The 57,671-nt window shown below is 54.7% G+C and carries 42 protein-coding genes (1 of these 42 running past the window's edge); 26 read left to right on the forward strand and 16 right to left on the reverse strand.

Going from position 1 to position 57,671, the window contains the following annotated elements; all coding sequences use genetic code 11:
• Positions 1-1,833, reverse strand: a 1,833-nt coding sequence (locus KJ970_17815; protein ID MBU2692778.1) for a DUF2207 domain-containing protein, incomplete at its 3' end; no start/stop codon positions are given.
• A 145-nt stretch (positions 1,834-1,978) separates the two neighbouring features.
• Between KJ970_17815 and KJ970_17820 the strand changes: the two genes are divergently transcribed.
• A complete protein-coding gene (locus KJ970_17820; GenBank protein MBU2692779.1) occupies positions 1,979-4,150 on the forward strand; it encodes an RNA-binding transcriptional accessory protein in 2,172 nt (723 codons plus the stop codon).
• Between the two features lie 12 nt (positions 4,151-4,162).
• Here KJ970_17820 and KJ970_17825 read toward each other — a convergent pair whose 3' ends face one another.
• The 5 genes from KJ970_17825 to KJ970_17845 form a co-directional block, all read right to left on the reverse strand.
• Positions 4,163-5,428, reverse strand: a complete 1,266-nt coding sequence (locus KJ970_17825; protein ID MBU2692780.1) for a hypothetical protein — start codon at positions 5,426-5,428, stop codon at positions 4,163-4,165.
• 184 nt (positions 5,429-5,612) lie between these two features.
• Entirely contained in the window at positions 5,613-6,425 is an 813-nt protein-coding gene (locus tag KJ970_17830; protein ID MBU2692781.1) for a DUF4412 domain-containing protein, read from the reverse strand.
• Positions 6,426-6,452: 27 nt separating this feature from the next.
• Entirely contained in the window at positions 6,453-7,535 is a 1,083-nt protein-coding gene (locus KJ970_17835; protein ID MBU2692782.1) for a hypothetical protein, read from the reverse strand.
• Between the two features lie 15 nt (positions 7,536-7,550).
• Positions 7,551-9,164 carry a hypothetical protein gene (locus tag KJ970_17840; GenBank protein MBU2692783.1) on the reverse strand — a complete coding sequence of 538 codons (1,614 nt, stop codon included), beginning with the start codon at positions 9,162-9,164 and terminating at the stop codon, positions 7,551-7,553.
• Positions 9,165-9,364: 200 nt separating this feature from the next.
• Entirely contained in the window at positions 9,365-9,511 is a 147-nt protein-coding gene (locus KJ970_17845; protein ID MBU2692784.1) for a hypothetical protein, read from the reverse strand.
• 3 nt (positions 9,512-9,514) lie between these two features.
• Between KJ970_17845 and KJ970_17850 the strand changes: the two genes are divergently transcribed.
• The 5 genes from KJ970_17850 to KJ970_17870 all read left to right on the forward strand — a co-directional run bounded on the left by KJ970_17850 (position 9,515) and on the right by KJ970_17870 (position 13,703).
• Complete coding sequence (locus KJ970_17850; protein MBU2692785.1) at positions 9,515-10,858, forward strand: hypothetical protein; 1,344 nt, start codon at positions 9,515-9,517, stop codon at positions 10,856-10,858.
• 8 nt (positions 10,859-10,866) lie between these two features.
• Positions 10,867-11,493 carry a hypothetical protein gene (locus tag KJ970_17855; protein MBU2692786.1) on the forward strand — a complete coding sequence of 209 codons (627 nt, stop codon included), beginning with the start codon at positions 10,867-10,869 and terminating at the stop codon, positions 11,491-11,493.
• A gap of 29 nt (positions 11,494-11,522) precedes the next feature.
• Complete coding sequence (locus KJ970_17860; protein MBU2692787.1) at positions 11,523-12,383, forward strand: hypothetical protein; 861 nt, start codon at positions 11,523-11,525, stop codon at positions 12,381-12,383.
• A gap of 5 nt (positions 12,384-12,388) precedes the next feature.
• Entirely contained in the window at positions 12,389-13,027 is a 639-nt protein-coding gene (locus tag KJ970_17865) for a hypothetical protein (protein MBU2692788.1), read from the forward strand.
• 94 nt (positions 13,028-13,121) lie between these two features.
• Positions 13,122-13,703 (forward strand): HDIG domain-containing protein, encoded by a 582-nt coding sequence (locus KJ970_17870; GenBank protein ID MBU2692789.1) that lies wholly within the window; start codon positions 13,122-13,124, stop codon positions 13,701-13,703.
• 67 nt (positions 13,704-13,770) lie between these two features.
• On the opposite strand, the gene KJ970_17875 is transcribed toward KJ970_17870, so the two are convergent.
• From KJ970_17875 to KJ970_17885, 3 genes are read right to left on the reverse strand one after another with little or no spacing between them, the layout of a single operon-like run.
• Positions 13,771-16,512: a hypothetical protein gene (locus KJ970_17875; protein ID MBU2692790.1), complete on the reverse strand. Its 2,742-nt coding sequence runs from the start codon at positions 16,510-16,512 to the stop codon at positions 13,771-13,773.
• Positions 16,513-16,520: 8 nt separating this feature from the next.
• Positions 16,521-17,717, reverse strand: coding sequence for a glycosyltransferase family 4 protein (locus KJ970_17880; GenBank protein MBU2692791.1), 1,197 nt, complete (start codon positions 17,715-17,717; stop codon positions 16,521-16,523).
• Positions 17,714-18,901 carry a glycosyltransferase gene (locus KJ970_17885; GenBank protein MBU2692792.1) on the reverse strand — a complete coding sequence of 396 codons (1,188 nt, stop codon included), beginning with the start codon at positions 18,899-18,901 and terminating at the stop codon, positions 17,714-17,716. The genes KJ970_17880 and KJ970_17885 overlap by 4 nt, the downstream gene beginning before the upstream one ends.
• A gap of 133 nt (positions 18,902-19,034) precedes the next feature.
• Here KJ970_17885 and KJ970_17890 point away from each other — a divergent pair, with 133 nt between their 5' ends.
• The 3 genes from KJ970_17890 (at position 19,035) to KJ970_17900 (ending at position 22,113) form a co-directional block, all read left to right on the forward strand.
• A complete protein-coding gene (locus KJ970_17890; GenBank protein MBU2692793.1) occupies positions 19,035-20,576 on the forward strand; it encodes a YihY/virulence factor BrkB family protein in 1,542 nt (513 codons plus the stop codon).
• A 47-nt stretch (positions 20,577-20,623) separates the two neighbouring features.
• Entirely contained in the window at positions 20,624-20,992 is a 369-nt protein-coding gene (locus tag KJ970_17895) for a VOC family protein (GenBank protein MBU2692794.1), read from the forward strand.
• 494 nt (positions 20,993-21,486) lie between these two features.
• Positions 21,487-22,113, forward strand: coding sequence for a hypothetical protein (locus KJ970_17900; protein MBU2692795.1), 627 nt, complete (start codon positions 21,487-21,489; stop codon positions 22,111-22,113).
• A 16-nt stretch (positions 22,114-22,129) separates the two neighbouring features.
• Here KJ970_17900 and KJ970_17905 read toward each other — a convergent pair whose 3' ends face one another.
• On the reverse strand, positions 22,130-22,618 hold the full coding sequence (locus tag KJ970_17905) for a PTS sugar transporter subunit IIA (protein ID MBU2692796.1): 489 nt from the start codon (positions 22,616-22,618) through the stop codon (positions 22,130-22,132).
• A 254-nt stretch (positions 22,619-22,872) separates the two neighbouring features.
• Here KJ970_17905 and KJ970_17910 point away from each other — a divergent pair, with 254 nt between their 5' ends.
• The 4 genes from KJ970_17910 (at position 22,873) to KJ970_17925 (ending at position 28,067) form a co-directional block, all read left to right on the forward strand.
• Entirely contained in the window at positions 22,873-23,625 is a 753-nt protein-coding gene (locus KJ970_17910) for an SDR family oxidoreductase (GenBank protein MBU2692797.1), read from the forward strand.
• A 153-nt stretch (positions 23,626-23,778) separates the two neighbouring features.
• Positions 23,779-25,584, forward strand: coding sequence for a type VI secretion system contractile sheath large subunit (locus KJ970_17915; protein MBU2692798.1), 1,806 nt, complete (start codon positions 23,779-23,781; stop codon positions 25,582-25,584).
• A 77-nt stretch (positions 25,585-25,661) separates the two neighbouring features.
• Positions 25,662-27,023: a type VI secretion system contractile sheath large subunit gene (locus KJ970_17920; GenBank protein ID MBU2692799.1), complete on the forward strand. Its 1,362-nt coding sequence runs from the start codon at positions 25,662-25,664 to the stop codon at positions 27,021-27,023.
• 78 nt (positions 27,024-27,101) lie between these two features.
• Positions 27,102-28,067, forward strand: coding sequence for a tetratricopeptide repeat protein (locus tag KJ970_17925; protein ID MBU2692800.1), 966 nt, complete (start codon positions 27,102-27,104; stop codon positions 28,065-28,067).
• A gap of 9 nt (positions 28,068-28,076) precedes the next feature.
• Here KJ970_17925 and pyk read toward each other — a convergent pair whose 3' ends face one another.
• From pyk to KJ970_17940, 3 genes are all read right to left on the reverse strand, one after another.
• Positions 28,077-29,561, reverse strand: a complete 1,485-nt coding sequence (gene pyk / locus KJ970_17930) for a pyruvate kinase (protein MBU2692801.1) — start codon at positions 29,559-29,561, stop codon at positions 28,077-28,079.
• 118 nt (positions 29,562-29,679) lie between these two features.
• Positions 29,680-31,680: a T9SS type A sorting domain-containing protein gene (locus KJ970_17935; protein ID MBU2692802.1), complete on the reverse strand. Its 2,001-nt coding sequence runs from the start codon at positions 31,678-31,680 to the stop codon at positions 29,680-29,682.
• Positions 31,681-31,903: 223 nt separating this feature from the next.
• The gene (locus KJ970_17940) at positions 31,904-32,392 is read right to left on the reverse strand and encodes an Rrf2 family transcriptional regulator (GenBank protein ID MBU2692803.1); all 489 of its coding nucleotides are present in this window, start codon (positions 32,390-32,392) and stop codon (positions 31,904-31,906) included.
• A 183-nt stretch (positions 32,393-32,575) separates the two neighbouring features.
• Between KJ970_17940 and KJ970_17945 the strand changes: the two genes are divergently transcribed.
• From KJ970_17945 to KJ970_17965, 5 genes are all read left to right on the forward strand, one after another.
• Positions 32,576-33,547: a serine acetyltransferase gene (locus KJ970_17945; protein MBU2692804.1), complete on the forward strand. Its 972-nt coding sequence runs from the start codon at positions 32,576-32,578 to the stop codon at positions 33,545-33,547.
• Between the two features lie 2 nt (positions 33,548-33,549).
• A complete protein-coding gene (locus KJ970_17950; GenBank protein MBU2692805.1) occupies positions 33,550-34,827 on the forward strand; it encodes a glycosyltransferase family 39 protein in 1,278 nt (425 codons plus the stop codon).
• A 34-nt stretch (positions 34,828-34,861) separates the two neighbouring features.
• A complete protein-coding gene (gene amrS, locus KJ970_17955) occupies positions 34,862-36,160 on the forward strand; it encodes an AmmeMemoRadiSam system radical SAM enzyme (GenBank protein MBU2692806.1) in 1,299 nt (432 codons plus the stop codon).
• Positions 36,161-36,185: 25 nt separating this feature from the next.
• Positions 36,186-37,715, forward strand: a complete 1,530-nt coding sequence (gene amrB / locus KJ970_17960; GenBank protein MBU2692807.1) for an AmmeMemoRadiSam system protein B — start codon at positions 36,186-36,188, stop codon at positions 37,713-37,715.
• A gap of 83 nt (positions 37,716-37,798) precedes the next feature.
• Positions 37,799-39,898 (forward strand): hypothetical protein, encoded by a 2,100-nt coding sequence (locus KJ970_17965; protein MBU2692808.1) that lies wholly within the window; start codon positions 37,799-37,801, stop codon positions 39,896-39,898.
• Here the strand turns inward: KJ970_17965 and KJ970_17970 are convergent, their stop codons facing one another.
• Both KJ970_17970 and KJ970_17975 read right to left on the reverse strand, forming a co-directional pair.
• Entirely contained in the window at positions 39,899-40,495 is a 597-nt protein-coding gene (locus KJ970_17970; GenBank protein MBU2692809.1) for a response regulator, read from the reverse strand. It lies immediately after the preceding gene.
• Positions 40,485-41,681, reverse strand: a complete 1,197-nt coding sequence (locus KJ970_17975; protein MBU2692810.1) for a response regulator — start codon at positions 41,679-41,681, stop codon at positions 40,485-40,487. The genes KJ970_17970 and KJ970_17975 overlap by 11 nt, the downstream gene beginning before the upstream one ends.
• A gap of 436 nt (positions 41,682-42,117) precedes the next feature.
• Between KJ970_17975 and KJ970_17980 the strand changes: the two genes are divergently transcribed.
• From KJ970_17980 to KJ970_18015, 8 genes are all read left to right on the forward strand, one after another.
• Positions 42,118-43,338: an HDOD domain-containing protein gene (locus tag KJ970_17980; GenBank protein MBU2692811.1), complete on the forward strand. Its 1,221-nt coding sequence runs from the start codon at positions 42,118-42,120 to the stop codon at positions 43,336-43,338.
• Positions 43,339-43,387: 49 nt separating this feature from the next.
• The gene (locus tag KJ970_17985) at positions 43,388-44,596 is read left to right on the forward strand and encodes a PAS domain S-box protein (GenBank protein MBU2692812.1); all 1,209 of its coding nucleotides are present in this window, start codon (positions 43,388-43,390) and stop codon (positions 44,594-44,596) included.
• A 15-nt stretch (positions 44,597-44,611) separates the two neighbouring features.
• Positions 44,612-45,850, forward strand: a complete 1,239-nt coding sequence (locus KJ970_17990) for an HDOD domain-containing protein (GenBank protein MBU2692813.1) — start codon at positions 44,612-44,614, stop codon at positions 45,848-45,850.
• A gap of 67 nt (positions 45,851-45,917) precedes the next feature.
• Positions 45,918-47,228: an amidohydrolase gene (locus KJ970_17995; GenBank protein ID MBU2692814.1), complete on the forward strand. Its 1,311-nt coding sequence runs from the start codon at positions 45,918-45,920 to the stop codon at positions 47,226-47,228.
• A gap of 222 nt (positions 47,229-47,450) precedes the next feature.
• A complete protein-coding gene (locus KJ970_18000) occupies positions 47,451-50,480 on the forward strand; it encodes a CapA family protein (GenBank protein ID MBU2692815.1) in 3,030 nt (1,009 codons plus the stop codon).
• Positions 50,481-50,824: 344 nt separating this feature from the next.
• On the forward strand, positions 50,825-52,330 hold the full coding sequence (locus tag KJ970_18005) for a TolC family protein (GenBank protein MBU2692816.1): 1,506 nt from the start codon (positions 50,825-50,827) through the stop codon (positions 52,328-52,330).
• Between the two features lie 33 nt (positions 52,331-52,363).
• Complete coding sequence (locus KJ970_18010; protein ID MBU2692817.1) at positions 52,364-53,524, forward strand: efflux RND transporter periplasmic adaptor subunit; 1,161 nt, start codon at positions 52,364-52,366, stop codon at positions 53,522-53,524.
• A 62-nt stretch (positions 53,525-53,586) separates the two neighbouring features.
• A complete protein-coding gene (locus KJ970_18015; protein ID MBU2692818.1) occupies positions 53,587-56,721 on the forward strand; it encodes an efflux RND transporter permease subunit in 3,135 nt (1,044 codons plus the stop codon).
• Positions 56,722-56,776: 55 nt separating this feature from the next.
• On the opposite strand, the gene KJ970_18020 is transcribed toward KJ970_18015, so the two are convergent.
• Positions 56,777-57,671 carry the 3' end of an acetate--CoA ligase family protein gene (locus tag KJ970_18020; GenBank protein ID MBU2692819.1) on the reverse strand. The gene runs 1,247 nt beyond the window's last position, so only the last 895 of its 2,142 coding nucleotides appear in the window; the start codon falls outside the window, past its right edge — the gene reads right to left on this strand; the stop codon is at positions 56,777-56,779.

A 57,671-nucleotide genomic window follows, 5' to 3' on the forward strand; every position in this document is an offset into this window, starting at 1 on the left:
GCCGCCACCGCCGCCGCCCGCGCCGCCGCCGCCGCCGCTCGCCCCACCCCCGGCGCCTGAGGACGTACTGACGCTGGATGTCGTGGTGGCGATCATTGAGGAGAAACCCGAGGCAAAAGCCTCATGCGAAAAAACGCCGCCGTGAGAGTCGTGGTAAAGATACCAGGGGAGGATGTGTTTGGCCGACTCGGTGGGTATCGCCGCTACGATATTGCCGTAGATCCTCTTATCTAGTCCAAGGATGAGGCCGTAGACAAGGCAGATATCGAGCTTATCGAGCAGCCCTGAGGACCCGGCGGCCTCCACATTGAATGATTTGAGGTATTTTTTGAAGGCCTTCCATTGCAGCGCTTCCCGCTCCCCTTTCTCCGTCCGGTGAGCGATGCCTACAGAGAGTATGATGACCAGGATCCCGGCGCCTATCGCCATCAACCCCCAGAGTTGAAAGAAAATGATTCCCGCGATACCCAGGGCGCATAGTACGGCGGCCAGGCCAAACGACAGATTTCTGCCGGTATAACTTCGCAGATCAAAATACTCTTTCTGTTTGGCTGTCGCTTTGACCGACTTTGTCCATTCCGGGAAAAATTTTTGAAACTTTCCCTTGCCCTTTTTGACCTGAGTCATTGAGATCGTTTCTTCGCCGTCAGCCAGCACGCCGAAGAGAAATCGTATAAGTTTGTGTTCATATTCCAGCAGCTGATCCGCATGATTCTGATGATGCGCCATCTGAAGATCCCAATAATACTCGATCCCCTTCTTTGTTCCGCCAAAGAGCATCTTTCTCTCAATTTGCTCTTCGCGGATTTTAATAAAACCGCGCCTGGCCAAATCCACCAAAGTGGCGACAAGGTCGCGCGGCGCCACCGTCCGATCGTTGAGCAGATAACCGACCTGAGCGGGCGGCGTTGATGACGGGATGCCGGTAAAGGCTCCGGAAACCGGGAAGGTCTCGTCTCTACGGCCATACTTCCTATAAAGCAGGTACCAGAGGAAGAGGCCGAGAAGACTAAGCGGGATCATGATCTTCGGGCCCAACGCCCGCAGGGCTTTCTGTTGCTCCGCCCGCTGTATCGCTTCCGCGCGCCTCAAATTTGCTTCTTCAACCCAGCCCGCCTCCTGCTCCATCACTTGTGGGCGGATGGCGCCCTGCCGCGCAGGAGCGCCGGGGAATAATTGCGGCGGGTAGAGCGCGCGCACCTCCAGAAAGGTCCGCTTCGGCAGTTGCTCACACCAAGCAACGACCGTTCCATCATCCTGGATGATCGACTCCGCCCAAAGCGGACCGTGCAACCACTCATTCAATTGATCTTTCTGTATGGGGACCGGCGGCCGGAGGCGGACGTTGACGTTATTTTGCGCTACCCGCCATTCAGATCCTACGAACTTAAAATAAAATATCGCCGCATCTTCATACCTTCGAATGAGATTGTTGACACGATAATGAAAATCGAAGACCCGGCTTTCATTTTTTGCCTGGAAGTACCATCTTATCTCGAGCTCAGCGGTCTTGCGTCTTACAAAAAAAGTTCCCGGCTCCTCCGAATCTGAATACAGATACTCCCCGCCGTTTTCTGAGACGCTGAATTCATTATATTCAATGCCTTCAATTAACGGGAGCGTCCGGTAGGCATAGTGATAAGCGCCGTTAAAATGATATGTCCGTGATTCTGTTACCTCGAGGCCGCCGGCGGCATCCAATCCGGCGTCAATCGCCACTTCGCCTACACGGTAACTCTTGTCTGCCGAGGCCGGGGAGCCGGCGGCATCCCAAATAATGCAGACGAAGAGCGCAAAGAGCATCCCAAATATAGGAAAACGGAAGGTTCGCATCGTGCCTCCCAAGAGTGGGGTCAAGGCCGTTTCACCACAGTGAGAATTTCCGCCGGCGCTCGTACCGGTTGCCATGGCGTTCCCGATTGATATCGGGCATTCTAAGGGAAATACGCGGCGCACTCAGATAAAATTCGAGGCGAAGATGAACGAAAAACACCTCACGATGATGGCGCAAGAGTTCGAGCTGCCGTTGGGCGGCGTCCGGGCGACGGCCACGCTCCTCATGGAAGGGGCCACCATTCCCTTTGTCGCGCGGTACCGGAAGGAAGCGACCGGCGGATTCGATGAGGTTGAGATCCGCTCGATCCGGGACCGGCTCGAGCAGCTGACCGAATTGGACAAGCGGCGGGAGGCGATTCTCAAATCGCTCGAAGAGCGCGATCTGCTGACCGATGAACTGCGCGAACAAATCCTCGCCGCCGAGACACTCGCCACATTGGAGGACATTTATCTCCCCTTCCGCCCCAAACGCAGAACCCGGGCGACAATCGCCAGAGAAAAGGGGCTCGATCCTCTGGCGCAGCTTCTTCTGGCCCAGACAGCGCACCCCGCCATCGATCCTGAGAGTGAGGCCGCCGCATTCATTGACGAAGAGAAGGGTGTTTTAACCGTCGAAGAGGCTCTGGCCGGAGCGCGAGATATTATCGCCGAGACGGTCAGTGAAGATATGCAGGCCCGCTCGAAGATGCGGGAACTCTTTATAACTCAGGGCGCCATCCAGTCAAAGATTGTCACCGGCAAGGAGGAGGCCGGCGCAAAATTCAAAGATTACTACGATTGGCGGGAAATGGCCGCCGCCGCGCCGTCGCACAGAGTTCTGGCGATGTTTCGCGGCGAGAATGAGGGATTCCTCAGGCTCTCGATCGCTCCACCGGAAGAGGCGGCGGAACATCTGCTTCGGGGAATTTTTGTTAAAGGATCGACACCCGCTTCAGAGCAGGTCGCCCTCGCCGTTGAAGACGGATATCACCGCCTCCTCGGCCCGTCGATGGAAACAGAGATCCGCGCTGAAATGAAACGGCGGGCGGATGAAGAAGCGATCCGTGTCTTTGGAGAAAACCTTCGTGAACTTCTGCTCGCACCGCTGTTGGGAGAAAAGCGGGTGCTCGCCCTTGATCCCGGATACCGTACCGGCTGCAAGGTCGTCTGTCTCGATGCCCAGGGCGGCCTATTGCACAATGAGACGATCTTTCCCCACACCTCCAAGGCCAAGGCACAGGAAGCGGAGCGGGCCGTCAGGGCCCTTTGCGAGACATACAAGATTGAGGCGATCGCCGTCGGCAATGGAACGGCGGGACGCGAGACGGAAGCCTTTGTCCGCAAACTCGATCTGCCCTCCTCTATCGCCATAGTCCTCGTCAATGAATCCGGGGCTTCCGTTTATTCCGCCTCCGATGTCGCGCGGGAGGAGTTTCCGGATCATGATGTGACGGTGCGCGGCGCCGTCTCGATCGGCCGGCGGCTGATGGATCCCCTGGCGGAATTAGTAAAGATCGATCCAAAGTCGATCGGGGTGGGCCAATACCAGCATGATGTCGATCAAACGGCGCTCAAACTTAGTCTCGATGATAGCGTGATCAGCTGCGTCAATGCCGTCGGCGTTGATGTGAATACCGCCAGCAAGCAATTGTTAACCTATGTCTCAGGGCTTGGCCCACAACTGGCGGGGAATATTTTGACCTACCGCCGGGAAAACGGTCCCTTCCACTCACGAATGCAGCTAAAAAAAGTGCAACGCCTCGGCCCCAAAGCCTTTGAACAGTGCGCCGGATTTCTCAGGATACGCGATGGAGAGAACCCGCTCGACGCGAGCGCCGTTCATCCCGAGTCATATCACGTTGTCGAGCAAATGACCCGTGATCTTGGGTGCGGCGTGGCCGATTTGATACAGGACGCCTCCCTTCGCGCCCAGATCAGCTTAAAGAAATATCTTTCCGATAGTATCGGGATGCCGACCCTTAAAGACATTATGGATGAACTCGCAAAACCGGGACGTGATCCGCGCAAAACCTTTGAGATTTTTAATTTTGAAGAGGGCGTCCATGAGATCGAGGATCTAACGGCCGGGATGAAACTTCCCGGCATCATAACAAATGTTACGGCCTTCGGAGCTTTCGTGGATGTAGGGGTCCATCAAGACGGATTGGTGCATATCAGCCAGCTGGCGGACCGCTTTATCAAAAACCCCGCTGAGATTGTGAAAGTTCAACAACGCGTGCAGGTCACCGTGCTGGAAGTGGACCTGAAACGCCGGCGGATCTCGCTTTCGATGCGCAAGGACCCTCCGATCCCAAAGCGTAGAGAGCAGGATTAGAAGCCGGCGCGTTTACCGCCCCTCCTCACCGCTGATCTTCGGGGCCTCATACACGGCGCACGGATCGACTTCCTGAACATAATCGCCGTTCCAGTTATCCATAAAAATTTGATCAAGACGCCGGCCGATGCTCTCGCCCTCGATAATGAGACCTACATTCCGGCTCCTATAAAAATAATCCTTTTCCCAATTCCCGGTGCCGACCCAAACCGCCCGGCCGTCGACGACCAGATACTTGGCATGAACGACGCGGGCGAAGGGAATGAATCCACCCGACCATTCCGGGATCGTCATGAGCTTGACCGTGATGTGGGGCAGCGCCTGAAGGGACTGGAGGCCGTCGATCGTCCCCTTGCGCCGGCTCCAGTGCGATAGTATCAGTTGAACTGCGACGCCCCTCGCCGCGGCGCGTCGCAGGGCCGACTCCAATTCGCCGAAGTATGTCCGGTCTCGGCCCACGGTCCCATAGGTAAGGAGCTGAACGCGCACCGTCGATTGCGCGTTGTCGATGAGGTTCAAAATAAGCGGCAGGTCCCACGAAACCCCTCGGGGCAGCCAGCCTTTGGGGCTGGCGACAAGCGAAACCTCGAGTGAATCCCCCTCTTGAACAATAGAAACCGGGATGCTCCCGGGGTGCCGGGGCCGCACCAATTCGGCTCGATCGTATGCGGCCGGCGGCTGCGATACAGAGTCCGGCGGATCGGTGATTCCGCCGGCGATGCGCCAATCCAGATTAAAAACGGAGGCGAGGCCGTTCACCAATTCTGCGTTATGAAAACGCACCCCCAGCTCCTGTATATGTGTCAGCGCGCGCCAATCAAAGTTCTGGCTGCCCAGAAACGCCGTTTCGCCGTCCACAATAAAATACTTTGCGTGAAGCACACCGCCCATTGTCGCAGCGGTGTCGAGGATGCGGACTTCAATACCGGTCCGCCCGGCAAACCGATCGAGTATTTCAGGATATGTTTTGTAAAAGTTCTTCTCGGCGAGGAAACGGACATCGACACCGCGGTCCGCGGCCGCCTCAATCGCGCCAATCACATCCTCCAGGCGGCTGCCGGGAGAATCGCTGGCGTAAAACTCCGCAAAAGCCAGGCTTCTCTCGGCGCCCTGGATCATCTCAAGCCATACATCGCCAGCATCCGGGATCGCCGGATGATCCAGGTTCGTCTCAATCGGAAAACTCTCCACCAATTCCAAAGTCGGTTCCGTTCGCGCCCAGGAGGGGATGATCAGAGCCCCCCAGAGGCTCAACAGCAACATCAACGATCGCAACATCCTTAAGAAGGAACAACATATCCCGCGGGTATCATTCTGCATAGAATAAAAACCTCATTCCCCTTGTACAACGTCAATTCAATGGAGGAATCAACGGGTTCAACATAACGGCCTCCTGTCACACCCGATGAAATCCGAGCCGACAGGAGGCCTGTGCTTGAGCCAGATTCAAGAAGAATGCCGATTACTTCTCGAACATATTTTCTTCGCTGAATCCCTTGGGGATCTCATAGGTGGAATCATCAACCTTCTTCTTATCCACTGATTTGAAGTAGCTTTCGGAAACGGACTTGCCATCCATCAGCTCAATTGTCAGAACCGGAAAACCGTCGAGCTTTTCAAAACCCTGAAAGGCCGACCCCGGGCTCATGCCTTCCTGGAACATTGGGTTGGATTCCAACAAACCTTGGAAGAATTTGGACATCTTCTTGAAAACATCAAAGTCTTTTTCATCAAAGCCGGCCTTGCCCCACGGCGTCACCCAGATTTCACCGGTCTTGCCGCCATTTGCCAAAATATCGTAGCGCGTGCAGGGAAATCCGTAGATATCCTTCTTTTCTCCCGATTTCTTCATCTCGACCACCGGCATTTCCTTCTTCTCCGCCCCCGGCAGCTTTCCCTTCATCTGTTCTTCCATCATCTTTTTCTGATCTTCGGGGAGATTAGCCATCATCTCCTTCATCCCTTCCATCATTTCGCTCATCTGATCGGTCAGCGCGCTCATCGCCTCCTTATCCATGACCGTGTAAGAGCTTTTGTCCTCATTGATCAACCAGCAGAGATCCTTGTCGGCGCGGAAAATCATGTCCATATTGCCGCCGCCCGCGCCGCCCATATTGTCAAACTTCAGCTTATCCATTCCAACATAAAGAACACCGGTGGTCGCAATTTCACCATCCGGACCTGGGTTCTTTTGTTCAATTTCAATGACATAATCGGCTCTTGCGGCGCCGGTCACGATCACGAACGCCATCAAAATAAACAGTGCTTTCCTCATTGCCAGACTCCTTTTCGATGCTGACGGCTAGAAGACAATCCAGCCGGATACGGTAAACTGCTCTGTTTCACCCAGAACTTTGTAATCGACCTCTGTATAATCGAGCTGAGCCCCCATATTGGGAGAGATCCGGTTACCTGGTTTCAGACCGATCCCAATACCCCAGCTATCGATGTCGTAACCCATATTATTCTCATCGAAGATAATTCCTTTACGGAAAGAAACAATCCCCGCCCCCCTGATTTCAATGCCGAATTGATCGATAGAATCTTCGCCCTGATAAGCTCCAAAGAATACCTTCCGGCGCTCACCGGCCAAGACCGCCTCAAAAAGCGGACCGAATTGGGGATCTTCGGCTATTTTCACCTCTAATGCCAGCCCGGCCCGGTCCCGGCGTCCCAATTTAAAATCCTTGTTCTCCTGCTTCAGTGTCCCCTTGGTGGCATTTCTCAATGTCCAGCCAAAGCGGAAGGAGAGGGGGGATCCCGCCAAGGCGGAGGGGCCGGCCAGGGGAAGATCGACTATAAACTGCGTGCCGAAATCCAAGTCCCAGTTTGAGTAGTCACTCTGACTCATCCCCCCATCGACAAAAACAAGGCCGATTCCGACGCCCCACTCCATCGTCTGGGAGAGACGGGGAATCAGTTTCCGCATATTCAGGCCCGCGCCCAAGAGTCCGATCTTTTCAGAAACCGTGTAGGTGCCGTCTCCTTCAGGGTGGTCAACCGTCCGGATTGCGGATTCGAATTTGTACTGCGTCATGTGCAGGCCGACACCGAATCCCTCAAAGCCTGAGTAGCTGTCGATGCTGTACAGCTCGGAATCCTCGCCCGTGAGATAATCGTTGTCGGAGACGGCAAGCCCGCTGTATTGCGGGGAGATTCCCAAAGCCCCCATATTCCAATAGGCTCCGCTCGTTCCCTCGGCCAGCGCCGTATAAGCCGTTCCCATCGCCGCCGCCCGCGCGTCGGTGGGGATGAAACGGACTTGACCGCCGGCCAGACCCACATGCTCGAATTCTCTCGCGGCCCTTGCGTCTGGATTTGCGATGATGAGAAGGAGAGCCGAGACAAGACACCCTCTGAATCCACCGCCCTTGAAATTTACCATGCTCACCCTCCATCATCAGGGCAACGGGGCCGGTCGTTCCAATATCCGGAAGGGCCCGATACGATGGACCTCGACAAATTGCGCCTGCATCATCCGGCGCAATTTCGGAAAATCCTCGAGTCGCTCCTCGGTGCCGTGCCAGGATTCCGCCTCATAGACAATCCGCTCGACATTGTTACGGGCCAGGTCCCTCAGTATCCTCGATTCCAACGCCTCATCCCCACCCCGCGGATAGGTCAGATCCCAATGAAACCAGAGAACCGGCTGTGGCGACGGGACATCGCAAAGACCGTAGAGAATCGTGTAATCGGCCCAAACAAAAAACGGCTTTGGATTATCCCGCAACCATTGTACAAGTTGCACAAAATCCTCTTCGGAAACAACGCCGGGGCCGGGGACGGTTTCCTGCCATCGCAGACCTGATAATCCTGCAAGTTCCAACGGCGGCCGCAGCCGGGCGCCGGCCACCGGATCCTGCACGTCCCGGGACCAGCCGATCTTTAATCCCACCCATGCGGCTAGAATCCACAACACGGGGGCAATGACGATAATTACGGAATGATTCCGGCGGGGACGCACCCTGCCTAGACCAGGTTCATCGTGATGAAAACGGCAGACGAGCGATAACCCCAGCGACCAGCTGATCCCGATGAACGCGGCGGCGATGGCCCCATGATTGGCCGCGATCATCATTTCCAGGTAAGTTACCAGAGCCAGAGCCACGGCGAGCTGCGCCGCTAATGCGGCGCGTTTGGCCGAGAGACCATCTTTAACAGAACGAAAAATGCCAATGAGAGCGACGCCGCCTGCGAGGATATGAACAATCCATAGCGCCGGAGTGAAGAGAATTAATCGACTCATCTTATATTTAACGATGGCGAGATTCAGCCGGCCGGAACCGACACCAACAGGCAGATCAACAGTATAATGCCAGAATGCCCCCGGGTCGCTGAAGATAAACAACCAAAGACCGAAAACGATCGCGGCGGAGACAATCCCCAGCAAAAAGGCATCCAATGGATAAGCCCCGAGATTGCGGAGACCCGGCCGGCGGGGCGGGCCGATCCAGAGCAGGCCGGCAATTAAAAAAGCTTCTATCCCCACGGTTTGTTTCGTCAGCAGAGCGCATATCGCCGTGATCCCCGCGGCGAAGGTAATGATCGGTAAATTGCGCAGATCGGCATAGGAGGGCGCGTCCCAGTAAGAATAAATCGCCTTAACCAGCAGGTAGACCATTAAAAGAATGAAAAAGTGCCCTATCGGTTCAAACCATGGCGTCCCAAAAGGAGGGAATAGCCACACAGACGTCAATACGGCCCCTAGAAAAGCCGCGAACCGGCGGCCCGAAGTGATGATCATGAGCAGGCGGAAAGACAACAGCGCCCCGACGGCATTGAGAACGGCGGCGAGGGCGACCGTTGCGGAATAATTGACACCGAGGATTCGGAAGAAAATCCCTTGGAGCCAAAATGAAAGCGGACCGGTCGGGATATAGAAATCGGCATAGGGGATCTGCCCCTGAAAAACCCGGTAACCACCGTCGAAGAGAATTGATTGATCGAATCCAAAAAAGCCACGATGCCCGCACACCCAGGCCAGGGTGAACCCCACCGCCATCGATATCGACAACAGCGACAAATCGAGAATCCGGTTCTTTTTATGGAATCGATTCAGGGGCCTTCCTCCTTGAGATGTCTCATGAAGGTGGTTCACTGCAATGGTTCACAAAGATGATTCATGATGCCTTCAATATCCTGATGAGTATAGATATCAGAGGCCTCCCCACCTTAATATGAAAGGTGTCGCGAGTTGAAATAATAAGGCCTTTCTTAAAAGCAAACAATCGTACGGTAATAAAACTCATCACGCCGGTTATGTCCTCTATTTCCAACGATTTTCCCCTTGATCTCCCACTCATAAGATGCGAAAAATATCATGGTCGTCGTCTTCGGCTGGTCGCGGTGCGATTTCATCATCACATGCGAACGACACGCGAACCTCCGGGGATCTCAAATATAGAGGGCAGGACTTCAGGTTGGTTGGGACATAATATCGAGATGGATAAAAGCCAAAAACGCCATTTTCGGATCATGACGATCCTGATTTTCACAGCCGTCATCCTCATGGCGGCCCTCCTCGGTTCTCCAAGCCCACTCATCGCGGAAGAGTCATCCTCCCAAACCGGCATGCCGGCCCCCAACGTGCAGGGTCCGGTGAGTGTCACGGCAGAGGATAATCCCAATGACAACGGTCATGGGATTCTGATCAAATTAGTGCCGCCGACGGATGATGAATCGATTATCGCCTATGAGATCGAGCGCGGGCTCGCTCCGGGGGCGCCCGATGATCAATGGTTTCAGGTCGGAACAGTGCCGCGCGGTATGACGGAGTATGTCTATACCGATGAGGACCCGAGCCTGCAGGGTGAACCTAATCCCGCCTATGTCGCCTCCGGCGACCCGATTTATCTGCGCCTGCGGGCCCGCACGGCCAGTGGGGTGACCTCGGCCTGGACGGAGCCGGTTGCCGCCATCGCCAGAGGCAATTGGTTCCACACCGGCAAGGTCAATATCCTCGTGGCTACGCTGCTGTTTGGATTCGGCGTGGTCTATTTCATCTCCCGGGCCCGTAAGGGGAAGGCGCTTTATGTCCGCCCCATCCCCGGCCTGCAGGCCGTCGATGAAGCGATCGGGCGCGCCACGGAGATGGGCAAACCGATCCTCTATGTTCTCGGTACCGGTACGGCCAGCGACATCGCAACGATCGCGGGTTATACGATTTTGTCGCGCGTGGCCAAACGCACCGCTGAATACCAAACACCGATTCTGGTTCCGGTCAACGACCCGGTCATGCTCGCCATGGGACAAGAAGTCGTCAAAGAGGCTTATGTCCAGGCGGGGCGTCCGGATGTCTACCGTCCGGAGAATGTCTCCTATGTCTCGGCGATGCAGTTCCCCTATGTCGCGGCGGTCAACGGTCTCATGTTGCGTGATAGGCCGGCCACCTGTTTCTACATGGGCGTTTTCCACGCGGAGTCCCTCCTGCTGGCCGAGGCGGGCAGCGTGACCGGCGCCATTCAAATCTCAGGCACCGACCAGATCTCACAGATTCCATTCTTCGTCGCGGCCACCGATTACACATTGATCGGCGAAGAGCTCTATGCGGCATCGGCCTATCTGTCGCAAGAGCCGGATCAACTGGGCCCCCTCAAGGCTCAGGATTATTTTAAGGTCGCGATCGTCATCATCATTATGCTCGGCGTCCTGTCCCTGACCCTGTTTCATTGGGATGGGATCTTAAAACTCGTCTATAGCCCGGTTTAAATAAAATTATGAAAAGACAACTACCCATCTTTATTGTTTTCATCACCGGCATCATCATGGTGATTCAATTCTTTGTGCCGCATGCCTGGTCGGAATTCTTATTCACTTATGCCAACGATTTCGTGATCGTGATCGGAATCCTTGCATTACCGCTGGGTATCTTCTCACTCATGAGAGGAACGGTGAAGAAGGCGCAGAGAGATCCGAAAGAGAGGATATTCGCCCTAGCTACGATTGCCGGCTTCTTGGTTATGGTTGTTGCAGGTGTCAGTCGGGATAACTTCACTTCACCCACATCACTTCTGCAATACTCCTTCAATTATATCCTTATTCCATGCCAGGCGACGCTCTTCTCGATGCTGGCCTTCTATGTCGCCAGCGCGGCCTATCGGGCCTTCAGGGTTCGCACATGGCTGGCGACGGTTCTGCTTGTCACCGCCTTTATCCTCATGCTGAGGATTGTCCCGCTACCCGGCCCGCTCTCAGAATGGGTCGCCGCACTCGTGCGGTGGATCCTGGAGGTGCCGAATATGGCCGCGAAAAGGGCGATCATTATCGGTGTCGGCTTGGGAGGCGTCGCTTACAGCATGAAGATTATCCTGGGCATCGAGCGGGGATACATGGGCAGGGATTAATGATTCGTTTATTTGAGGAGCGTTAGATCATGGCTGATCTGCACAGTAGCAAACATTGGTACGATTATCTGCTCGGCATTGACCGGCGCTGGGTCTACGCCGTCATGGCCATCGCGGTCATCATACCGGCCATTAAGTCTTTCGACGTCCCGGTGGGGATTTCCAGCGAGGTCAGGAATGTCTTTGAATATGTCGATGGATTGAAGCCGGGCGACGTCATCCTGCTCGGCGTTGATTATGAGCCCTCCACGCTGGCCGAGCTGCACCCGATGTCCGAGGCGATATTGAGCCAGGCGTTTGAGAAAGACGTGAAGGTCATCTTGACGACACTTTCCCAGTTCGGCCCGGCAATGGCTGACGAGATCATCACACGCATCGCCCATGAGTACGGGAAAGAGCACGGGGTCGATTATACATTTCTTGGGTACAAGCCGTATCCGGCGATCACAATCCTCGCCATGGGAACAGACTTCCGCGTTCCCTTCCCGACCGACTATTATGGCACCGAAATCGACAGCATTCCCATGATGCAGGACCTTCACAATTACGATGATGTGGAGTGCGTCATCTCCATCGCCTCGGGAAATTCCGCCGATTTCTGGATTCAATACGGCAATGCGAAGTACGGCGTTCAGGTTGCGCTTGGAGTCACAGGCGTTATGGCGACCGACTATTACCCCTATCTGCAGTCGAAGCAGCTTTTCGGCTTGATCCCGGGGATCAAAGGAGCCGCGGAGTATGAAACCCTGAGGGGGAAGAAGGGTGATGCATCGCGTGCGATGCCCTATCAGGTCACATCGCACATAGCGATCCTGCTCTTCATGATCGTCGCCAATATCGGTTATGTCACTCAACGACGGGCTCAGCATAGAGCTGGGATGATGAGGTAATTATCGTGGATGCGACCTGGGCAGATTTGGCTTGGCAGGGAGTGGCTGCTCTGCTTACATTAGCGGTTTTCTCTTTTCTCTTCGGGGATAATCCGATCTATAAATTCGCGGAAAGGTTATGGGTCGGCATTGCGACCGGGTATTGGACCATGCTCCTTTACCACCAGGGACTGCATGATAAGGTGATCCTGCCGATTTTCCAGCAGCATCACTGGTATTATATTATTCCCGTCCTCATGGGAATCCTGATGTGGTTCCGGCTGTCTCCAAAACACGGCTATCTGAGCCGGTATGCACTCGGTTTTTATGTGGGTATCTCGACCGGCATCTATATTCCGCTGGCGATGAAGACCGCCGTCTTCCTGCAGGTGGAAGGCACAATCTCACAGCCGCCGCCCGGGCTCTGGGCCTCAATATGCTTCTTCCTGTCTCTAGTAGGGATCATATGCTCCTTAATCTATTTCTTCTTCTCTAAACCGCATACAGGTCTGTTCGGCGTTCTCTCCAAGACCGGAATTTATACACTGATGATCGGTTTCGGCGCGGGATTCGGTCTTACGGTCATGGGCCGTGTGGCGTTGCTGGTGCAGCGCGTCATCTTCCTCCGGGATTACGTGGTGCTGTTATGGGACAAGGTTTTCTGATCACACCATCACAGGTTTTTCACTGACGGATTTACGACCGCGGTCATTATCGGCCGCGGTTTTTCAACGAATGCCCTGTAGAAGGAGTCTTACCATGTCTCTTCCCACCCGCGAAGAAGCGCTGGCCTTGCTGCATGAATACACGAAGAACGAAGGGCTCCGCAAACACGCCTATGCCGTTGAGGCGGCCATGCGGGCTTATGCGAAAAAGTATGGCGAGAATGAGGATGAGTGGGGTCTCATCGGCTTGCTGCATGATTTCGACTATGAGAAATACCCAACAATCCCCGATCACCCGATGAAGGGATCTGAAATTCTCCTCGAAAAGGGTTATCCCGAGGATTTTCGCCGGGCGATCCTCTCCCATGCCGAGCATACCGGTGTCAGCCGCGAGCGGCTGGTGGAGAAGGTCCTGTTCGCCGTCGATGAGCTCTGCGGATTCATCACGGCGGTCGCCCTGGTGCGTCCCAGCAAAGCGGTCGCCGAGGTTGTGCCGAAATCGGTGAAGAAGAAGTTAAAGGACAAGGCCTTCGCGCGCAGCGTCAGCCGTGAGGATATCCAGCAGGGGATCGAGGGGCTGGGTGTGGAGTTCAATGATCATGTCGCCTTTGTGACCGAGGCGATGACCGGTATCGCCGCCATCTTGGAACTCGGGGGTCAAACTCCCGGCGCGTAACCGGAGTTCAACCCCCGTGGACGATATCATTTAGTAAACCGGCATTAAAACAGGCCGCCCCGTAACGCTACCGCTGAACCTCCACTCTTAGCGGCAACTCATCGAGGAATTGTTCAACCAACGGTGAATCGAGCGGCATCACATTGAACCTTCCGGCGCCCCGCGCATGGAAGGTCAGCAGGCCGTCGGGGGTCGTGGCGCCCTGATGCACCATTTCAATATCGCTGCGCCCGCCCGGGACCTCGAGCAGAACGACATAGTCACCCGGCGCCAACCCATCCACCACATGCTGCGACCACAGTTCGGTTTCACTCTCGGCGCCGATCCCATCGAGCAGCGATCCCTGTGGACCGTAGTCATACCAGACATCCTCAAGTGGATCCAGGCCCAGGGGAAGGGTCACGACAATCGGCTCAACCGAATCCTCGATTTGCAGGGAAACCGCCTGCGGATCACAGGGAATGCGGGCGCTGCCGGTCGGCTGTGATTGGCCCTTCGGCGCCGGCTCCAGCAGGACAAGGAAGCGATCTTCCCGGGAGTCCTGCACCGGTTCCATTTCCAGGCGCCACCAGCCGGCCCAGCCACTCGACACCTGTTGTTCAATCTCCCCAGGGTTCATATATTGGGAGCTCCAAGCGTAATTTTGACCGGTCCGTCTCAGCCAAAATTCATAGGAAGGATCGGAGCCGGAGCGGTTCCAGATCCCCTGGGAGTTGGCGCCGCCGATAGCGAGAATCCGCCGGCCGCTCTCAACGGCGGGGAGATGCGCGGTGATGAAGCATCGGCTGTCGCCCTTTTCCCAGTAGAACCGGCTGCCATCCTGCGTCCAAACACCGGGCGTGCCGCCGTGAAGACAGCTGTGAGGCTGCACACCACCGGACCAGGTGCCGTCGATGAGCCTCGGCATCGCCTGGTCGGGTGAATGGATGATGACCGACTTCTTCCAAGAGGAACTCGTGGCGTAGAGCCTGTCATAGACAATAAAGTATTTCCCCGCGAGAAACATGAAATCTCTCACAACCTTGTCGGCGACGGCGCCCTGAGTCCAAATCGTCGGCTTGGCCGTATTCGGGTAACCGTCGGTCAGATCGCATTCAAGGCGGCTGACCTGGCGCCCGGCTCCCATTGTACAAGCAAATTTCGTGACATGACCCATCTCGTGCTTATCGTCATAGGGATCGGCCGCCATATAGACACCCCCCCCGCCCGTTGACCCCGGCGGCGGCGCCATCATTCCTTCGCGGTGCGGCCAGCTTTCATAATGGTCGGTCTCGGCGACATAAGGCGAGTTCGGCTGATAGATCAAAATCGAATTTTCGCTGATGGGCGGCTGGTAATAGTTCCGGCAGTGATCAAACGCCGTGCCGTCATAGACACCGGTGGATGCGGTGAGGATATCACCGCCGCGGAAGACAGCATAGTGTCCGTTTGAGTAGGCGTCGTGTCCGCCGGCGATGGGCCCGCAGAGGAATGAGGCCACAATCGTGGTTTCATCCCGGCCTATCGCCCAATTCGATCGAAAATGCGTGTACTGGGAATTGCCTCCATCTTCCCAGGTCAGATCGCCGAAGTAACGTGAAAGCGGGGCATCGGTGAATGCCGGCGATTTACGATTGGTTGTCTTGTCATTCCAGAAGATCAAAACCCACGGCTCCGCCAGAAGCTGGAGCGCGTCGGTGCCGAGATGATCCCACAGACTGTCCAGGAAATAGAGTGTTTGGTTGTCATTGTTATAGTTGGCGCTTATGTAAGGATAAGAATAGAAATAGTGGCTGATGTTGCCCAGATCGGTCGCGTCACCCGTCTCATCCGACTCACCCAGATCCGCACGGAGCATATACATAACCCAATCATCGATATTGAGAAAGTGATTGGGGAACTCGCTGAAAGGATCGTGCCCGCTAATACAATCCTTGATCAGCGTGGCGGTGATGAGATCCTCCTCAACACGTTCCGCGCGGTAACCGGAATAGGTCCCGACAAAGTTCTGCTCCCGAACGCGGTAATCCTCCCACTTGAATTCGATGCAGTAGTCCATCTTGTCTTCGATGTCGTTCTGGAGCGCCGGTATATCCTCCCAAATCGTGAGAAACGCGGCCACGGCGCCGTCCATGATCCAGGGTAATTTATAATAGTGCTTGTAGTTCGTAATGTCTTCACCGGCATAGTTACAGTCATCGTATCCTGCGATCCCCTGTTTGTAGATCCAGCGGCCGTAATTTTCCAAAAGATCCGGATCCGTCTGCGATAGGGTGGCATACATATAATCGTAGGCCATGCAAAACCCCTTATAGACGGCGTTTTTGCCCCAATCGTTGGCGGCAATCGAGGCTCCGATCGCTCCGCCGTTGCGCGACCGCGCATCGAGGACAATATCCTCCATATAGCTCTTCAAGCGGGTCCGCATCTGATCCCCCAAATCGCGCCCTTGATTGAGGAGATAGACAACGGCGATGTTGGAGAGATACTCGCCGACATGCCGCGCGTCATTCTTGTTCCAGCTTCCAGTCGAACCGGTACCCGGGAGTTCCAGTTCCGTCGGCGCATCCTCCACAATGTCGAGGACACGTCCCCACTCATCCATATGCGACCGCCAGCCGCGCAGCATGACAGCCGGCTCGGGCGTATCACTGATACCCACCCGCGCGGAGATGACCGGGATATCATCCGTCGTTATAAAAAGCCGGGGATGATGAGTGGACCCATTAAAAGAAAAAGCGTCCACGCCGCTCGGACCGGCCAGTAGAACGATGGCCAATGCGGCGAGGACGATAGTACCAACCTGCTGTCGAATCAAAGATGTATTCATGGTGTACCTCATGCGATCTTGCGCCCCACATTGGACGCGCGACGATGACACGCCACCACTTCCCCAAACCACTCCGAAATGCGATGGCTGTTCCGGGCGAGATCGGCCCTTTCTTCCGCCAACCCCCAATTCCTCTCCACAACCTCCCGTCGAAAACTAATATCTGCGGCGAGTTTCCGAATCATTTGGGCTATCGACTCGGGATCGTCACCGCCAACCAGGGACCCATTCCAACCCTCCCGTATCCAGACGCGCGCGGCGTCTGAGTCTCCCACGACGGGATAGAGACCCACCGACATCGCCTCCAAGAGAGAGGCGCTGACCCCGTCATGATCGATCAGGCTGACATAGATCGATCCCTTCGACAGAATCCGGGGAATCTCTGCATGTGATATGGATCCCAGAAAGTTTACATTGTCCACACCCAGGGAGCGCGCCAGCTCCCAAAGCCTGGGTCCGTCCGCCCCACCGCCGGCCAGATCCAAACGCAGCCGGGGACGGGTATCTTTCAGAAATGACATGGCCCGGATCATCAACTCGTGCCGGTACGAACGTTTCAGCGAGCGGGTCGTGACCAGAACCACTTCTCCATCTTCTTCGTTGGGATAGGGCCGGGCTTTGAAAAATTCCCTATTTACACCCCTCGGTTGAATCAATAGCAGTCGGGTGCCCGTTTTTGAATCCGCTGAACCGCTGGGAAGGAGCGGATCGAGTTCCTGCACCCCCTCATTCCAAGGGCTCGGTGAAAGGGCCAAGGATCGCGTCCCTCGCAGCTGAAGGGCGGCGTGCGCCATATGGGGGGCCCAGCAGAGAATCCCATCCGCCTTTCTTAGCACATATCGGACGATTTTCCTCAGAGCGGGGGGGCGCTTTTCCAATCCCAGAATATCGGTACCGGTGGGAACAACCACCAAGGGGTGCCAATTGGAGAGGGCGGCAAGCAAGCCGTTACCCGTAATTCTATAAGCCACAACGAGATCGGGGTTGATTTCTCGCAACCAACGCCGCACCTGAGGCCATCGGGTGATATAGAGCGGCTTGGGCAGCAGGGGGCTGTGGCTGAGAAAATGTGTCGTGACCCCCTCCATCGGATCCTGGATGTGATGCAAAGAGAGGAGATAGATGTCATGCCCCTGCTCCACGAGGGGAGTTAGGAAGGAGCGGGTATTCGGGCTCTGTGCATCGGCTAGGAAAGCTATCCTCATGCCGTGGATACCTCCCGACCTAGATTCACCTCATGATAGAGTGACAGGAGTAATGGGAGAACCTCTGAGGGGCTGTTGCGCGTTTGGATAATCCGCCGCCCGGCTTCTCCCATGCTCTTCCGACGGAGGGCGTCGCAAGCAAGCTTGGCGATGCCTTCAGCCATCGGCGCCGCCTCATTGGGCGGAACCAGGATGCCGGCCCTCCCCTGATCCAAGGCTTCCGGTGTCCCGCCAACGCTGGTTGCGACGACGGGAATCCCCATGGCCAGCGATTCGAGAATCGCATTGCAGGAACCTTCGCGATCTGAGGCGTTGATGGTGAGATCCATCGCTTTCAGCAGCCGGGGGACATCATCTCTCCAGCCCAGCCAATGGATCCGGTCCGCGATTCCGAGCTCTACCGCCTGACACGCGATCTTCTTCCGATCCGGGCCATCGCCGATAAGGGCCAAGCGGATTTGAGGCGCTCGAATCATAGCCTGGGAAAAGGCATTGAGCAAGAGATCGTGCCGCTTCTCCGGCGAAAACGAAGCGATATGCCCTGCCATAACCGCCTCTTCGGGGAATCCCAGCTCCCGGCGGATCTCTTCCCTCGATTCCTGGATCTGAAACCGGTCGGGCACCAGAACATTGGGCAGCACCCGCACCCGGCTTGGCGGAACTCCGTAATTCTCGCAGATCTCCTCTCGAAGAGCATGGGCATTGACGATGACCATCTGGGATGACCGGAAAGTGAATCCCTCCATCCGATCCACCATCCAGGATCGTTGAGGTCTTGTTGTGACGCGTATGGAGAGGAGGGGGGGTCTTGCGCCCATCGGATAAGCGATGCGCCGCGCGATGAGACTGTAAAGATTGCCGGTGAAAAGATGGCCGTGGATAATATCCGGCTTATAACGGCGGATTTCCATGACCAACCGCATCAAGCGATGTGGATCTCCACGCCCGCGCCGTTCGAGATCGCGAACCACGACACCAAGTTCACTCAGACGTTCTTTGAAGATGCCTCCTTGGGCCAACGCGACCACGCGGTGATCGCAGGCGTCTCGGGTTCCTTTGATGTAATAATAAAGCTGCGTCTCCTGGCCACCCTGCCCAAGTTGGCTGATGACATGGAGAATCTTCAGAACCCGGTTTTCCGGTTTCTGGGCCATCTGAGTCCCATCCGCCCAAGAAAGGGGCACCTTGTCCCCCTGGTGTTAAGCAGCGCACAGTGTAAACTACTGATTGATAAGGATTCCAGGAGACGGTTATGCTTTCTCCCTGAAGCCATCATCTCCTAGAATCAGTTATCGGTGATCGGCCCAAATACCTTAGATGGAGACGGACCGGTCCGCAAAAGCCCGCTTCCACCAACAAGTAAGGGAGAGCCATCTGGGGAGTTTACTCCAAAAACTGGCCGTATGGCGACGCCAGATCCGCAGGTTTTTAGATTCCTATATCTGGGATCAGGACCTGTCGCAGAAATCCTGGTTTATCGCCTTTCTCTACCGGCAGCTGCGGGTGGGCGTCATTCTCATCAAGGGGTGCGTCCGCGGCCGGATCGCGCTGCGCGCCTCGGCCATGACCTTCACAACGCTGCTGACGCTGGTCCCGCTGCTTATTTTAACATTTTCAATCATTCGGGCCCTGGGGGGCTTCGGCGATCTGGAGATCCGGCTCGAAGGCTTTATCCTTGATAATATCGCGCCCGGCAGCCAGCAGCAGGTGCAGAGCTGGATGCTCGACTTCTTTCGCAGTGTCCGCGCCGGGACCTACAATGGAATCTCCCTCATGATCCTGCTCGGTGGCGGCCTCGGTTTGCTCGGCACCGTCGAGGGGGCCTTTAACGATGTGTGGGGAATCCATCGGGGACGGAACCTCTTTCATCGCTTCTCCACCTACACCACCATCATCTTCTTCGGTCCGCTCTTGATCGGTTTGTCCCTTTCAATGACGGCCAGCCTCAAGACATCCGAATTATGGGACGGCCTCCGCACCACCATACCGGTCGCCTCCTTCATCCTGTCGGCGTTGTTTCAGCTGATTCCGATCATCCTTACCTGCATCGCCTTTACACTCATGTATGTCATCATACCGAACGCCCGCGTCCGGGTGAGAGCCGCTCTGCCGGCCGGCTTTGCCGCAGGCGTCCTCTGGGAAATTTCAAAATGGGGATACGGCCTATACCTCGGAAGGGCGACGCATTACGGGGCGCTCTATGGTTCCCTTGCAGCGATTCCCCTATTCATGGTTTGGGTTTACTTGACCTGGCTCGTTGTCCTCTTCGGCGCCCATCTGACCTTCGCACAGGAATCGGCGGATGACATCCGCATCGAAGAGGGCGCGGTCCATGCCGGATTGAAAGACCGTTTCGCGGCCGGATTATACATTATCCTGACGGCCGCCGCCTGCCACCGCACCGGGCAGCCGCCGCCCGACCTCGCCGGACTGGCGCGGCGATTGGGCCTGCCGCTGCGGCTCTTCCGTATCGCCGCGGAAATACTGATTGAGGGGAAGCTTCTCCTCCAGGTTTCCACCCATTCCAGGGATTGGGCCCTGGTGCCCGCACAAGATCCCGAGGGGATCACTCTTCTCGGCATTTGGCACGCCTTCTGTGAAGTGCCCGAAGGGGGCGGGTGTGATGAAGGTGAAGTGCCGAAGCCCCGCAGCGGGATATCCCAGACGGATCCCCCCTGGCGTGAGGTGGAATCCCTGCTTCTGCAAATGGAATCCGCCCTTGATGGAACTTGGGGAAAGATTACACTCGCACAGTTATTGGACCGGTTACTCGTGGCAACCAATGCCATGCCCGAAACCCCCCGCTTGGTCTCCTTCCCAAAGAAGAGCTTGGATCAGGGACAGGGGCCTGTGGATTAACCCTATGCGGCAGAGCTGCCGCATAAAATAACGAGGAGGAATTTAAGATGCCTCAAGGATCTATTGATTGGCTGGAGATCCCCGCATCGGATCTCGATGCCTCTCCAAAATTCTATGAGAAGGTCTTTGGCTGGAAGATAATGCGAGATGACAAATGGCCTGATTTCCCCATGTTCAAGGACGCCGGCGGCAAGATGAGCGGAGGATTCTCCAAACAGGCCAAACCCAACACCGAGCCGGGAATCTTGTTGTACATCACCGTGGATGATATCGATGCGGCGCTCGCCAAGGTCAAGGCAAACAAAGGGACGCCCGTTCAAAAGAAGACAACGATTTCCGAGGAGGTCGGCTGGTGGGCGTCGTTCAAGGATCCCGGCGGTAATACAATGGGGTTATTCCAGACCGTGAAGCGATAGAACCGCTTATCCGCGCGCTCCCCTTAATGACCACGGCTTGATGGCTGCCGCCTGATAACCGCCGCTTGATAGCTGCCATTTGATAAAGGGTATAAATAACAAAAACGAAAAAAGACCCCGGTCCTTCAAAAGAAAGACCGGGGTCCACGAAACACCCAGAGGTTGCAGCAATAATACGTATGATCTCTCCCCAGGCGCTCGAATCGTTGAAAAGGATTCAATGATGTTTTTTATATAGGCAACTTCTAAAACCCTTCCCAGCAACATCAGATACTAGCACACCATCGATTGAAATTCAATTGAAAAGCGGTGGATTTAATGATGATTTAACCATATTAGATGTGTTGAACATTCTTGATCCACTAACCGCGTTAGACTTATGCGCTTGCCTGTAAGCATTCACGGCTATTTTTGTTGGGTCATCCCATTCGAAAGATCTCAGGGAGACGCCATGCCTCTTGACCTGCCCCGCACGGCCACCGTAAGGTGTTGACATGATTACCCTTCGTACCTACATCTTTTTGGATTCTCTGCAGCCCCAACTCGCGGCCCAAATCGGGACCGTCTCCCGGGGTTTTTTACCGATCGCCGGGATGGCATCGCTGTATGTTGAGATCGCGCCCGGGATCGCCATCAATCGCGTGATGGACATCGCCCTGAAAAAGACCCGTGTCCAGCCGGCCGTCCAGGTGGTGGAGCGGGCCTTCGGCGTACTCGAGCTTCATCACCAGGATCAGGGAGAAGTCCGCATGGCGGGGGAAGCCATCCTCAATGCTCTGGATCTCGAAGAGGCGGATCGGATGAAACCGCGGATGGTCTCAAGTCAGGTCATCCGGGCGATTGAGCCGTATCAGGCGCAACTCATCAACCGGACCCGCTATGGCTCGATGATCATTCCGGGGCAATCTCTCTATATCCTTGAAACGGAACCGGCCGCCTACTCCGTCTTTGCCGCCAATGAAGCGGAGAAAGCGGCGCGGATCACCTTGATCGATGCAAACCCGATCGGCGCCTTTGGAAGGGTCTATCTCGGGGGACCGGAGGCGCAAATCGATGCCGCCGCGGAAGCCGTGGAAAAGGCCTTATCTTCAATTTCGGGCAAAGAAATTCCGGGTCGATAAAGAGAACTGATTAAGATTAATCAAACCATTTCATCGCCCGCAGGATCTCTCCCTCATCGCGGGCCGCCATGAGTTCCTCCAGAACAGTCGTCGTCGTAATGGCTTCTGCAATCCGTCTGTAGATCGAGAGGTAGAGCTGATCGTCATGCGGCGGGGCGACAAAACAGAGAAAGATGTGTACGGGGTCTTGATCCAACGCGTCAAAATGGACTCCGGCCGTGGATCGCGCCAGACCGAAGAGAAATTCACGCGCTTCCCGCGTACGAACATGGGGAATGGCGAATCCCCGGCCGATCCCGGTGGTCGCTTTTCTCTCACGGTTCTGGAGATCGCGCAGTAACCGGGTTCTGTTCCCCACCCGGCCCGATTTGTCCATCAGATCGGCAAGCTCCTTCAGAACAGAATCTTTAATATTCCAGATGTAGCGATCCCGGATAGACGCATCTTCCGGTTCCGGAGGGTTCTCCGTTTCCAGCTCCATGAGGATCATTTCTGATTTAAGCAACCGGCCAAGATGCATTATTCTGCGGATCCGCTGACAAGCGGATCATCCCCCCCCGAGAAAATGTTGACACGTTTATTAGCGTATGGGGGGAGACCGCCTTTCGACAAGGGCAAATCTTCGAAATTCAGGCAGAGTCTTGCCTTATCTGAAGAGAACAGGACTTCAATCTCGTCGGCAACGCAGAGGAGTTCCTTTTCCCAAATACCCCCCGAGCCTGTATCCTCCTTTTGAGGGGAATTCCGGGGGGAAAGATCATGATCGACCTAAGGGGAAGCAAAGCTTTGGTCACAGGCGGATCCCGGGGGATCGGAGCGGCCTGTTGCCGTCTTCTGGCCCGTGCCGGATGCGATATCGCGGTCCATTATCGAGAGCGTGTCGATGAGGCGCGGCGGCTGGCCGAAGAGATCGTGGCGATGGGCCGCCAGGCCCTGACCATTTCAGCTGATATTTCCGACCCGCAGCAGGTCCGCCATCTGGTCGGTCAGGCGGCGACCGAACTCAATGGATTAAACATTGTTGTCGGCAACGCGGGAATTTGGAAAGGAGCCGCGGTCGCAGAGATGACTAACGCCGAGTGGGATGAAATGATCGGCATTAACCTCTCGGGCCTCTTCTATCTTTCCCGCGAATCGATCCCACATCTTCGATTGGCCGGCGGCTCGCTGATCTTCATCGCCTCCACCGCCGGCCAGCGCGGCGAAGCGGGCCACGCCCACTACGCGGCCAGCAAGGGCGGCGTCATCGCACTGACCCGGTCTCTGGCGGTTGAACTCGCGCCCGCTAAGATCCGCGTCAATGCCGTGTCTCCCGGGTGGATCCGGACCGATATGACGGAAGCCCTTCTGCGGCCCGACCGGATCGATGAATCGTTAAAGGAACCGATTCCTTTGGGACGACCGGGTGAGCCGGAGGATGTCGCCGGACCGGTCGTTTTTCTGGCGTCCCCCTTGGCCCGGCATATTACCGGCGCGATCATCAATGTCAACGGAGGCGCCGTCTTGGCATAGATCCGTCCTTGACGCTTCGGCCTTTGGTAACCAAGGACATTCACGCGAATAAACTTCAACACGTCCGCAAAAAAACGTAAGATTTCCTCGAAACCCATCGCGGCCTGCTCTACGATATCCTGTCGCACCCTGAAAGGAGGCATGACGATGGACATGCCCGAGAGCCCACTTGATCTTGTCGTTCTCTCCGACCTCGCGCCGCATGCGATGAAACCGCATCCACCGCGTTTACGGCGGATGGATAAGGAGGAGCTCGCCGATTATTTCAAGGAACTCTCCCCCTCTTGTCCCGTCGCGGCCACATGGTCTCAAAGCCCCGGCCCCACGGTGGTTGTTCCTTTCGAAGATATTCGCGCCCTCAGACCCGAGGGGATCGCCCTAAAGAGCCCGGCGGCGGCTGAACTCATGCGCCTGCGGGGGCTCATCGACGGATTGAAGAAGGGCATCATCCCCCTCTCCATGGTGAAGGAGCAGTTGAAGGAACTGAAGGGACCGCAGGAACTGGTTCTGGCGGCGCAGGAAGCCCTATCAGGAGGGGCCGATCCCGATCCAGCGACGACACCCTCGCCGGGAGATGACGCCCGGCAGGCGCCGCCCATGCCGGGTCTTCCCCGCCCTTCGGGTGATCCCCTCGAAAACCTCCTCAATATGGTGGACATAGACGCACCTCCCGCTGATCCCGAGAGTTCAGCGGCCTCACGGGGATTGGATCGCATCATCAGGGAGCTTATCGGCGTCGCCCGCTCCAGCGGCAATCCCTCTTCCAAAGTCATGGACCGGCTTCTCTCAGATATCGATGACGCCATCGGATCGGTCCTGCGCGGGATCCTTCATTCATCCCCCTTTCAGGCTTTGGAATCGTCTTGGCTCGGACTTCGTTTTCTTGTGCGCCGGATCGACTTCCGATCCGGCGTCCGGCTGCACGTTGTTGCAACCCCGCGATCGGATCTGGAGTCGGCGCTGCAGAAGACCGTCTTCCCGTTCACCGACGGACAGAGAGAGGAAGGCCGGACACCGGTCGTGATCCTCGATTACGATTTCGGCGCCGACGATCTCCCCACATTGCGGAAGCTCACGGAAATGGCGGCGGAGCGGCGCGTTCCGGTCATCACTTCCATGACACCGTCCATCCTCGGCATGCGCTCGATTGAAGAGATTCACGACTCGGCCGAGCCGACCGAAAATCTCCCGGAGCCCGAGTGGTCCCAATTCCGCGAGACCGATGATTCCCGCTGGTTGACCACGGCCATGAACCGCTTTCTTCTTCGCCTCCCCTATGGCCCGGAGGGTGACAGGGTGAAGGGCTTCACGTTTGAGGAGAACCCGCCGGAGGGGGATCCCGCCTATCTCTGGGGCCGCCCCGGATGGATCCTGGGTGTGCTTGTCGCCGGCAGTTTCGCAACAACGGGATGGGGAACGATGCTGACCGGACCGGGGGGGGCGGTTGTTGATGATCTTCCCGTTCACCTCACAAAACGCCGGGCCGGCGATCTTATACAATGCCCGTTGGAAACTCTTCTTTCAGAGCAACAACTCCTGCTGCTGTCGCTTTCCGGCTTCACAACCCTGGCCACAGGGCGCCAATCGGATCAAATCTTCCTCATCACCGTCCCGACATTGTACAAATCCGATCATACCACCGCCTCAAAAGAGCGGCATAGGGACGCGCGGCAGGCGACACTTCCTTATCAACTCATGCTGGCTCAGATCACCGCGCTGGTGGACCATCTCTATCGTTGGATCGACCGCCGCAGCGCCGCGGAAGAGATCGGACGAACGCTCGCGAAGGGACTTCAATTCCTGATAGAGGGTCCCGGGGAACCCTTTGTCGAGATTTCATCAGGTGTTCTCAGAGACGACCCCGGCGGGAGCGAGTCCGTTGCCTTGAGAATCATACCGGTTGGCGGGCCCTTGAGAGGTCTTCCGGATATCTACATGGAGATGTCCATCACCCGGTAAGGTGACCGTTTCAGCCTTGTGAGGAAGCGGTTCAAGACCGGATCAGCGGGGCGCAGGCTTTAACAAGGAGCGACTTCATGAAATGCCAGGCTTGGAGAATCCTTATTGTCGCCGATCTCGGCGTTGCCTCTTCGAAGCCGATTGTCTGTGACACGGCGTATGACTGGATGAAGGCGCTGCGTCCGGAGATTGAAATAAAGCCGCCGAAGGGGAATCCCCGCACAGAACCGGTTCGATTGAATCCGACTGATCTTGAAATGTTAAAGCCGGATAATTTCATTAAAAATTTGGAGCCCGCAGGTCCCGTCGACGCCGCTCTTCTGGATGCTATACTTCACGACCCGGCCTTCCAGCGGCTGGAATCGGCTGTATGCGGTATCAGCACCCTCAAAACTTATTGTGAAGCCTCCTGTTCGGTTGAGATCGTTTCGACCCCCAGGAAGGATCTCGCCGAGAATTTCCGCTCCGCTGTCTTTGACTACATGATGCAGGACGCCTCAGCCGGCGATCCGTACAGTCTTATCCTTTTGGATTTTGACTTCACGCACCAAGCCGCAAGCCTTGCCGCCCTGCGGGATATCGCAAGAATGGCAAAGGTGATGCAGGCTCCGATCGTGGCCTCGGCGTCACCCGGATTTTTTGATTTCAGGTACATGGCGCATGTCTCCAAGCTGGGCGATCTGACATCGCGCTTGGTCGACTCGTCCCATCTCGGCTGGATTCAGTTCCAGGCGACGGATGAGGCGCGCTGGACGGCCCTGACCATCAATCGATACCTCCAGCGGGCGCCGTATCAAACGGAGAATTACACAGAGACGGTCAAAGAGGCTGAGCCCGAGAGCTTTTTATGGGGACGGGGCATCTATCTGGTGGGATCTGCAGTCGCCCGTAGTGTTAAAGAGTACGGCCATGCCCTGGCTATCTCCGGCGGACAGGGGGGGATGTTTGCCGGGCTGCCGGTCCGGCCGTATCCCGTGGCGGCGAACGAGAGTGTTCCTCTGGCGGCGGAGACGGCCCTGGAAGAGATGAAGGTCCTGGAGCTCTACCGGGCCGGCTTCATACCGGTATGGGGCAAATTGCGGAGTGATACAGTCGCCCTGCCGATGATGGTGACCACTTTCCGCATGAGGCCGGGAACATTAACATTAGAAGGGACCCTTCCGTACCAGCTCACAGCGGCGCGGCTGGCGCAATGCTGCATCCTGCTGCTGGATCATCTCCCCGCCGGGGGACCTGAAGAGACGGCTGAGTTCATCCGCTTGGAATTGACAACGCTTCTCGGGGAGCTGGCCGGTGAGCAGCCCGATAAGGCGGTTCAGATCGAGGTACTGCAGGAGGAAGGCCAATCCCCGGCCGCTCATGTCATGATTCACCCAAAGGTAACGCTCGAGGGCAAGCCTCTGGAGTTTGAATTTATGCTGCCGCTGAGGGGGTGTTGATCGATGGCCTCCGGGAGGCCTGCCGGAGATTCGCCGGAGAGATACCGGAGTGGCGCTGGAAAGGCGCGGGAGGTTCACATGATCACCATACTTATCGGCTCCATCGTTCTTTGTCTCCTCTTCGCGCCGTTCGCGCACGCGGAGGATCTTCCCGTTTTCGACAAGCTCTGGAACTATGACAAACCGGATGAAACCGAGAAGGCGTTCCGAGAGATCCTGCCCCAGGCCGAAGCATCGGGAAACCTTGCTTATCTCCTGCAATTGAAAACACAGATCGCGCGAACACTCGGCCTTCAGCGGGAATTTTCACAAGCCCATGATCTCCTTGATGAGGTGGAGAAGGCTCTCACAACGGATCTCTCGGGTGACCGGGCGGGTGACCGGGCGGGTGACCTCTCCGTCGCCTGGATCCGTTATTTTCTTGAGCGGGGGCGTCTTCTCAATTCTTCGGGCAACCCCGAGGCCTCGCGCTCCTTCTTTCTGCAGGCCTGGGAGTTGGGGCGGAGGACTGGAAACGATTTCTATACCGTCGACGCCGCCCACATGATGGCGATCGTTTCGCCGTCCGAGCACCAAATGACGTGGAATAAAAAGGCATTGGAGATCGCTGAAGCATCCGAAGATAAACGCGCGCGAGGATGGCTGGGATCGTTGTACAATAACATGGGATGGACCTATAACGATCTCGGCGAATATGAGAAGGCTCTCGTGCTTTTTGAAAAGGCCTGGGAGTTTAGAAAAGACCAAGCGGATGCCGGCGGCGCGCGCATCGCGAAATGGTGCGTCGCGCACGCACTGCGCAAAATGGGCCGGATCGATCGCGCGTTGGAGATGCAACGGGAGCTCGAAGAGGAGATCCTCGCGGAGGGCGCCGACCCTGATGGTTTTGTCTATGAAGAGATCGCGGAATGCCTCTATGAGACGGGCCGGCCCGAGGAAGCGGCGCCCTATTACCGAAAAGCCTATCAACTGCTCAAAGAAATCCACTGGGTGGCGCAAGGCGAGCCCGAACGCCTGGAGCGCCTCAAGCAACGCGGCGGCTGAGGAAACGGCTTAGTCTTGCGGCCCAACCTTGACGAGCCGCAGCAGATTCGAGGCATGCGGCAGGGTCGCATCTCCAGCAGCTAAGACAAGCGTGTCCCCTTCGCGAATCCATCGTTTTTGACGTAACAAGCGAAGACCATTGCGCATCATCTCGGCGACATCCGCCGCGCGCGGCAATATGAGTGCGGTCGTATTCCAAGCCAAACACAATTTCCGCTGTGTTTCCTCATGCGGTGTCAGGGCGAGGATCGGTGTCGCCGGACGGTGGCGCGTTATATAGGGAACGGTGCGGCCTGTCAGGGTAAAGACAACGAGCCGGCGGGCTCGCGAAAAATCAGCCAGATCGACCGCGGCCCGGGCAATGGCGTGTATCGGGTCCTTGGGATCTTCCCACCCTCCCAAAGCATACGAATTAAAGTCCCGCATTGTGTCCTCAAGCCATACCTGGTCAGCTTCCGCGGCGATGCGGGAGAGGAAATGCACTGATTCCACGGGATACCGTCCAACGGCCGTCTCCGCGGAAAGCATCAAGGCGTCTGTTCCATCCAGGATGGCATTGGCAATGTCCGAGACTTCCGCCCTCGTCGGCGTTGGATTCTCAACCATCGATTGCAGCATCTCCGTCGCCGTTATTGTATAAACACTTCGGGATCGGGCGGCCTGCAAAATCTTTTTCTGCCAGGAGGGCACCTTTTCAAGAGACAACTCAACACCCAGATCGCCACGGGCGACCATGACACCATCCACTTCCTCCAAAATCGCATCCAAGTGTTCCAGCGCGGCCGGTTTTTCCAATTTTGCGATGATAAGGGGCATTTTGACGGCGGATCCCTGCTTTATCCTCCGGGTGAGAAGCCGTTTCAGACGGCGGATATCATCCGGCGACTGAACAAAAGAGAGCGCGACAAAGTCCGCCCCCTGAGCAACGGCGAAGGCGGCGTCACGGCCGTCTTTTAGCGTGGGAGCCTTCAGGGATGTCAACGGTCCAGGAACATTGACTCCGGCATGTTCCTTTAACAATCCTTCCCGGAGGACTTTCGCGTACAATTTGCCTTCTGTTTTTTTCTCAACGCGCAGTTTGAGACGGCCGTCATCCAGCAGAATATGATCTCCCGCCGACAGGTCCTGCGTTAATTGTGGGGAATCAACGATAATATGCCCGGGCCGGCTGACGGCCTGACGTTTTCCCCTGCCGGAATTGAAACTCATCTGGATCGTTTCACCACGTTTGAGGAGGATGGTGCCGCCACCATCGTTCAGGCCGGTGCGGACTTTCGGCCCCTGAAGATCGACCAAAATCCCCACGGGACGACTCAGATGTTCCGCCGCCGCCCGCAGACGCTTCATCATTTGGGCATGCTGGTCATGAGTTCCATGCGACATATTGAAACGGAAAATATTCACTCCAGCCGAAATCATCCGCCGTAAGACGGAACTCTCGCTGCTGGCGGGGCCCAAGGTGGCGACGATACGGGATAGGCGGTGCTGTGACATAGGGATCCTCCTATCCGGCCATGATAGGAGTTCCATTGAAAAATAAAATATAAAACGAGGGCGGCCGCTGGAGCCGCCCTCGTAATGAGAGCCGATCTTGATCGCTCTTTCGCTGCCTCTACCGTGTCAGGATAAGTCTCCCGGAGGGTTTGAATTCATCCGTTGTCAGACGATAGAAATAGACGCCCGACGCGACCGGGCGGCCGGCATTATCGCGGCCGTCCCACTTGATTGAGTGGAGACCCGCCGGCTGTTGCCCCCTTGCGAGGGTTCGTATCAACGAACCGTCGGGGGCGAAGATCTGAAGATCCGCTTTCCCGCTCTTGGGAATCGCGAAGCTGAGGGTCGCCGCGCCCGCCGCGGGATTCGGGAAAGCCCGCACCATTGGCACGGATGAGAGCGCCGGTTCGGGCGCATCGATCGTGTCATGGAACCAATCCAGAATTCTTCCCATCAACAACCGCCGGTCATCGGCATTGTTGATCCCCTCATAACCGAACCCGAGATAAACGACCCGGTGCACCGGGGTGATCGCTTTGATCCCCGCGGTATAATTTGAATTGTCATAGAAGAGGATCGGCGATGCCCATTGGTCGTATGGAACGATGGCGTCGGGGTACTCATTGTTGTTGGCGCCGTCGCCGCCGAGCAGATTGAGCGTTACTCCGTCGCCGATGGGATCATTAACTTTCCCGGTCAAGGTGTTCCGATTGGTGTCATCGATCAGATAATTTGTGTGGAGGTATTGGCGATACCAGGTGATCGCTGATCCGCCCTGATCCCAAGAATCCCAGCCCAAATCCTGGCCCGAAATGAAGAGTTTTCCACCGCCGTCCAGATAAGCCCCAATGGCGGCGCGGTCGGCGTTGACCAGAGTTGGGAATGAGAATCCGATCTGCCATGACACAACGTCAAAATGTGAAAGATCGGCGCCGGTCGGCGCGCCGAGGTTTCTGTCATAGACGCCGTAGGTCGCCCCGTAGAATTCCAGGGCGTCCTTTTGATATTCCTCATAGGTGTCGGCGCCGTCATCGTCGACGAGAAGAACATCCAAGCCGTTGGATGTTATATAATTGTAACGAATCTCTCTCTCAACACCGGGAAGATTTGCTGACGTCAATACGATTTTGGGCATCGCATAACCGGGGCCGGCCGACGTCAGCTCCAGGTGGAATACCCGGCTTTCCCCGTTGTTTAGAGTGAGATCGACATAATCGGTATAGCTGTTGACACCGTCGGTGAAGGTGCAGGTCCAGCCGGCGGGGAGAGTGCCCGGATCAAGGGTGACCCGGATGTCATCCGACCACAACCCAAGATTGAAAACCGCAAAATTCTCAAAGCTGAATCGTGCATCCGACGGGCCCACGACCGCGCGGGCGCCTTTCGCGTAAAACCGGAGAGAGTAATCCGGTGCCTGGCGGTTGCTGGCCGATTGAAGAATCGATCGGTCGTCATCATCCTGGATGATAACCGCCACCCAGAGCTTGGCCGTATCCCATCCCAGATCCATATCGAAAGATTGTACAACATTCTGAATCTGGCCCAGTGTGCCGACGGTCAGGGCGATATCGGGCGCAATGTCTCTTGTGAGATCGGTATAGTTTGCAGCAATATTAACATCATTTTCTAAAAGCAGGGCGCGGATATTAATATTGCCGATATCCGCCAATGTCTCCATCACCTCGACGTCAAAATCAATATCGCCCGTCACAAAGTTCACGCTGTTGATCGTAATCTTGAAGGGCGAAGGCACGGCGATCCCGTTGGCGACTGGCGCCGCATAACTGGCGCCGGTAGCGATTGTGGCGCCGCCCCCGACGACATTCAACGTGCCCTGGAAAATCACTGTAGGAAAAGACCCAACCCCATAGTAACCGCTGATTCGCTCATTCGTCTCGGTGGTGCCATAATCTCCGCTGGTCGCGTAGTAACGAACCGAAGTAAACTCATTGGTGTCATAGACACTCTTCATTACATCGAGACCAGCATAGGCATCCGGACAATAGCCGCACCAGGTGGCGGTGCAATCCTCCGCGATAACACCCATGGGGTATTGCGCTGTCGCACCCGATGTGAAAACGATGAGTGCGGCCACCAAGAACCGGATAAACAATGTCATACATCCTCCCCTTATGGGATCCCGCCGCCGGCCGGGGAGCCCCCGCGGGACCAGTTGGTTGCTGCGACGTTTTTGCACAGGCCTCTGAGGCAGTCCTCATCAGAACCCCCTCTTAAATCATACTTAAGTATAGTGGATGTAGGCTTCAGCAAGAAGGCCTAATCTCGAACGAGAGGGCCGGGTCTCTGCGCTTGGACGGATCTTTCTGTTTCACGCGGTGATGTTAGTCACTGTCGGAATCGGCGACACCTCCACCCATACCGACCTGAGCTTCCGATTCCTGAGATCGCGGCCCCATCACCATGGTGGCCAGCGTGTACTGATCCAGGACCGCTGAAATATTCTCCCGCACCTGCAACATGAGAAGACGGATCCAGCAATTCTCGATCTCATGGGGACAATCGCAGAACTTCTTATGATCCATCTCCACACTTGCGCACAGCAGGGGCGCCAGCGGACCCTCCACGGCGCGAATAACATCGCCGACAGTGATCTCCTCCGGCGGGCGTATTAGGGAGTATCCCCCGTCCTTCCCCCTTCTGCTCATTAGCAAACCGCTCTTTCGCAGAAGTGAAAGAATCTGCTCCAGATACTTCAGAGGAAGTCCCTCCTCGCGGGATAGGTAGGCAACTGAAAGGGGCTCTTTGCCATAGTCTTCCGCAAGATGCCTGAGAACTCTCAGTGAATAGAGACCTTTATTAGATAGTTTCATATCATATAACTCCTATATTACTTACAGGATATCAAGTAGGGTTTTCCCTGTCAAGGAAATCAACCACATTATTCTGGGGTATTTACCCGACCGGCCTGGGAAGGTCCCTGCAAAGTCCTTATTTGACATCCGCTTCCGAATCCATTTCTCTCTGGGAAGGAGAAATCCAAAGGGGGCCTTGATATGAGAAACGAGCGTATCCACGCCCGTCTATTAGAGTTCACTGAAGCCTTAACGAAGACATATGCGGCCGGACCCGTCCCGGGGCACAATATCGCACCGCGCTGTGCGCTCCCCTCACGATCAGTCGTGATCTCGATTTTGCGCCGCCTCTTCGAGGTCTTCTTTCCGGGTTTTTTCGGCAAGCAATATCTGACCAGGGAAAATATCAATTACTATATCGGCGCCCTCCTGGATGAGATTTCAGAAGATCTCGGCAATCAGATCTATTCCGCCGTTCGTCATCAGGATCCTTCGAACACGGATGACAAGGTAAAATACCGTTCCTACTCGGAGGATTGCCTGGTCCGGCTTTTCGAGCAGCTCCCGGAGATCCGCCATAAACTGATGCTCGACACGCAAGCCGGTTTTGACGGCGATCCCGCCGCCAAAACCTATAACGAGGTTATCTTCAGCTATCCGGGACTTGTCGCCATTTGCACGTACCGTGTAGCCCATGAGCTGGAAATTCTGGGTGTCCCCCTATTACCCCGTATCATGTCCGAATATGCACATTCCAAGACCGGTATCGATATCCATCCCGGCGCGACAATCGGCGAGAGGTTTTTTATCGACCACGGCACCGGTATCGTCATCGGCGAAACTTCAATTATCGGTAACAATGTAAAACTCTACCAGGGCGTAACACTCGGCGCTTTGAGTTTTCCGAAAGATGAGCGCGGCAAACTCATACGGGGACTCCGCAGGCATCCACAGATCTGCGACAGCGTGGTCATCTATTCCGGCGCCACCATCCTCGGCAATATCACTATCGGAGAGAAGAGTGTCATCGGTGGTAATGTTTGGCTGACTCAATCCGTCCCGCCGAATACGAAAGTACTCAACACACCGCAACTTCCTCAATTCCGCCCACAGGGTGACTCTAAAAAAGGGACGGATTCAAAACCCGATTCCAGTCCTGAGACCCCGGCGTAATAATGAGGAAGGATCCGCGGACGCTTCTGGTCGCCGCCATAGTCTTCAATATCATTGTTGTCTTTGTTCTCCTGCCTGCCGTTAAAGATCTTTATCCCTACATCAATATCGATACCTTTCCCGATCATTATGAAAAACTCGCAATGAACCTGGCCGAGGGTAATGGTTATCGATTCTATGCGGAAACGTCTGCGACCATGGGCCGGACACCCGGGTATCCTCTGATTCTTGCCCTTGTTTTTCTTCTCACCGGCAAGAGTCTCTTCGCCGCAAAGCTGATTAATTTACTCTTCGCTGTGGCAACGGCTTATATGATCCGAATCCTTGTCCGTGGTTTTTCGCACAGCAAACTCGTGATGTATCTGACACCTCTATTCTTTTTGCTTCATCCCGCGACCCTTCTGGCAGAGACGAGAGGAGGGCCCGAGATCGTCCTGGCCTTTTCGATCACCCTCTCTTTGAATCTGCTGTACCACGCCATCAGGACCGGACGGGGAAGGGATCATTTTCTGACCGGTCTCGCCCTCGGCGTCTCTACATTGATCAAATCGACAACGCTGCTCTTTCCTTTTGCCTGGCTGGTCTTCTCGCCTCTCTTTCGAAAAGCCGGATTAAAGCGAGCTTGCCGCGGCGCCCTCCTTATGATTCTCGGCCTGTCGGCGGTTCTATCCCCATGGATTATCCGCAATGCCCGAGTCTCCGGAAAATTTGTGCCGACAATGACCGTTGTCGGCATGTCGGCGAGCCAAGGACTTGCCATCTGCAAAAACGCCGTTCTCCTGAAACCCTGGACTGAAGGAAATTATACCGGCCGCGGGATGAATGAGGCGGCTTATGCGGGGCTGCAGGAAGCTGCGAAACTGGGTTACAAGTGCAAGGGGCGGTATTTTATCTTTTTCTATTCGACCCATGATGAGATTGAGTTCAATGCTCATCTTCTTGACCAGGTGATCGATGAATATAAACGCTCACCACTCCTTCTGTTAAAATGTCTCTGGGTCAATCTGTTCAACTTCTGGTTTGCCGGCGTCACCATCCTGGCGACCCTCATCAACATGCTGATACAAACACCGCTGATGGTTTTCGCCGCGATCGGGGCCGTGCGATACATCAAATCGGCCAGGTCCGAGCTGGTCATGCCCCTGGTTCTGTTCATTGGATACTATGTCGCCGTCCACATTCCCATCCTCGCCATTGCCAGGCACTCCCTGCCCCTGATCCCCATTCTGGCGGTCCTGGCGTCGGGTTTATTGGAACACTTCCAATCAAAGTTCTCTTGAACCTATACTGTACTGGCAAAGGGGTAAGGAGACGATGATGACGGACCCACGATTCGACTTGCCTTCCAGCGTCCTCTCCCGCCGGGAGTTCCTCCTGAAGACCTTGAAAGGAGGGCTGATCGCCGGGGGCGCCGGCCCGCTTCTGTCACCACTTCTGTCTCAGATGCTGCCACCCGCCCCGAAATTCGAGTTTCTTCGATCCGGCGGGAGCGCCGCGTGGGCGTCCGACGGATGGGAGGATCTGCTGCGCCTCGCTCCCACAGCCCGATATTGGATCTCGTCAGACACGGATGGCGGGATCTGCCGCTCCTGCCATGCGGCGGATGACCGGTCCGCCCCGACCCCGCACCCTCATAAAGAAAGGATCATTAAATGTCTTCTCTGCGCCCAGGGTTGCCTGATAAAGGAAGGCGATCGCGGCCGGTGCCGGGCAAGGATCCATATCAAGGGTGAGCTTCGCAGCCTTGTCTACGGCCGCCCCGTTTCGGTGCATATCGATCCAATCGAAAAGAAACCCCTTTATCATTTTTTGCCGGGCTCACAGGCCTTCTCTATTTCAACGGCGGGATGTCCGCTCTCTTGTAAATTCTGCCAGAACTGGGAACTTTCCCAGGCTCGGCCCGAGGATTTCGATGTTCCTTATACCCCCCCTCGAGAAATATCCGCTTCCGCTGAGCGGAATAACGTCCCGGTGATTGCCTTCACATATAATGAGCCGACGGTTTTTGTTGAATACTTCACCGATATCGCCCGGGATGCGCGGCGTTTGGGGCTCCGCTCAGTGTTGATTAGCTGCGGATTCATGATGGAGGATCCCCTGGCGGAAATGTGTGATGCCCTGGATGCCATCAAGATCGATCTCAAAGGTTTCAGCCGCGACTTTTACCGTAATGTCTGCGGCGCTGAGTTGGAGCCGGTTCTGCGCAGCATACGCCAGGTCGCCAAGAGCGGAACGCATCTGGAAATCGTCAATCTCGTCGTGCCGACCCTGAACGATTCCGATGCCATGTTAAATGACTTAGCGGATTGGGTTGTGAATGAGGCCGGCCCCGATGTTCCGGTCCACTTCACTCGGTTCCATCCGGACTTTCAAATGCGCAATCTGCCCCCCACACCGGTCGCCACACTGGAACGCGCCCGGGAGATCGCCATCGGCAAAGGGATACGCTACGCCTTTGTGGGCAATGTCCCCGATCATCCGGGTAACAACACATTTTGCCCCAAGTGCGGCAAAGCCGTCATTGAGCGCAAGGGATTTTTTATTTTGAAGAATCACATGACCGGAGGGGTGTGCGGGTACTGCGGGGAGCCGTTGGCGGGAGTTTGGTCATGACCGCCGGGAGCAGCGAGGAAAAACAATGAAATTCAGAGTGATGGCAGGGCTGTTTATTCTGGGTCTTTCAATGGGAATCTTGTGGCCCTATCACGCCTCTTCCGGTGAGGGCGGGATTCGCCCCCCAGCTGTTGCCGGAAAGTTTTATCCCGATGATCCTGAAAAGTTGGGCCGCGCCATCGACCTCTATTTAATGGACGCCAAACCGGCCACCGGCCTCAAACCGATCGCCCTGGTCGCGCCCCACGCCGGTTTCACTTTCTCCGGTCAGATCGCCGCCGACGCCTATAAACAAGCGCAGAATCATGATTATGATCTCGTGGTTATTCTGGGAACAAACCATACGGCGCCCGGTTTTAACGGCGTCTCCCTCTTTGCCGGGGAAGGATACCGGACACCCCTCGGTGTGGCCGCCGTCGAGCAGGCCCTGACACAGTCCCTCATTTTGATGGATGACGATTTCACATCAAAACCCGAAATACATGCGAATGAACATTCCATAGAGGTACAGATCCCATTCATCCAACGGATATTCCCCGGCCGGCCGATTATTGCGGCCATTGTCGGCAGGCCGGATCCAGATCTTTGCCGGCGTTTCGGCGCCGCCCTGGCTTCCGTGATACGGGACCGGAACGCGTTGATTATCGCCAGCACAGATCTTTCACATTACCCATCCTATGACGACGCCATCGCCGTGGATCATGCGACACTGAAATCGATGATCAGCCTGGATCCCGCGGCGGTCAGAATTAGTATACTTGAACAAAAACAAAAAAATTACCCAAACCTATCCACCTGCGCCTGCGGCGAGGGGCCGATTCTTGCCTCCATCTTCGCGGCGGTCGAATTGGGCGCCACAGGCGCCACCATCATCAGCTATGCCAATTCCGGGGATACCTCACTCGGGGATCCCAGCCGCGTCGTCGGTTACGGCGCCGCCTCCATTCATAAAGGTGTGAGCAACGCTTCCGCTCTGGATGATCCACCTCCGCTGGAATTGAATCCGGCACTATCGGCCGAAGATAAAAAGTGGCTGCTCGCCTTCGCCCGTGATACGGTGCATCGCTATCTCACCACCGGTACAACCCCTCTGGCGCGGCCTGAGAATCCGATGTTGCACCGGCGGCGGGGCGCTTTCGTTACGCTGAAGACCCAGCATCAATTGCGGGGCTGTATCGGCCATATGGCCGAAGATTCGCCCCTCTGCCAGGTGATTGGGGCAATGGCCTTGCAGGCCGCCTTCAACGATCGCCGTTTCGACCCGGTTCGGGCCGATGAACTTTCCGGGATTGAATTTGAGGTCTCTGTTTTGACGCCGTTTCAGCCTATTAACGGGCCTGAATCGATCGTCATCGGACGCGACGGCGTTGTGATTCGAAAGGATCAACACTCGGCCGTTTTTCTCCCTCAGGTCGCGCTGGAACAGGGATGGAACCGCGATGAGATGCTGACGCAACTTTGCCGGAAGGCCGGCCTCTATGGCGAATGCTGGAAGGAAAATGCGGAGCTCTTCACCTTCCAGGCCGATGTCTTTCACGAACAGGATTACAGATAATCGGAACAGAAGCTCAATAGACTATTATGGCTTGCTTGCTCTTTATCATTGGATTCTTGTCCATCTTTGGACAGATCACCCTAATGCGTGAACTCAATATCGCCCTTTTCGGCACCGAGCTGATCTATATTCTGTCCCTTGGGATATGGCTGGTGTGGACGGCTCTCGGCGCCGCTGTCCCATGGCGTCGGTCCGCTTCGCCGGTGGACCGGATCCGGAATCCGTTTCTATTCATCGGCCTGGCGTTGCCCCTTGTTGTTGTTTTTATTCGCGGCTATCCCCTGATCTTCAAAACCACACCCGGTCTCTTTCTTCCCTTTCAATATCAACTTCTATTGATCGGGATAGCCCTTTCCCCCATCGGATTCCTCCTCGGATGGCTTTTCCAGTGGACGGCCAAGGCCTTTATGTCGGATAAGCGGACGTTGGCCGCCGCCTACGCCATTGAATGCGCCGGGGGTGTCGCAGGGGGATTAGGATCCGGCTTGGCCCTAAAATGGGGAGTGCAGAATTTCACTTTGATGCTCATCTGCAGTTTGACGGCTGTTGTAACCGCGATACTTTTCACCCATTCCCGAGGACGGAAGCTATACTACCCCGGCGTTATCGTCGGTTCTCTCCTGCTCGTTCTGCTGATCCAATCCGAATCGGTTGATCATTGGATGACATCCTGGAACCACCCCGGTTTGGTGAGCTCCAAGGATACTCCCTACACCAGAATATCGGTGGTTTTAAGAAATCAACAGATCATCGTTTTCTCAAATGGTGAATTTGCCTACGAGACCGAAGGCACGGCGGCCGAAGAGTTTGTGCATCATGCCGCCCTGCAGCATCCCGCCCCATCCAACATCTTGATTTTGGGAGGAGGTGTTCAAGGCACTATTCGCGAGGTATTGAAGCACCGGCCGGAACGGGTGACTTCCGTCGAGATGGATGCGGCCTGCAACCAATTGATCGTCCCACTGCTCTCACAAAGCGACCGACAGGCGATGTCGCAACCCAACGTCGATCATATCATCGCGGACCCACGAAGGTTTCTTCATAACTCCGGAGAATATGATCTTATTTATATTGGGATGCCGGAACCGACATCCGGCACAACAAATCGTTTTTATACAGAGGAGTTTTTCGATCTTTGTTCGGAATCTCTAGACCCGGGCGGCATCCTTTCATTGAAGCTGCTCTCTTCGGAAAACCAGTGGACACAGCCGCTGATTCTTCGAACCGCAAGCATCTATAATGCCCTTTCCGCGGTGTTCGGTGATGTTCTCATCCTACCCGGGGCGATGAATGTTATTCTCGCCTCCAACACAACCCTGATTAGAGATCCTGAAGTTCTTGGATCCAGGCTTAAAAAGCGGGGGATAAAGACCAGAGTCATTTCGGAACCTTTCCTAGAGTATTTGTATACCAACGACCGGTTTGTAGAGATTCCAAAACTTCTCAGCGCGAATCCCGGCATTCTCAACAGGGATTCAAAACCGGTCTGTTATCAATACACTCAATTATTGTGGCTTTCACAATTCTTCCCATCATTGAAAAACCTTGACTTCACAAAAATCATATCGGAGAAGGGGCGGGTGGGAGGCCCCACCCTGGCGATTGTCCTTATGATACCCATCTCCCTGCTTCTCATCCGATGCCACAATAGGCTCAAGCGAATCTTTCTGGCCCTGATTTCAAGTTTTGTGGGGATGGTCATCGAAACAATGCTGCTGCTTGTCTATCAGTCGCAGGTGGGCGCCCTTTATCGGGATCTTGGGATTCTTTTAAGCCTTTTTATGGCAGGCCTGGCGGCGGGCGCCTGGATGATTCATCGCCTGGAGCGCTCATGGATTCGTCGGATCAACACCCCGGCGGCGGGATGGTGCCTGGTCACGCTTTTCGGTACTTTTGGCATCGTCGTTGCGCTCCTCATCCGGCAAGACGGAATCTTCAGCCTATTCCATACATCCCTGCTCATCTTCCTTGATGGATATTTTGTTGCGGCGATATTCGCCTACTGCGGCATGTCTGAGGCCGAGGATCCCGGCGCTTTGGTTTCGCCCCTTTATACCTCGGACCTTATCGGAGGGTGTTTGGGATCGCTGGCAGCAAGTCTGTTGCTGATCCCGGTTGCGGGAATGGCCGCCTCGACCTGGGGGGCGGCGCTGCTGGCATTCTGCCTGCTCCTTCTTATCTAATCAAGCGGCTTTACTATCGTCCTGATCGAGAATGTCCTTGGAACGCTGCCACTCATTTCCGATCTGCTGGATGAGCGTCTCGATATCGGTCTCGTCATTGTCCAATACGATGGCTCCCGAAGCATCCTTATTTATTTTTGTCAAACCGGGGTGATGCGACTCGAGCTCTTCGAGGATGTTGGATTGGTGTCTCACGGCGCCTAGCAGTTTGCGACTTTCAACAATGAGCTCCCGTTGCTGCAGGCCGTGCCTGAGGGAAATAATGAGCTCGACATCGTTGAATGGCTTTATAAAAAAGCCATAGATATTCCCTTCGTTGACATTCTGGATGGCCATGTCAAGACTGGCATTCCCTGTGATCATGATCCTTACGGTGTCGGGGTATCTTTTATTGACGTGAGCCAGAAACTCAGTTCCCGACATTCCCGGCATCTGTTGATCTGAAATGACGGCGCCGATATTTTCCCGTTCGAGGATATCCAGCCCTTCTTCGGCTGAGTTGGCGGTATAGACATCATACGGCTCGCGGCGCAACAACCGCTTCAAACCGGCCAGGACTTTCTGTTCATCATCAACCAAAAGTATCTTATGCCGCATTCCGTTTCGCCTCACCTTCTCCGGGTATCAGTTTCAGAGCAATGGCATTGTCTCTGTTGATAAGCACCCTGATCGGTTCCTTGATGCCGATCCCATGGGCAAAGCTCTGCAACCGTTTCAGCAAAACATAGGAGACGGTTTGCCCCTTGGCTACCAACATCAGGCCGTTGTTTGTGTGAACATCCTCATCAATGATCATGAGGGTGCTCAGTTCATCAATCATTACACTATAGGAAATATATCCAGGATCCTCCAGCTGCACCTCATTCAAGTGCTTCACGTGCTCAATATTATAAACATCCGCTGATTTCATCATCGTTTTAATAGCGGCGGCGCCGGAAATCCCTCTTGAGATAAGGGTGTCGTAATCATAGGCCACTTTGAGCATCTCGGCGCCGTTGTTAATTAAAAACATTTCATCAGAAACATCATGGATCAGTGCGCTTTTGGGCTTGTACTGATTAGCGATCATTTGAGCGATTTTTTCGAGCCTCGGTATATTCGCCAATAACTGGTAGCAGACCTGAGGATGGGATTGATAAAGATCTCTTTCTGCATCGCTCAGCTTCTGGCCGGCATTAACCTTTTCCAAAACCTCCGGCGGCAACGTAACGCATCCGATTTGCGAGAGCATCGCGCCCAATTCATACTGCCATAAATTGTCGGGATCGGAATGCACGGCCAAATGATGAACAAACCTTTTAATGCGCGAGGCCCGGCTGAAGGCAATCGGATTTACAATGGCGAGGATATCCGTCAATATTGTAACGCTTCCCTTGAGCGTCCGCTCGAGTAGTGTCTTCTCGGCTGTTACCAATTGGTATTGCTTGAGGGCGGAATTCAGCGCATTAACCAACAAGGGCACCGGACATGGTTTTGTCAAAAATCTGAAGAGCTGCCCCTCGTTAATTGATTTGATAGCAGCCTCTACATCCGCCTTGCCCGTTAACATAATCCGGATCGTATCAGGAGCGATTTCCTTGACTTTGGATAGCAAATGGATCCCATCCATATCAGGCATGCGGAGATCCGACACGATGACGGCATAAGGGCCCGATTCCTCCACCATTTTGAGCGCCGCCGGGCCTCCAACGGCGAGATCCACTTTGAATTCTTTTCTCAAGACACGCCGGAAGCCCTCGAGGATGGCCGCCTCATCATCGACGCATAATATCTTCTCCGTCACATCCATGTTTACCTCGGATCCTGCGCTATAGCGCACCACGCTTGCCGACTGAACTACAGACTTTCAGTGGGAGTGAAGCCGATTGGCCCTTATCTATAAGATCGGCTGCAGTTTAAGCTGCTTTAGCAGCGAACGCGCCGGGGTAAAGGCCGCGGTGGCCCCGAGACGCGCCACCATTGTAACCGGTTATTGTATTGTCGGTTATGACATAACAAGTCCGGGTCTGAGAAGCCCATCGCTGGGTTTCAATGGGGATTGGGCCGCGATGCACCGGGAAAATGGAGCCTATGGTTCAGATCTACACCCTCGGGACCGATAATATAACTAATTGTAAAAAGGGCTGTTGCAGACCTCAAAATCTCATCCCAACAGGTCCTATTCGTTAACATTCATTTGAGAATTAGGGCGCAGGAAAACTCAAAAATCGAGGTAGGACGTGTCGAAGGAAAGTAATATCATATTCGTCGATGATGAACCCAGGGTTCTCGATGGAATCCGCCGCATGTTGCGTCCCAAAAGAAATGATTGGAAGATGGTTTTTGTCACAGGCGGTCCTGAAGCTTTGGACCTCATGGGACAGACTCCCTTTGATGTCATTGTGTCGGATATGAGAATGCCGGGAATGAACGGCGTTGAACTTCTCAATCATGTCCGCCGGCAATTTCCACAGACCATTCGAATTGCCTTTTCCGGCCAGGCATCCAAGGAAATGGCCCTCCGCTGCGCCGGACCGGTTCATCAATTCATCCCCAAGCCGACCGATGCAAAGATGCTCATTGATACAATTGAAGGGGCTTGCTCGCTCCATTCCCATTTATCCATTACCTCTCTGAAGGTCGGCATTTCCCAGCTGGAGTCACTGCCTTCCCTCCCGAGACCATACAGGGCATTGTTCGATCAAACAATCACGCCGTCTACGCCACTGGACCAGATCGCTAATGTTATTGCAAACGACCTGGGCCTGAGTTCCAAAATTCTACAGCTGGCCAATTCAGCCTTCTTCTCCACCGATGCCCGCGTTTCAAAGATTTCGGATGCCGTACATCAAATTGGATTTGAAGCCATCAAAGATTTGGTTCATACCGTTGGAATCCTCAGACCCATTCAGGATGATTCCCCCGTTATTCCTCATCTAGAGGAAATCTGGCATCACAGCCTTACGGTGGCGGACCTGGCGCGGCGAATCGCCGCTTATGAGAATGCCGCCAGTAATGTGCAGGATGATGCTTATCTTGCCGGAATGTTACACAATATCGGCGCGCTTGTCCTGGCAACATTGTTTCCAGATAGTTATACATTCGGTCAAGTTTCAAAAATCCTGGATATATCAAGCGGCGGCATTGCCGAACAAGTGCCGTTAGAGACGCCCTATGCGGAAGTCGGAACATATTTACTGGGACTCTGGGGATTTGCCGATTCAATCCTCGACGCAACCGCTTATCATCACAACCCGTCGGCATCGTCAACTTGTGAATTCGGTCCTCTAGCGGCCGTCCATGTCGCCAGGGCGATACTTCTGGAGGAGTCCGGGAAGCTTCAAATAGGTCTTGATTCGCACATAGATCATGAATTCGTAGAGAAAATCGGAAAAATAGATCGTATTTCATCATGGCGCAACCTCCTCGACCCAAATGACAAGCAACAAAAAGCGAGCTGATATGGATGATTCAAGGATCGGTAAACGGACAAGCGCTCCCCTTCCGGCAATGAGTTCCCGGATCCTGTTCCAGGCTCTGGATGAAGCGCCCGATGCCATCGTAATAATTGATTCAGACGGAATGATTCAGTATTGCAATTCGGTTTTCACTCGTATTTTTGACCATTCTTTGGACTCTATTAAAGAGGCCGGCCTTGAATCGATCTTTGCCGATTATCAAATGGATCATTACATCAAATCTGCAATTAATAATTCAGAAAGATGGACAGGCGAACTTTTGTTCAAATCACCCGGTGGAAATGTTATCCCTTGTGATCTGAGAATTTCCCCTATCAATGGAGCCGAGGACGGCGGGGGCGGAACACTTTTTATGATCAAGGATCTGTCGAAACAAAAAGCATTTGAGCGACAGCTTCTTCAGGCCCAAAAACTCGAATCGATCGGACAACTAGCGGCCGGCATCGCGCATGAAATCAATACTCCCACCCAGTTTGTCGGCGACAATACTCGTTTTTTGAAAGAGGCCTGCGAAGATATATTCAAGGTGCTTGATTGCAGCGACAGACTTCTTGCGGCAGCCAAGAAGGGAACATTGGATTCCGTTCTTATAAACGATCTGGAGGATGCGATCGAAAAGGCTGATATCGATTACCTACGGGAAGAGATACCGATCGCAACGGAACAGGCGCTGGAAGGAATACACCGCATAGCCACTATTGTCAGGGCCATGAAAGAATTCTCGCACCCTGGTTCCGACACGATGCAATTGACGGATATCAACAAATCCATCCAAAGCACTATCACCGTGGCGACCAATCATTGGAAGTATGTCGCCGATCTTAAAACCGATTTTGATCCTCAATTAACCGCCGTTCCCTGCTTCCCCGGGGAAATCAATCAAACAGTATTGAATTTGATCGTCAACGCCGCCGACGCCCTCGAATCGATCAGGAAAAAAGACAGCGATGGCAAGGGTTTAATACAGATCTCGACGAAGTTCGACCCTCCATGGGCGGAAATACGGGTCAAGGACACGGGGGGCGGCATTCCTAAGAAAATTCAAGACAATATATTCGATCCATTCTTTACAACAAAGGAAGTCGGAAAGGGCAGCGGCCAAGGTTTAGCCATCGCCTATGCGACAATTATTAATAAACATAAGGGATCAATAAGCTTTGAAACCGAGCCGGGAGTTGGAACGACCTTTATTATCAAATTGCCCCTCCAGCAGGAAGCAGATGATGAACTGGCGGCATAGAATGGGAGCATTGCGATGAAGTGGCGCATTCTTTTTGTTGATGACGAGCCGAATGTCCTTCAGGGTCTCCAACGCATGTTGAGAGGCAAACGCGATGAATGGGATATGGATTTTGCCGAAGGGCCTCAAGCAGCGCTAAAGATCTTGGAAACAAAAATCATCGACGTCGTAATCTCCGACATAAGAATGGCCGGAATGAACGGTGTCGAGTTCCTCACTAAGGTCATGGAACAATATCCCTATGTTGCAAGACTCGCCCTTTCGGGACAGGCGGATGAGCAGCTGACGCTGCAGGCGGTCTCCCCTGTTCAGCAGTACTTGTCCAAACCCTGCGAAGCCGAAGCCCTCATCAAGACAATTGAGAGGATCTGCGCTCTTCGGGATCAGGTTGGCGGTAAGGATCTCATGACATTGGTCATGCAGCTGAAAACGATCCCGAGCATTCCGTCGCTTTATTGGGAGATTGTCAATGAGCTGAACAAAGAGGAAGCCTCCCTTAAAAAAATCGGTGAAACGATTTCCCGCGACGTCGGCATGACGGCCAGAATCCTGCAACTTGTCAATTCCGCTTTCTTCGGCCTAAGACGCGAGGTTGGTGATCCCACGCATGCCGTGAACCTCCTCGGTCTCGATACCGTCAAGAATCTGGTCCTTTCGATTCAGGTCTTTTCTGCATACGATGATCTCGAATTGGAATCCTTTTCATTAGATGCGCTGTGGCATCATAGTATGCAGACAGGAATGTTCGCCAAAGATATAGCGAAAGTCCAGGGCGCTGACCGGCATCTGGTTGAGAACAGTATGGGCGCCGGCATGCTTCATGATGTCGGCAAGTTAATCCTTGCGGCGAATCTTCCAGCCGAATTCGGTACAGCGGTGAAGCTGGCGGAAGAGAAAAAGATATCGATTCCCGAGGCGGAACTGGCGACCTTCGGCGCAACACACGCTTCTATTGGGGCCTATGTCTTGGGTCTTTGGGGATTGCCGGAGGCCGTGGTTCAGGCCGTGGCCTGGCATCATTCCCCTTCTGAATGTCCGAACGCTCCTTCACAATTTTCCGCACTCACGGCGGTCCATGCCGCGAATATCATCGATCACGGCACAGGAGGCCCAGAGGCGCGATATCCATTGTCGGAAATCGATACCGCCTACATTGAAAAACTTCACCTGTCACACCGGCTCGATGCCTGGCGTGACCTTTGCGAGGGATTGGAAGCTGAAGCTTCAAAGGAGGAGGAACGGAAAGCCGGCTAAATACTCTTAGCAAAACCTCCGGCATGTCGTAGAATGCTTGAAAAGGTCAAGGTCAAAGGAGGCCGGAGTGTTTTTGAAATCAGCTCTTACCCCTATTCTCTTCATCATGGCCCTGCTTTCAATCGACCCGTCTCACGCAAAAGACAATTTCACACCCGATTTTGATACCCTTGCAAAAAAATATGAATCTTCCGCGATCGAGCAGCGGCGGCATATACACCAAAATCCGGAATTGTCTTCTCGGGAATTCAAGACTCAAGCCAATTTGAGGGAAGCGCTCAAAGAGATCCCCGGTATCAAGATTATTGAGGGCGAATGGGGCACCGGAGTTGTCGCCATACTCGAGGGTGGCAAACCGGGACCGATCGTCGCCTGGCGGACCGATATGGATGCCCTCCCGATAACCGAAGAGACAGGCCTCCCCTATGCAAGCACCGTGGTCGACACGCTGCGGGGCGGCCGGCAGACCGGCGTTATGCATGCCTGCGGTCATGATTTTCACATGGCTATCGCCGTTGGCTTGATGAGAATCCTGTCGGATGTGAGAGACGAGTTGCCTGGTGCGGTTCTCTTCATCGGCGAACCGGCGGAAGAGATCGGCGCAGGAGCGCTTCAGCTTCTTGAAGCCGGGCTCTTTGATGAGGGCCGCCTTCCACAATGCGCCTTGGCCATCCACATCCACCCGACAATCCCCTTCGGCATGGTGGGCTCGTGTCCGGGGCCGTCCTCAGCCAACGTCGACGGGTTCAGACTCCGTGTGCTTGGTAAGGGCGGGCATGGCGCCTATCCTCACAAGACGATCGATCCGGTGACTCTTGCCGCTCGAATGGTTCTGGCATTTCAGGCCATCGTATCACGTGAAATCGATGTCAATCGGAATTGCGTGATCTCCGTCGGAAGCATCAACGGCGGCGCAACGAGTAATGTCATACCTGGTGAAGTCCTGATTGATGCGACAGTGCGCAGCCATGACCAGGAAACCAGGGAATTATTAAAACAAAAAATCGAAAGAACGGTCTCGGGGTTGGCGATGGCCGCCGGCGCCCCGGAACCGGAAATGGAATATTATTACGGTACGGCATCCGGATATAACAATCCGACACTTGTCGAACAATGTCGCGAGGTCTTTCGCAGGGTCCTTGGCGATGAAAACGAGATCATCTACGAGCCGCCCATGGGAGGAGAGGACTTTTCCTACTATGGAAAACAGGTGCCGGGATTTCAATTCCGTCTTGGTGTCGGGCGCTCAGACCGGGAAATGGCGCTTCATCGCGCCAATCTCGACCCCGATGAACGGGCGATCGGGTTGGGACTCCGTTTGGCCGCGGAGGTTGTCTGGGATCAGCTCCAGCGCGGAGAAGATACCTTCGGCAACTAGGCTCGCGTCGAGATGACCCCTGCGCGACGGGGCAACATCTTCGAAGCCAATGAGTTATTCGCCCCGGGATTTTATGGGATCTCCCTCTCTTCCCGCCACGCCCAGGGCAACGGCCGCCAGGCATTCCGCTATCTCCCTGCAGTGATTTATGTTATCCTTCTAGATGAGATATAGGCTCCTCCTGGAGCTGCGTTCGCCAACATTTTCTCTGGAGTGGTCACCATGAAACGAAACAGGTTCAGCCTGCTCGCCGTTGTCCTCCTTTTTCTCCCCCAACTCTCCCTCTCCGCGCTCCAGGGACGGGGCGTCACACTGGAGGATTTTGAATCTGGATCCATCGTACTCAACAGCTACCCGGATCAGGACAACGATCCCACCGCCTGGGAATTGACGCCATCGAACACCTATGACGGCTCGGCCTATGCCCTGCGGCTATACGGCAACACCTGGAAGACGCAGGATATTCAGCCCTATGCCGTCAACGACAGCACCGTCTGGCAGGTCGCCGCCTTTATAGACCGCCTGGGAGAAATGCAGGCCTTTGGAGTCGCCGACAGCGTTAATGAGCTTTTTTATACATTCGGCGGCAATCAGCTTCCCCAAGAAACGAAGTGGTGGACCGTCTATCAGGGAGCCTTTCCAACAGACGAGTGGTATGCTTATCTGCTGCCCATCGGACAGGCTTGGTTTGTGACGTACGGGTATTATCCGGTCATCACAAAACTGCTCTATATCAATGATGACGACAGCGGCGGGAGCGGCGTTATTCTCTTTGATGAAATTATCGATGTGACAGAAGATCTTCCGGTTCCGCCCATCGCGACGATTGATTATACAATCGAGCATACCGAAAAGCTGGGTAATAACCTTTACCGCGTGGCGCTTCAATTCTTCGGACAGGTGAGCGATCCCGATTCCGAATCCCATGATTTCCTGTGGGATTTTGGAGACAGCACAACCAGCATCGATCAAAACCCGACACATGAATTTCTTGTCGAGGCTTATTACCCTTACACGGTCGGACTCACCGTGAAGGACCCCGACGATCTGGCTGGTTTCGATACATGCCAGGTTAATGTAGAAGTTGGGCCGGCCGAGATGCCCCTCACCGTTAACTTTGTAGGGGATATCATGACGGCGCGCGGCTATGAATCAAACGGCGGGATCATCGACACCTACGGCATCGAGGCGCTTTTCGAGCCGACACTTTCAATTTTCGGCGGGGCTGCGGATGTCAATGTCGCCAACCTCGAAGTTCCCTATACGGACCGCGGAGAGCCTCATCCCACAAAAAGCGTCGTTTTCCGGGCGCGCCCTGAAAATATCGTCGGATTAAAATATGCCGGAATCGATCTGGTCACACTTGGGAACAATCATATTATCGACTACGGCGAGGAGGGAATGCTCCAGACGATGGAGCTTTTAGACACCCTTCGCATTCGCCACTCCGGCGCGGGGATCAATGAGTACTTCGCCTTGCAACCGACCTTTTGGACCGAAAAGGGTGTCCGAATTGCCTTTCTCGGCCAGTGCAACCGCACGGGCCGCCTCTGGAATTACCAGCCCTTCCTCGACGCCGGCTATAACAAATGCGGCTTTGGCAACTTCATCACGCAGAATATCGAAAGCAGCATCAATAATGTTCGCGATGTCGCCGATATCGTGATTCTTCAGGGCCACAGCGGCACTGAATACCAAACGGAACCACCGGATAAATTCCTTGGTGAACCGCCGCCCGTCGAGGCCAATGAGATCGGGCCGGATGATCCCGATTTCCGCTTCAATATCGAACCGTCGGCGGGGGACCGCGCGCTACGGCGCCAAGTCATTGATTTCGGCGCCGACATCATGATCAATCACCATCCCCATGTTCTTCAGGGGTTTGAATCGTACAACGGCAAACTCATCGCCCACAGTCTCGGCAATTTTGTATTTGAGCTCTACTATCCCGAAACAATGCCCACCATAGTGTTGACGCTTGAAATAACAAAGAATGGCATCATGGGTTATACATTTACACCCGCATGGATTGATGACTATATTCCAAAACCCGCCATTGGACAGTTCGGCCGCGAAATCATGGACCGGATGGCCGAATATTCCCGAAAGATGGGCGCGATCGTCGCAACCGATCCGGAGATCAGCAGGGCCCGGATCTATCTCAGCCGTGACGATGCCGACTCGACCCAGACGGATCATGAGGCGACGGTTCCATTTGTCGATCTTGGTGGATATCGCATCACACCGCCCATTGAAGTCTCTTCAGACGGCAATCTTTCGGAAATCATCAATGCCGTCGGCAGCGGCCTGACGAGCTATGAGGTCTGCTGGGGGAGCGAGATTCTTTGGCACGGAAATTTCGAAGATGAAGGGGCGACCTTCTGGGATGACAATACCTCTGATGAGTGGCTTGACGCATCAGAAGCCCATAGCGGGCAACGTTCGTTGGCGTTGAGGCGTCATGATTATGACAGCGCTCCGGTCGGTACCGATCTCGAAAAGAATCTTCCCTGTTATCCAGAACACCGGCATACCTGCGCCGGATATTTGAAGGCCGAGAACGCGAAAGATGCCATCATCATGAACCGCTTCTACTCCTCACGGACCAGCACCACGCCGATCATCAGTACTGATATCGGTGATCGTTTTTCAGGGTCCCAGGATTGGACCTTCCGCTGGCAGGATCTGGAGACGCCGGAGAATGCGATCTACTTCGATATTCGCTGTGAAAACGACGCGCCATCCTCAGGCACGGGTATGGCCTGGTTCGATGATTTGAAACTTATTCAATGGGAGCCCTGGTTCACCGGCCAGACACCGGTTTCGGTTCCGTCGCCGAATAACCATCGATTCATTCAAATCCGGACAACCGATACCGCGGTCGCTGAAGCGACGATCAATTACAAGACGACCAGTTATAATCCCAACCCCGCCGATGCTCCCGATCCCATGGTCCGGATCAGTGAGGCATCCTGGATCCGGAATTTCCCAAATCCCGCCCGGGGGAACACGACGATCGAGCTCCGGCTGCCCCAGGCCACGGGTCCGCTCGTGGTCGATCTGGCGATTTTTGATATCCAGGGGCGGCGGGTCGCGAATCTTTTCAAGGGGCGGGTGACCGGCGGCACTCCATACACATACCAATGGGACGGATCAGATGACCGCGGAAGAGGTCTTGCAAGCGGGGTCTATTTCTCCAGGGCCGTGGTGAATGGGGATGCCCGGAGCCAAAAGATACTGATATTGCGATGATCATCTGACCCGTGCGGCCTGTGTCATCTGTCCTATGCGGCTTTAGGCCGACGCCCCCGAAGATCGCCTGTAAACAGACCCTGGTTGACGAAGATCTCAACTTATAGGATGCTTGTCGTCAGGCAGGGTGAAACTCCACCCCCCCTTACTCGTAATAGTTAGAGAGTTATGCCAATATCCCGCATGGTGGTCATTACCCAGAGTCAAAACCCCATCACCTGAGCGGATTCGCGTGAGGATCAGATTGTACAAATTGATCACCCATTCCTTTGTAGGAATTTGGTCATCTCACGCAAGGCCAGAATAGCTTCATGAGAAGATGTCGTATGGAGGGAGAAGTGACCGTGTCAAAATTGATTCTCTTCTTCATTATTTATTTGGGGATAAATTCCCCGGCGGTGCCTGCCGGCGACCCGCAATCCCTCGATCTTTCTCAAGAGACATCCAATAGCGGCGTCATTGAGCCCATTCACGGATCACAAAATGCTCTGACTCTTCGGGAGTGTATACAAGAGGCCTTAACGTCGAATGCCCAATTGGAGTCAGAGCGACTGCGGCGGGGAGAGCTCAGGGGCCAGATGGTGCAGGCCCGATCCACAGGGTTGCCCACTCTGGACATCAGCGGCAACTGGTCGCGGGGCCGGGATCCGAGTTATTCCTTTAATTCGGCATTCGGCGGAGGCGGGGATGATTCAGGCGACAGCGGGGGGTCTATTGGAGGAGAATGCGCCTGCGTCGATACCTTCCTTTCAGGATTATCCCTCATACCCGCCGCCAGCGATATCCAGGCGCAAACATTTTGGCGAGCCAGCCTCAACGGTCATTGGGAGCTGCGTCCCGGTTTAATCTCTAACGCCATCGGCGCCGCCGGACTGGGCATCAAGCGGCAAGAGCATCTCATCACTGATATTGAAAACAGAACCGTTGAAAGTGTCATGATCGGCTATTATGGCGTGATCAAAGCCGGTGAACAGGTGGACGCGCTGGATGCGGAACTGGCGGTCCGCCGGGAGTTTCTCGACATCACACGGCGGCGTTTTACATTAGAACTGGCCACGAGCTTGGATACACTCCGGGCCGCCGTCTCCTATGCAAACCTCTTGCCGTCAAAACGTTCCGCCGAGCAGGGGCTTCGCGATGCCGGCGCCCGTCTCAATGTTCTCATGGGCCGCCACCCCCTTTCCCCTCTTGCGATAACGGCCGACGTTCCTCTCGAGCTGGAACCGCTCGATGATTCCATGGCGGAAGCGGGCATTCACCAGCGGTCTGACATCCATCAAATGGAATATTTAAAAAAGATGATCCAGAAAAACCGCGGGGCACAGAAGGCTGAGCACCGGCCCTATCTGTCCGCCGACGCATCGTATGGATATGTCACATCTCAATTCGGCGAGCTGACCGACAAGGGGCACGATTTCTGGTCAGCCAGCATTACACTTATCGTTCCATTTTTCGACGGGATGCTGACCCGCGGTAAAGTACAAGAGACGGAGGCTTCAATCCGCCGAACCCAGCGCGAAATCGACAACGCCAAGAGCCAGGCCTATCTCGAGATTCTCACCATCCTCGGAAATCTCGAATCCGCCCGGGCGAATCACGGCGCTGCCAAGCTGAACGTTGCCGCCGCCGAGGAAGCCCTCAGGCAAATGACCCTCCGGTTCGAAGTGGGGAAAGCAGACTATATCTCTGTTTTGGAAAGCCAGTCCGCTAGATTTGAAGCGCGAAGCCAGTACATTTCAGCCAATAATGAAGTTCTAACATTAACGGCATCCCTCAAACGCGCGATGGGGTATCCGCCGGAAACACCGCTCGCTGAAATCAAACAAATACTGGCGGTTGAAAAGCCTTAGTTCTCGGGCGCAAGAGACATCAAGGAGAATGTGATGCGGGAAGAAAGACAGAATTTGTTGGTTCCTTTATCAGAGGTGATTTCATTACTTGCCGGGGTTTTGATCCTGGGAACAGCAGCTCTCGGCTTCTGCGGCTGCAGTAAGGGTCCTGAGGCCGGCACTGATTCGAAGAATCAGGCGGAGATCCCAAGAAATGTCCGGGTGCTGGATTTGACCCCGTCATCCATGAATGAATATCTCACTCTCTCCGGTCCGACACGCCCGTTTCGCGGCACTGATCTCAGCGCTGAGGAGAGCGGGTCGGTCGAGGCCGTTCCATTCGATAAAGGATCGCGCGTCGACACCAGCGATGTTCTCATTCTGCTGGATCGCCGGCTGCTGGCCGCCGAGATGAAATCGGCGGATGCCGGATTAACGTTGCGTTCGTATAACGAAGAACGCACACGGCAGTTGTACGAGGCTAATTCAGTCTCCAAGGCCGAGATGCTTCTGGCATCTACGCAGCTCTGGGAAGCAGAAGCAGCCGCGGCCGCTGCAAAAATCCGCTATGAGCGGGCGGCTATTAAATCCCCATTCCGCGGCGTCGTGACGGACCGGTATGTGGAATTGGGCCAGCTTGTCGTGCCCGGCATGCCGGTGGCCCGGGTTATCGATCCTTATATCTTGAAACTTGAGGGAGCGGTCTCTGAGCAGGAGATCCCATGGCTCAAGGAGGGCCGGCCGGCAGTTGTCACCTTCGACGGACTGGGCGAAACAGCCGAAGGATATCTCTATTGGGTCGGGTTTGAGGCGGATCCGATGACGGGCAAATTCCAGGTCGAAATCCGGATCGACAATCCTGATTTAAAGATCCGGCCCGGTGTCATCGGCCGGGCGAAAATTCTGAAAACTCAACATAGGGATGTCCTATCCATTCCGCGTGATGCCGTCGTGCAGCGGCCCAGCGGCTCCTATGCCTTTGTCGTAGAGAATGGCACCGCTATCCAGCGAGAGCTGAAACTTGGTCCTGACCAAGGCCTAATGGTTATTGTCGACGACGGATTGAAACCCGGAGAAAAACTCATCGTCCGCGGCCAGCGCGACATTCATGACGGCTCCGCCGTCTTGATAAAAGAAGAAACGGAATCGATTGATGGAAGCATCGCCACCGATCCATTGATTGAGAAATTGGATCCGGGTGTCGCAATCCAGTAGCGGCGGCTTCATCTCGAGAAAGGCGACTGATGAGAATCACCAACATCGCGATCGATCGCTCAATGACTATTTTCACAATGATGTTCATGGTCATCGTGATCGGGATTATCTCTTATATGAAGCTCCCCCGCGAGGCTTCCCCTGATGTTAAGATACCTTACATCATCATCACGGCACCCTACTTCGGAACAAGCCCCGAAGACATGGAGAATCTTGTTACAAGAAAACTGGAAACGCAGTTGAAAGGGCTTGCGGACCTGAAAGAGATGAGAAGCACCTCCTCGGAGGGGTATACAAGCATCGTTCTCGAATTCACGACTGATGTCGAAATGAGTGATGCGCTGCAGAAGGTGCGTGACGCCGTTGAACTGGCCAAACCGGAACTCCCGCAGGATGTTCGTGACGATCTATCGATCAGGGAAATCAGCGCCTCCGATTGGCCGATCCTGCAAGTCACTCTCTCCGGCGATATCGATCCCATTAGACTCAAGCAAATCAGCGAAGATCTTCAAGATGAAATCGAGACGGTGGAAGGAGTCTTGAATGTCACGCTTGCGGGCGGCGTGGAACGGGAAGTTCGCGTTGACGTCGATCCTCAGAAAATGCGCTACTACGGACTTAGTCTGCAGGATGTCATGGATGCCGTCAGCTTGGAGAACGTCACTTTCCCCGGCGGCGAAGTTTCGCTGGGAACCTATGACTACCAGGTCCGGGTCCCGGGGGAATTTGCATCGATAGAACAGATCCAGAATGTCCTGGTCAACCCGGCTTCATCAACACCTGTCTATCTCCGGGACATCGCAGACGTCGAATTGGGCATCAAGGACCGCGAAACGATATCCCGCCTTAATGGTGTGGATGCCATCACATTATCCGTCACAAAGCGAACCGGGGAAAATATCCTTCGCATCGCCAAGGAAATCCACAAGATTGTCGATGAGTTTGAGCTATCGCTGCCCAAGCACTCAACCATCACAATAACCGGCGATGTATCGGTCTATATTCGGGATATGGTCAGCGAACTCGAGAATAATATCCTCAGCGGCTTGGTGCTTGTCGTTCTTGTACTTTTCATGTTCTTAGGATGGACCAACTCATTCTTTATCGGTTCAGCGATTCCCTTTTCAATGTTTCTCTCTTTTATTGTTCTGAGAATTCTTAATTACACATTAAATATCGTTGTGCTTTTTTCCCTCATCCTCGCATTGGGGATGCTGGTGGATAATGCCATCGTTATCGTAGAGAATATTTTCCGCTTCCGTGTTCAAGGAAAAGGAAAAATCGAGGCGGCCAAAGAAGCGACACAACAGGTCGCCGGGCCCGTACTGGCATCAACCCTCACGACAGTCTGCGCCTTTGCTCCCCTTGTCTTTTGGCCTGGCATCATGGGCGGATTTATGAAATATCTGCCGGTCACCGTCATCATCACATTGGTCTCTTCGCTCCTTGTGGCCCTGGTCATTAATCCCGTGCTTTGCTCGAATTTCATGCGTGTGCCGCAGAACGCAGGGACTCAACGGCGGATAGGGGACCGTTTCATCGCCTGGGGCATGAAATCTTATGTGCCGACCATCTCCTGGGCGTTAAGGCATCGCGCCATGACCCTCCTCGGCGCCTTTGCGATGCTCATTGTGGTCATGGCATTGTTCATGAAGTTCAATTCCGGCATTGAACTATTTCCCGATACCGATCCGACCTTTGCCTTTGTCTCCGTCGAAGCCCCCAGTGGAACCCGAATCGAAGTCAGCGATGCCTACGCCAAACAGATTGAAACTGATGTCGCGAAGGTTCCCGAATTAAAAACGTACGTTGCTAATGTGGGCACCGGCAGAGGTGGATCCGGTGGAAGCACGCCCCACCTGACCACGGTAAATCTGGAATTCTTGAAATCCGAGTATCGCAAACTTTCGTCCAGAACATCCCTGGAGGAATTGCGTCAAACCCTCGCCTCCTTCACCGGCGCCAAGCTCACTATTGATAAGGAAGAAGAAGGCCCACCGACCGGCAAGCCGGTCACGATCGAGATCTCGGGCGATGTCTTCTCAACGCTTGGTGGATTGGTCGATCAAGTTAAGGACAAGATCAGGGATGTCCCCGGCCTCGTTGACCTGCAGGACGACTATGATCGCGGCCGGCCTGAGATACAGATCCGGCCCAATCTCGAGAAGGCCGCCCGCCTCGGAATACGGACGATTGATTTGGCGAGTATGATTCGGACAGCGGTTCACGGGCAGGATGTGTCAAAATATCGTGTGGGTGAAGATGAGTATGACATTGTCATCCGCCTTTCTGAAAACGCCAGGAAAAGCATCGAAGATCTTGAAGACTTCACCGTATTCTATGAAGGAAATCATATCCCCATCACAGCATTTGCGGATATCAGCTATGGTGCCGGGTTCGGCGCGATCCAACGGATCGAAGGGAAAAGAACGGTCACCGTCTCGGCGGATGCCGCCGCGGGATTCAATTCAACGGCGGTTTTGGGTGTGGTCCGGAGCCGGCTGGCCGATTTTCAATTGCCCCCCGGGTACAGCATTTCGTATACCGGCGAAACCGAAGATCAGGATGAGGCGATCGCTTTTCTCAGCGACGCCTTTGGTATCGCCATCATGTTGATTATGCTGGTGCTCATTTCACAATTCACATCGATCCTTGTGCCTATTGTGATTATAACCAGCGTGATCCTGTCCCTGATCGGTGTCTTGTCGGGACTCATGGTCATGCGCACACCCTTTGGGATTATCATGACCGGTGTCGGTGTCATTTCGCTTGCCGGTGTGGTGGTGAACAACGCGATTGTGTTGCTCGATTATGTTATAAAATTACGCACTGAAGGCATGGAGAAGATAGAGGCGATCATCACGGCGGGCCGCACACGCTTTCGCCCCGTCATTTTAACCGCCGTTACAACCATTCTCGGGCTGATCCCGCTGACAACCGGGTTTTCCATCAACTTCGGCCGTCTCTTCCACGGCCATTTCAGGCATGCCTTCATTGTCGGTGGCGAATCGAGCCAATGGTGGGGGCCGATGGGAACCGCTGTCATTTGGGGGCTGGCGGTGGCGACATTTCTCACCCTCATTGTCGTTCCCGTTATGTATGCTTCGATCGACTCGGTCAAATCCGGGTTCAAGCGGCCCTTCCAGTTCATCTTTATCGGCCTGCCAAGACGTCTCTTCATGGGACGCAAGGCCTAAGAGACGCCACTCCGCACTACCGAGCGGCGATGTGACGCTCTCACATCGCCGTTTCCTACGAACGCCTTCGGCGCTTTTGCTTTTTTACGGACGTTCCGAGGGGGCCGTACCGGTTCCAGATATCCAGTGCGATCGCCAGGGGCTTAATCATCGGCACGGTATATGTCGGGAAATTGTGATCGCTGAGATAGGTCCGTGTATTCCATACATGCTGGGAGAACCCGCGGGGAGATAGAATCAGCGGCTTTTTAAACTCGCTCTGAATCTCCACCAACCGTTCTGCGATATACTCGGAGAGATAAGGGACTTGGAAATAGGCGGCGACAACCAGGATGTCGGTGTTTGGATCATCGTTGAGTGTCAACAAGGCCTCAAGCAGCATATCATCATCACTGTCACCAAAGAGATCGACGGGGTTTTCAGTGATCTGCTTGCGGATCGCCTGCTTCTCCTTCGGGCTGGCCGCTCTGACCTTCCGATCGAGGAGCTTTGCGAGTTTTGTTTTAGTTTCCGGCGCAAACTCAGCAAGCTGCAATCCCTCTTCCGTAATCTGATCAGCGAGAAGAATCGCGGCGCCTCCACCAACGCTGACAACCGCGACCCGGTTCCCCTTGGCCGGCGGCTGTGTGCTGAGAATCGAGAGGACATTGATCAAAAGCTTGGGATCCTCTGTCAACTCCTCGATCAACACAATCCCCGCCTGTTCACAGGCCGCCTTGAAGGCGTCGAAGCTCCCAGCCAGCGAAGCGGTATGCGACATTGTCTTCGCAGCGCCTCCGGCGATCCCTCCCTTGATAACTACAACCGGTTTCTTTTTGGTGACTGCTTTGCTGACTTCCATAAATTGCAATCCGTTGCGCAATCCCTCGAGATAGATCGCGATAACATTGATATCAGGATCGTTACCCATGTGCGCCAGCAGCTCACCAACAGAAACCCCCGAGGAATTA

The sequence above is a fragment of the Candidatus Eisenbacteria bacterium genome, from assembly GCA_018831195.1.
Lineage (GTDB): Bacteria > Eisenbacteria > RBG-16-71-46 > CAIMUX01 > JAHJDP01 > JAHJDP01.

Excerpts from the sequence above, each read along its gene's own strand:
- KJ970_17860 (MBU2692787.1), top strand. The coding sequence starts at position 11,523 with ATGGCTGATCTGCACAGTAGCAAACATTGGTACGATTATCTGCTCGGC.
- KJ970_17985 (MBU2692812.1), top strand. The coding sequence starts at position 43,388 with ATGAGTTCCCGGATCCTGTTCCAGGCTCTGGATGAAGCGCCCGATGCC.
- amrB (MBU2692807.1), top strand. The coding sequence starts at position 36,186 with ATGAAATTCAGAGTGATGGCAGGGCTGTTTATTCTGGGTCTTTCAATG.
- KJ970_17920 (MBU2692799.1), top strand. The coding sequence starts at position 25,662 with ATGAAATGCCAGGCTTGGAGAATCCTTATTGTCGCCGATCTCGGCGTT.
- KJ970_17870 (MBU2692789.1), top strand. The coding sequence starts at position 13,122 with ATGTCTCTTCCCACCCGCGAAGAAGCGCTGGCCTTGCTGCATGAATAC.
- KJ970_17970 (MBU2692809.1), bottom strand. The coding sequence starts at position 40,495 with ATGCGGCATAAGATACTTTTGGTTGATGATGAACAGAAAGTCCTGGCC.
- amrS (MBU2692806.1), top strand. The coding sequence starts at position 34,862 with ATGATGACGGACCCACGATTCGACTTGCCTTCCAGCGTCCTCTCCCGC.
- KJ970_17925 (MBU2692800.1), top strand. The coding sequence starts at position 27,102 with ATGATCACCATACTTATCGGCTCCATCGTTCTTTGTCTCCTCTTCGCG.
- KJ970_17830 (MBU2692781.1), bottom strand. The coding sequence starts at position 6,425 with ATGAGGAAAGCACTGTTTATTTTGATGGCGTTCGTGATCGTGACCGGC.
- KJ970_17950 (MBU2692805.1), top strand. The coding sequence starts at position 33,550 with ATGAGGAAGGATCCGCGGACGCTTCTGGTCGCCGCCATAGTCTTCAAT.
- KJ970_18000 (MBU2692815.1), top strand. The coding sequence starts at position 47,451 with ATGAAACGAAACAGGTTCAGCCTGCTCGCCGTTGTCCTCCTTTTTCTC.
- KJ970_18010 (MBU2692817.1), top strand. The coding sequence starts at position 52,364 with ATGCGGGAAGAAAGACAGAATTTGTTGGTTCCTTTATCAGAGGTGATT.
- KJ970_17910 (MBU2692797.1), top strand. The coding sequence starts at position 22,873 with ATGATCGACCTAAGGGGAAGCAAAGCTTTGGTCACAGGCGGATCCCGG.
- KJ970_17845 (MBU2692784.1), bottom strand. The coding sequence starts at position 9,511 with ATGATGAAATCGCACCGCGACCAGCCGAAGACGACGACCATGATATTT.
- KJ970_17945 (MBU2692804.1), top strand. The coding sequence starts at position 32,576 with ATGAGAAACGAGCGTATCCACGCCCGTCTATTAGAGTTCACTGAAGCC.
- KJ970_18015 (MBU2692818.1), top strand. The coding sequence starts at position 53,587 with ATGACTATTTTCACAATGATGTTCATGGTCATCGTGATCGGGATTATC.
- KJ970_17940 (MBU2692803.1), bottom strand. The coding sequence starts at position 32,392 with ATGAAACTATCTAATAAAGGTCTCTATTCACTGAGAGTTCTCAGGCAT.
- KJ970_17825 (MBU2692780.1), bottom strand. The coding sequence starts at position 5,428 with ATGTTGCGATCGTTGATGTTGCTGTTGAGCCTCTGGGGGGCTCTGATC.
- KJ970_17990 (MBU2692813.1), top strand. The coding sequence starts at position 44,612 with ATGAAGTGGCGCATTCTTTTTGTTGATGACGAGCCGAATGTCCTTCAG.
- KJ970_17855 (MBU2692786.1), top strand. The coding sequence starts at position 10,867 with ATGAAAAGACAACTACCCATCTTTATTGTTTTCATCACCGGCATCATC.
- KJ970_17965 (MBU2692808.1), top strand. The coding sequence starts at position 37,799 with ATGCGTGAACTCAATATCGCCCTTTTCGGCACCGAGCTGATCTATATT.
- KJ970_17880 (MBU2692791.1), bottom strand. The coding sequence starts at position 17,717 with ATGAGGATAGCTTTCCTAGCCGATGCACAGAGCCCGAATACCCGCTCC.
- KJ970_17915 (MBU2692798.1), top strand. The coding sequence starts at position 23,779 with ATGCCCGAGAGCCCACTTGATCTTGTCGTTCTCTCCGACCTCGCGCCG.
- KJ970_17895 (MBU2692794.1), top strand. The coding sequence starts at position 20,624 with ATGCCTCAAGGATCTATTGATTGGCTGGAGATCCCCGCATCGGATCTC.
- pyk (MBU2692801.1), bottom strand. The coding sequence starts at position 29,561 with ATGTCACAGCACCGCCTATCCCGTATCGTCGCCACCTTGGGCCCCGCC.
- KJ970_17875 (MBU2692790.1), bottom strand. The coding sequence starts at position 16,512 with ATGAATACATCTTTGATTCGACAGCAGGTTGGTACTATCGTCCTCGCC.
- KJ970_17835 (MBU2692782.1), bottom strand. The coding sequence starts at position 7,535 with ATGGTAAATTTCAAGGGCGGTGGATTCAGAGGGTGTCTTGTCTCGGCT.
- KJ970_17890 (MBU2692793.1), top strand. The coding sequence starts at position 19,035 with ATGGAGACGGACCGGTCCGCAAAAGCCCGCTTCCACCAACAAGTAAGG.
- KJ970_17850 (MBU2692785.1), top strand. The coding sequence starts at position 9,515 with ATGCGAACGACACGCGAACCTCCGGGGATCTCAAATATAGAGGGCAGG.
- KJ970_17900 (MBU2692795.1), top strand. The coding sequence starts at position 21,487 with ATGATTACCCTTCGTACCTACATCTTTTTGGATTCTCTGCAGCCCCAA.
- KJ970_17935 (MBU2692802.1), bottom strand. The coding sequence starts at position 31,680 with ATGACATTGTTTATCCGGTTCTTGGTGGCCGCACTCATCGTTTTCACA.
- KJ970_17820 (MBU2692779.1), top strand. The coding sequence starts at position 1,979 with ATGAACGAAAAACACCTCACGATGATGGCGCAAGAGTTCGAGCTGCCG.